Below are 57,671 nucleotides of genomic sequence, written 5' to 3'. Positions count from 1 at the left end.
ATCGGGGTTGGACATCCTCATCGTCCGCGAGCTGACCGGCGGCATCTACTTCGGCTCGCCGCGCGAGACCCGGGTGTTGGAGAATGGCGAACGCCAGGCCTTCGATACCCTGCCGTACAGCGAAAGCGAGATCCGCCGCATCGCCCGCGTCGGCTTCGACATGGCGCGTCTGCGGGGCAAGAAGCTCTGCTCGGTGGACAAGGCCAACGTTCTCGAATCCAGCCGCCTGTGGCGCGAAGTGGTGGAGGAGGTGGCCAAGGACTACCCGGACGTCGAACTCAGCCACATGTACGTCGACAACGCCGCCATGCAGCTGGTCCGCGCGCCCAAGCAGTTCGATGTGATCGTCACCGACAACATGTTCGGCGACATCCTTTCCGACGAAGCCTCGATGCTCACCGGTTCCATCGGCATGCTGCCCTCGGCGTCCCTGGATGCCGACAACAAGGGCATGTACGAACCCTGCCACGGCTCGGCGCCGGACATCGCCGGCCAGGGCGTGGCCAATCCACTGGCGACCATCCTGTCGGTAGCCATGATGCTCAGATACACCTTCGGCGCTGCCGAGGCGGCAGCGGCCATTGAGACCGCCGTGGGCAAGGTGCTCGACCAGGGGCTGCGAACCGGTGACATCTGGTCGGAAGGCAAGCAGCGGGTCGGTACCCGGGAGATGGGCGAGGCAGTGGTAGCCGCTCTCGGAAGGCGTTAATCTGATCGGCCGCCTGGGGAGGCGGCCGTCCTCAAGACAATAAAGGTGCAGTAGCGATGAAGCGTGTAGGTCTGATCGGTTGGCGTGGCATGGTGGGCTCCGTGCTCATGCAGCGCATGCTCGAAGAGCGGGATTTCGACTTGATCGAACCCGTGTTCTTCACCACTTCCAACGTCGGCGGTGAAGGCCCCGCGATTGGCAAGAGCGTGGCGCCGCTCAAGGATGCCTACAGCATCGACGAGCTCAAGACCCTCGACGTCATCCTCACCTGCCAAGGGGGCGACTACACCAGCGAGGTGTTCCCCAAGCTGCGCCAGGCCGGCTGGAAAGGCTACTGGATCGACGCCGCCTCCAGCCTGCGCATGCAGGATGACGCCGTCATCGTGCTGGACCCGGTCAACCGTCGGGTCATCGACCAGGCCCTGGCCGACGGCCGCAAGGACTTCATCGGCGGCAACTGCACCGTCAGCCTGATGCTGATGGCCCTGGGTGGCCTGTTCGAAGCCGGTCTGGTGGACTGGATGAGCGCCATGACCTACCAGGCCGCCTCCGGCGCCGGTGCTCAGAACATGCGCGAGCTGATCCGCCAGATGGGCGCGACCCACGCCGCCGTGGCCGACAGCCTGGCCGATCCGGCCAGCGCCATCCTCGACATCGACCGCCAGGTCGCCGAGACCCTGCGCAGCGAGGCCTTCCCCACCGAGCAGTTCGGTGTCCCCCTGGCCGGCAGCCTGATCCCCTGGATCGACAAGGAACTGCCCAACGGCCAGAGCCGCGAAGAGTGGAAGGCCCAGGCCGAAACCAACAAGATTCTCGGCCGCTTCAAGAATCCCATCCCGGTGGACGGCATCTGCGTGCGCATCGGTGCCATGCGTTGCCACAGCCAGGCGCTGACCATCAAGCTGAACAAGGACGTGCCACTGTCCGACATCCACGGCCTGATCAGCCAGCACAATCCCTGGGTCAAGCTGGTGCCGAACAACCGCGACGTCAGCATGCGTGAACTGACCCCGGCTGCCGTCACCGGTACCCTGAGCGTGCCCGTCGGACGCCTGCGCAAACTGAACATGGGCTCCCAGTACCTGGGCGCCTTCACCGTTGGCGATCAGCTGCTGTGGGGCGCGGCCGAGCCGCTGCGGAGGATGCTGCGGATTCTGCTCGAGCAGTGATCTGGCGGCTAAACGTTTGCCTATAGAGGAGGGCCGCCAGTAAAGTGCGGCCCTCTTTCGTTGCGGACGTCCCATCATGACTGCCAGAGATATCGCCCTCGTCGGCGCCACCAGTGCCTACGGCGAAGCCATTCGTGAACTCCTCGACGAGCGCGACGTGCCCCTCGGGCGGCTGCACCTGCTCGCCAGTGGTGAGTCGGCGGGTCAGAATCTGCCCTTCCGAGGCAGCAACCTGCGCGTCACCAGTCTCGACGGCTTCGATTTCGCCCAGGTCGGCATCGTCATCCTCGCCGTACCGGCCGCCGTGGTGGAAAGCCTGAGGCCGCAACTCGCCGCCGCCCGCTGCGCCGTGCTGGATCTCAGCGGCGCCTCCGCCGCGGTCTCCGTCCTGCCGCGCATCAATGGCGAATGCCTGGACACTCTCTCGGCCGCCCCCTGGCTCGGGGTGCCCCTGGCGGCGGCCCAGGCCGCCGCCAGCGTGGCCGCCGTGCTGGCGCGCCTGAATCCCCTGAGCGATGCGTCCTTGACCGCCTGCCTGGCCGCTTCCGGTGCCGGCCGTGGCGGTGTCGAGGAGCTGGCGCGGCAGGCGACCGAATTGCTTAACGGTCGTCCTGTCGAATCCCGGCTGTTCGAGGGGCAGCTGGCCTTCAATCTGCTCGGTCGGACCGGTGCCCCGGCTGCGGATGGCTATACTCCCCAGGAACATCGGCTGCTGGACGAATGTCAGCAGGTGCTGGGTGAGACGCTGCCGGTGCTGGATGTCACGGCGCTGCAGGCGCCGGTGTTCTTCGGCGACAGCCTGTCCCTGAGTGTCCGCGGCAAGGAGCCGTGGGTGCTGGAGCAGGTGCTGGAGGCCCTTGGCGACGAGCCCGGGCTGTCAGTGGACGACGATGTGGAATGTCCCTCGGCGGTCGGTGATGCATTGGGCCGCGAAGAGGTATTGGTAGGGCGAGTACGCCGGCATCCGCGCGATGCTCGGCGACTGGAATGCTGGCTGGTGGCGGACAACATCAGGTTGTCGGCGCTCACGGCCGTTCAGCTGGCCGAATTGTTGCTTAAACAGTCGGCCTAAAAGATACTTCGTGAAACGCTTCGCCCTTTGGCTGACCCAGGGGGCAGGGGATGTAGCACGTAGCGATGGACGCAGGTGCCACTTCGGTGCCGCGGTCGACAGCTTCTAAAAAGGGACGGTCATGGTTCGAGTTCAGAAACTGGTGCGGGCAATTGCAGCGGCTAGCGCCTTGATGTCTGGCGCCGCCCAGGCGCTCAGCCTAGGCGAGATCCATCTCAACTCAGCCCTCAACCAGCCTTTCGATGCCACCATCGATCTGTCGGACCTGCGCGACCTCGGCACCGCCGAGCTGAGACCCAATCTGGCGTCCGCCGAGGAATTCGGCAAGGCGGGCGTCGACCGTGCGTTCTTCCTCAACGACCTCAAGTTCACCCCCGAGGTGCGCAACGGTCGCACGGTCATCCGCGTGACGTCCGCGCGCCCGGTGCGCGAGCCCTATCTCAATTTTCTGCTCGAGGTGAATTGGCCCAGCGGCCGGATCCTGCGTGAGTACACGGTGCTGCTGGATCCGCCGCTGTATACTCCGCAGGCCGCGGCGGCGCCTTTTGCGCCTCAGGTACCGGCGACCCCGCGTGCTCGTACCCCGGCGCCGGCGGCACCCCGTCCGGCAGCCGCGCCCGTTGCCCAGGAGCCCGCCACGGCTCAGGCGCCAGGAACCTACACCACCGAGCCACGCGACACGCTGTGGGAGGTCGCGGCGCGCAATCGTCCCACCTCGGGCGTTAGCGTCGACCAGACCATGCTGGCGATCCAGGACCTGAATCCGGATGCCTTCATCGATCGCAACATCAATCTCATGAAAAGCGGGCAGGTGCTGCGCCTGCCCGACCAGACCCAGGCCCGCACGCGCTCCCAGCGTGAGGCGGTGGCGGAAATCGCCCGGCAGACCCGCAGCTGGAAACAGGGTGGCGACAGTGCGCCTGCCGGCACCCCGCGCCGGCAGGTAGACGCGTCCGCGCAGCCGAGCGCCAACGAGGCGCCCGCTGCGCCGGCACCCAAGGACAACCTCAAGCTGCTGTCTGGCCAGGCGTCCGGTCGCACGGGCGAAGCGAGCGGTGGCAAGGGGAGTGACCAGTCGCTCGCCGATCGTCTTGCGGTGACCCAGGAAAGCCTGGATACCACGCGTCGCGAGAACGAAGAACTCAAGAGTCGGCTGGGCGACCTCCAGTCGCAGCTCGACAAGCTGCAGAAGATCATGCAGCTCAAGGATGCCCAACTGGCCCGCATGCAGGCCAACATGGCCAATCCGCAGGCAGCAGGCCAGCCCGCGCAGGTGCCCGCCGCACCGGAGGCCGCGGCGCCAGCCCAGCCAGCCGGCAATGGCACGGCGCCGACATCCCAGGATCCCGCAGCGGCCGCCCCGGCTACGCCTACGGCGGAGGCCAGCCAGGCCCCGGCGGCCACGGCGCCGGCCAGTGAGGGCGGTACCGGTGCAGCGCCGCCCGCCGCCAGTCCCAGCGAGCCCAAGGTGATTCCGGTTACCCCGAGCAGCCCGGCGACCGAGCCGACCGAGGCGACCAACAGCTTCCTCGACGAGATTCTCAGCAACCCGCTGTGGTTGGGCATCATCGGCGGCAGCGCGCTACTGGCCCTGCTGGTATTGCTGATGATCAATTCGCGGCGCAATGCGGTGAAGGAAGCCGAGCGTGAGCGCGAGGCCGAAGCCGCACGAACCGATACCGTATTCGATACGGACCCGGAGCTCGGTGACCATCACGGTCTCGCCGGGCTCGAACTGGGTCAGGGCTCTCCTGACGCGGCACGCGATGCCGATGCCCAGGACGACGCGCTCGGCCAGGCAGACATCTACATGGCCTATGGCCGGTTCAGTCAGGCTGCCGAAGTACTCAAGAAGGCGAGCGACCAGGAGCCCCACCGCGCCGATCTGCGCCTCAAGCTCATGGAAGTCTATGCCGAGATGGGCGACAAGGACGGCTTCCAGCGCGAGGAGCGCGAGCTGAAGGAAATCGGTGGTGCCCAGCCTGCCGTCGATCACCTGAAGTCGCGCTACCCCGCCATGGCGACGGTGGCCGTGGCCTCCGCGGCGATCGGGGCGGCGGCCCTGGCAGCTGCGCACGAGCTCAGCCAGGAGGAGTCCCGCAACCAGGGCTTCTCCGCCACCGAAGACAGTCAGGACTTCGACCTGTCCCTGGATGACTTCGGCAGCGAGGACACCCAGGGCCATCAGCCCGGCGGTCCGGCCGAGGAGCCGCTGTTCGGCGAAGCCTTCGCCGAGGCCAAGGCCAACAGCGTCGAGTCCCGTGACGATTTCGACTTCGATCTCAATTTCGATGCCGAGCCCGCGGCCACCCCGGCGGCGACTCCCGCCGCCAAGGATGACGATTTCGCCCTGGACTTCAGCGAATTCGAGCGGCAGGGTGACCTGGCGCACGAGGAGCCCCTTGCGGATTCCGGCGCCAGCGGCTCGGCCTTCGACGAGCCGCTGGCGCCGCCGGCGACCTCGACGGCCGACGCCGAATTGCCCGCGAGTTTCGATCTGTCCGACTTCGACGACGAGCAGCCGGCGCCCAAGCGCGAAAGCGACGAGGAATTCGCCGCCCGCCTGCAGGAAGCCTCCCGCCAGTTCGATGCCGAGACCACCAGCGGCACCACCGGTGGGGACGGTCTGGACGACTTCGACTTCCTGTCCGGCGAAGACGAGACTGCCACCAAGCTGGACCTGGCGCGTGCCTACATCGACATGGGCGATCCGGAAGGTGCCCGGGACATCCTCGACGAGGTATTGGCCGAGGGTAACGCCGGGCAGCAGCAGGAAGCGCGCGAGATCATCGCCCAGCTCAGCTAAGGCTGGCCGGACTTGGCAGAGGAGGGGAGGCGCTATAAGCTGCCTCCCCTTTTTTTCGCCTGGCCGTCGTCTTGGATTTTCTAGACCCCACCATCATCGTCCCGCCGCAGCGTATCGCGCTCGGAGTCGAGTACAAGGGCGCCCGCTATCGTGGCTGGCAGCGCCAGCAGCCTGGCGTGCGCTCCGTCCAGGAGACCCTGGAAGACGCCCTGTCCGAGGTCGCCGCTGCGCCCATCGCGCTGCATTGCGCGGGCCGTACCGACTGTGGCGTGCACGCCACCGGCCAGGTGGTGCATTTCGAGTCCCCGGTCGCGCGGCCACTCAAGGCCTGGGTGATGGGCACCAACGCCAATCTGCCGTCCGACATCAGCGTCACCTGGGTCAAGCCGGTCAGCAACGAATTCCATGCCCGTTTCAGCGCCATGGCGCGGCGCTACCGCTATGTGATCTACAACGATCCGATCCGGCCTGCGCACCTGGCGGAGGAGGTCACCTGGAATCATCGTCCGCTGCGTATCGAGCCCATGCGCGAGGCGGCCCAGGTGCTGCTCGGTACCCATGATTTCACCTCTTTCCGGGCCAAGGCCTGCCAGGCCAAGTCGGCGATCAAGACCATCCACCACCTGCGCCTCTGGCAGAGCGGGCGGCTGATCGTCCTGGACATCCGCGCCAATGCCTTCCTGCACCACATGGTGCGCAACATCGCCGGGGTGCTGATGGCGGTGGGCTGTGGCGACCGGCCCGTGGAGTGGGTCGCCGAGGTCCTGGCGGCGCGCGAGCGACGGCTGGGAGGCGTCACCGCCCATCCCTACGGCCTCTACCTGGTGGACGCCGAGTATCCCGCGAGCACGCCCGTGCCCAAGCGGCCGCTGGGGCCGCTGTTCCTCGGCCATATCCCCGAGCTGGATGACCTCCCGGGCTGACGCTGCGCGGGTGGTCTGCTAACATCCATCGATTTGGAACGAGGTCATTCCGGTTTGGCTAACGTTCGAGTGAAGATCTGCGGCATCACCCGCGTCGAGGATGCCCTGGCCGCCGCGGCCGCCGGCGCCGATGCCATCGGCCTGGTGTTCTATGCGCGCAGCCCGCGGGCGGTGAGCGCTGCCCAGGCGCGCCAGATCGTCGCGGCGCTGCCGCCCTTCGTCACCAGTGTCGGGCTCTTCGTCGATGCCTCGCCCTGCGAGATCGAGGAGATGCTGGATGCCGTGCCCCTGGACCTCCTGCAATTCCACGGCGAGGAATCGCCCGCGCAGTGCGCCCGTTATCGCCGTCCCTATATCAAGGCGCTGCGCATGCGCGAGGATATCGACCTTGCGGCCGTCGCCCGTGACTATGCCGGCGCCCGCGGCTTGCTGCTGGATACCTATGTGGCCGGCGTGCCCGGTGGGACCGGTCAAGCCTTCGACTGGACGCGGGTGCCGCGGGATCTGCCGTTGCCCCTGATCGTGGCGGGTGGCCTGGAAGCGGCTAACGTCGCTACCGCCATCGCGGCGTCCCGGCCCTATGGCGTGGACGTGAGCGGCGGCGTAGAGCAGGCCAAGGGCATCAAGGATGCCGCCGAGATCGCGCGCTTCGTGGCGGCGGTGCGAGGTGCGCCGGTCGCCTGATGTGACCCTCGCCACGTGGTTGCCGTCCATTCCTGCGACATATTCGAGCAGGCCTACCCTGGGTGGGTCTGCCGTCCGGCTCCCGGCGAGCCGGCATGAGACAACAGGGTAGCGGCCCGGGAAACAGCGGGCGTTGCCGAATTCATTACAGATGCTCAAGGAAGGCGTGGCTCAGGCCGCGCTGGGAGCCCATGCAAGTGGAGAGAGATGCATGAGCAATTGGCTGGTCGACAAACTGATTCCTTCCATCATGCGGTCCGAGGTGAAGCGCAGTTCGGTGCCGGAAGGTCTTTGGCACAAGTGTCCGGCCTGCGAAGCGGTCCTCTACCGTCCGGAGCTGGAAAAGAACCTGGACGTGTGCCTGAAGTGTGGTCACCACATGCGCATCAATGCGCGTCGTCGCCTGGACATCTTCCTCGACGCTGAAGGTCGTGAAGAACTGGGTACCGAGCTGGAGCCAGTGGACCGGCTGAAATTCCGCGACAGCAAGAAGTACAAGGACCGTTTCACCGCGGCGCAAAAGGAAACCGGCGAAAAAGACGCCCTGATCTCCATGCGTGGCTCGCTCAAGGGCATGCCGGTGGCGGTCTGCGCCTTCGAATTCTCCTTCATGGGCGGTTCCATGGGCGCCGTGGTCGGCGAACGCTTCGTGCGCGCCGCGAACGTGGCGCTGGAAGAGCGCTGCCCGCTGATCTGCTTCTCCGCCTCGGGCGGTGCGCGGATGCAGGAAGCCCTGATTTCCCTCATGCAGATGGCCAAGACCTCCGCGGTCCTGGCCCGGTTGCGCGAAGAGGGCATTCCCTTCATTTCCGTCTTGACCGATCCGGTCTACGGTGGGGTTTCCGCCAGCCTGGCCATGCTGGGTGACGTCATCGTCGCCGAACCCAAGGCCCTCATCGGCTTCGCCGGTCCGCGCGTGATCGAGCAGACCGTGCGCGAGAAGCTGCCGGAAGGCTTCCAGCGCAGCGAGTTCCTGCTGGACCACGGTGCGGTTGACCTCATCGTGCCGCGCAAGGAGCTGCGTGACCGTCTGGCGCGCCTGCTGGCGACCTTCCAGCACCAGCCGGCCCCGGCCGCCTGATGGCTTCGCGCAGCCTCGCGCAGTGGCTGGCCTATCTCGAGCAGCTGCATCCATCGGCGATCGACATGGGCCTGGACCGGGTGCGCGAGGTGGCGCAGCGGCTGGGGCTGACCCGGCCCGCCCCGCGCGTGGTGACCGTGACCGGCACCAACGGCAAGGGCTCTACCTGTGCCTTTCTCGCCAGCCTGCTGCGTGCCAGCGGGCAGCGAGTGGGTGTCTATGCCTCGCCGCATCTGGTGCGCTACAACGAGCGTGTCGATGTCGACGGCACGCTCGCCAGCGATAGCGATCTCTGCACCGCCTTCGCGGCGGTCGAAGCCGCTCGCGGCGAGATCAGTCTGACCTATTTCGAAGTGGGTACCCTGGCGGCCTTCTGGCTGTTCGAGCGCGCCCAGTTGGACGTGGCCGTTCTCGAAGTCGGTCTGGGCGGACGTCTGGACGCGGTCAATCTGATCGATGCCGATCTGGCGCTGGTCACCAGCATCGGTCTGGATCACGCCGAATGGCTGGGCGACACCCGCGAAAGCGTGGCCGTGGAAAAGGCCGGGATCTTCCGCGCCGGCAAGCCGGCCCTGTGCGGCGATCTGGAGCCCCCGGCGCCGCTGACCGAAGCCGCCGAGCGCCTGGGTGCACCCTTGCTGCTACGCGGCGAAGCCTTCGATCTGCAGATCGAGAGCGCCGGCTGGTTCTGGCGCGGACGCGATGCCCAGGGCAACGCCCTGGCGCTACCCGGTCTGCCATTGCTCGACCTGCCCATGGAAAATGCCGCCCTGGCCTTGCAGGCCTACGCCTTGCTCGACCAGCCCTGGCTGCCGGAGCGGATCGCCGCGGCCCTGCAGGCGACGCGCATGACCGGACGACTCGATCGCCGCCAGGTCGAGCGGGCAGGGGAGACCCGCAGCGTCCTGCTGGACGTGGCCCACAATCCCCATGCCGCCGAGTACCTGGCCCGGCGCCTGGCGATGAGGCCGATCGCAGGCGTGCGTCGCGCGGTGTTCGGCGTCCTGGCCGACAAGGACCTGGACGGCATCCTGGCGCTCCTGGAGCGCCTGTTCGCCAGCTGGGCGGTGGCAACCCTGCCGACCCCGCGCAGTCGCGACGGTGCCGAGGTGGCCGCAGTCCTGGCCGCGCGCGGCGCCCAGGCCGAGGCCCACGCCTCCCTGCTGGCCGCCTTCGAGGCGCAACTGGCCGCCAGCGCGGTGGACGACGAGGTGGTCGTGTTCGGCTCCTTCTACAGCGTCGCCGAGGTCCTCGCGCAGCTGTCTTCCCCATCCGAATCCGCGGAGGCATAACCCATGCTCAAGCAAAGAGTCATCGGAGCGCTGGTGCTGCTGGCGCTGATCATCATCTTCGTGCCCATGCTCTTCAATCGCCAGGATGACGCCCGCAAGGTAGTGGTCGAGGCGCCGCCCCAGCCGGCGGCGCCCGTCGTGCCCAGCACCGAGGTCCAGCCGGTGCAGACGCCCGAAGCCCCGCCGGTGGTGGTGGTGCCGGACGAGCCGGCCAAGCCGCTCGGCAAGCCGCAGACGCCCATCGCCGGTACCGCCGGCCAGGCACCGACGCAGAATGCGCCGGTCAATGCCGCGCCGTCCCAGCCGCAAGCTGCCGCGCCGGTCGCCAAGGCACCTGCTGCCCCCGCGCCCGTCGCCAGTGCCCCGGCGGCGCCAGCGGCCACTCCGGCGCCCGCGGCCAAGCCGGAATTGCGCCTGGGCGCGGCCAATCTGCCCAACAGCTGGTCGGTCCAGCTCGCCAGCCTGTCGTCTCGGCCCAGTGCCGATGCCCTGCAGGCCAAGCTGCGCAGCCAGGGCTACAATGCCTACGTGCGGACCGCCGACGGCATGAATCGGGTCTTCGTCGGACCGGTGATAGAGCGCAGCGAGGCCGATCGGCTGCGCGATCAGCTCAACAAGCAGAATGGCGTCAAGGGCTTCGTCGTACGCTTTCAGCCCGAGCGCGGTTAACCCGGTCACAAGGCTCTGCTAGAATGCAGGGCCTTTTTGTTAGTGGACCTTGCCGTGGGCTTCACCTGGGTGGACTGGGCGATCGTCGCCGTCGTCGTCGTTTCCAGCCTGATCAGTCTCAGGCGCGGCTTCGTCAAGGAAGCCTTGTCATTGGCCACCTGGATCGTTGCCGGTGGCGTGGCCTGGGTCTTCGGTGGGGCCCTGTCCACCTATCTGGTCGACTATATTCAGGTGCCTTCCGGGCGGGTGATCGCCGCCTGTGTCATTCTTTTCGTGCTGACGCTGCTCGTCGGCGCCCTGGTGAGCTTCTTGCTTGGCGAATTGATCCGCGTCACCGGATTGTCGGGCACCGATCGGTTTCTCGGCATGGCCTTCGGTGCCGCCCGCGGTGCCTTGCTGATCACCGTGGCCGTGGGGCTGTTGAGCCTGGGGCCGGTCCAGCAGGATGGCTGGTGGCAACAGTCGGTGCTGGTTCCACATTTTCTCCTGGTGGCCGATTGGTCGAAGAATCTGCTGCTGGGGTTTGCCGGCCAGTGGCTGGGCGCGACGCCCATGCCCAGTCTGCAACTGTTGCCACAGCTGGGGCCGAAGGCTCCTTGAACGGTTTTCCAGGCCTCGCATTGCCGGGGTCATCCTGCGATGGTTCGCCGTCGCATCACTTGAAACAGTGGGGTCGCGTCACATGTGTGGCATCGTAGGTATCGTGGGCAAGACGAACGTCAACCAGTCGTTGTACGACGCGCTCACCGTCCTTCAACATCGCGGTCAGGATGCCGCCGGTATCGTCACCAGCCTGGACGGTAAACTCTTCCTGCGCAAAGACAACGGCCTGGTCCGCGATGTCTTCCAGCAGCGCCACATGCAGCACCTGGTCGGCCACATGGGCATCGGCCACGTGCGCTATCCCACCGCCGGCAGCTCCAGCTCCGCCGAGGCGCAGCCGTTCTACGTCAACTCGCCCTATGGCATCACCCTGGCGCACAACGGCAACCTGACCAACGTCGAGCAGCTGTCCCGCGAGATCTACGAATCCGATCTGCGCCACGTCAACACCACCTCGGATTCCGAGGTGCTGCTCAATGTCTTCGCCCACGAGCTGGCGGTGCGCAACAAGCTGCAGCCGACCGAGGACGACGTCTTCGCCGCGGTCTCCGAGGTGCATGAGCGCTGCCGTGGCGGCTATGCCGTGGTGGCCATGGTCACCGGCTACGGCATCGTCGGCTTCCGCGATCCCAACGCCATTCGCCCCATCGTCTTCGGCCAGCGTCACACCGAATACGGCGTGGAATACATGATCGCCTCCGAGAGCGTCGCCCTCGACGTGCTCGGCTTCACCCTGATCCGTGACCTGGAACCGGGCGAGGCGGTGTACATCACCGAAGACGGTCGCCTCTACACCCGCCAGTGCGCGCAGAATCCACAATATGCGCCCTGCATCTTCGAGCACGTCTACCTGGCCCGGCCGGATTCCATCATCGATGGCATCTCGGTGTACAAGGCGCGCCTGCGCATGGGCGAGAAGCTCGCCGAGAAGATCCAGCGCGAGCGTCCCGAGCATGACATCGACGTGGTCATCCCGATTCCGGACACCAGCCGCACCGCGGCGCTGGAGCTGGCCAACCACCTGGGTGTCAAGTTCCGCGAGGGCTTCGTCAAGAACCGCTACATCGGCCGGACCTTCATCATGCCCGGCCAGGCCGCGCGCAAGAAGTCGGTGCGCCAGAAGCTCAATGCCATCGAGCTGGAGTTCCGCGGCAAGAACGTGATGCTGGTGGACGACTCCATCGTCCGTGGCACCACCTGCAAGCAGATCATCCAGATGGCCCGCGAGGCCGGCGCCAAGAAGGTCTACTTCTGCTCGGCGGCCCCGGCGGTGCGCTTCCCCAACGTCTACGGCATCGACATGCCCAGCGTGCACGAGCTGATCGCCCACGGCCGCACCACCGAGGAAGTCGGCGAGCTGATCGGTGCCGACTGGCTGATCTACCAGGATCTGCAGGACCTGCAGGAAGCCGTGCGTACCCGCAAGGCACCCAAGGTCGAGCAGTTCGACTGCGCGGTGTTCGATGGCGAGTACATCACCGGCGACGTCGATGCCGCCTATCTGAATCGGATCGAGCAGGCGCGCAACGACGCCGCCAAGGTCAAGCACAAGGCCGTCAGCGCCATCATCGATCTCTATAACGACTAAGGAGCTGCACATGAGCCAAGACTGGGATGCCGGACGCCTGGACAGTGATCTCGAGGGCGCGGCCTTCGAGACCTTGGCGGTGCGGGCAGGGCAGCAGCGCTCGCCGGAAGGCGAGCATGGCGAAGCCCTGTTCCTGACCAGCAGCTACGTGTTCCGCACCGCCGCGGATGCCGCGGCGCGTTTCGCCGGCGAGGTGCCGGGCAACGTCTATTCGCGTTATACCAACCCCACGGTCCGTACCTTCGAGACCCGGATCGCGGCCCTCGAAGGCGCGGAGCAGGCGGTGGCCACCGCCTCGGGCATGTCGGCCATCCTGGCCATGGTGATGAGCCTGTGCAGCGCCGGCGACCACGTGCTGGTCTCGCGCAGCGTGTTCGGCTCCACCATCAGCCTGTTCGAGAAGTACTTCAAGCGCTTCGGCATCGAGGTGGACTATCCGCCGCTGGCCGATCTGGACGCCTGGCAGGCGGCCTGCAAGCCGAATACCCGGCTGTTTTTCGTCGAGTCGCCGTCCAATCCCCTGGCCGAGCTGGTGGACATCGCGGCCCTGGCCGGGATCGCCCATGCCCAGGGCGCGCTGCTGGCGGTCGACAACTGCTTCTGCACCCCGGCACTGCAGAAGCCACTGGCGCTGGGTGCCGACATCGTCATCCATTCGGCGACCAAGTACATCGATGGCCAGGGCCGCGGCATGGGTGGCGTGGTCGCTGGCCGTGCCGAGCAGATGAAGGAGGTGGTGGGCTTCCTGCGCACCGCCGGTCCGACCCTGAGTCCCTTCAATGCCTGGCTGTTCCTCAAGGGCCTGGAGACGTTGAAGATCCGCATGCAGGCGCACAGCCAGACCGCGCTGGAGTTGGCGCGTTGGCTGGAAGGGCAACCCGGTATCGAGCGTGTCCACTACGCCGGCCTGGAAAGCCATCCTCAGCACGACCTGGCCCGCCGCCAGCAATCGGCCTTCGGCGCCGTGGTGTCCTTCGAGGTGGCGGGCGGCCGTGACGCCGCCTGGCGCTTCATCGATGCCACCCGCATGATCTCCATCACCACCAACCTGGGGGATACCAAGACCACCATCGCCCACCCGGCGACCACCTCCCATGGTCGGCTGTCGCCCGCCGAGCGGGCCAATGCCGGTATCCGTGACAGCTTGATCCGCGTGGCGGTCGGCCTGGAAGACCTCGGTGACCTGCAGCAGGATTTGGCCCGCGGACTGGCGGCACTATGAGCCTGACGTTCGCACCAGTGGAGCCGCGGGTCGCCCTGGTCACCGGTGCTGCCCGTGGCATCGGCCTGGGCATCGCCGCCTGGCTGGTCGCCGAGGGGTGGCGCGTGGTGGTGGCCGACATCGAGCACGAGCGCGGCGCCAAGGTCGCAGCCGCCTTGGGTGAAAAAGCCTGGTTCGTGGCCCTCGACGTCGCGGACGAGGCTCAGGTCGAATCCGCGGTGGCCCAGGTGGTCGGCCAGTTCGGAAGGTTGGACGCCCTGGTCAACAACGCTGGCCTGGCCAGTGCCCAGGGGCAGCCCTTGGAGAGCTTGGCGCTGAGCGAGTGGCGACGAGTGCTCGGGGTGAATCTCGAAGGTCCCATGCTCCTGGCCAAGCATTGCGCGCCCTACCTGCGCGAGCAGCAGGGCGCCATCGTCAACATCGCCTCCACTCGAGCCCAGCAATCCGAGCCGCACAGCGAAGCCTATGCGGCCAGCAAGGGTGGGCTGTTGGCACTGACCCATGCGCTGGCGATCAGTCTAGGCCCCGACATCCGGGTGAACGCGCTCTGTCCTGGCTGGATCGATGCACGGGATCCCCACCCCCGGGAAACCGAGCCGTTAGCCGCGGCAGATCATGAGCAGCATCCGGTCGGCCGGGTAGGGACGGTGGAAGACGTGGCGGCCTGCGTGGCCTGGCTGCTCGGCGGTAACGCTGGTTTCATCACGGGCGAGGCCATCACCCTGGACGGTGGCATGACCCGCAAGATGATCTACCTGGAATAGCGCTCGAAGAAAATAAAATTGGAAAAATCCTTGACGGATCAAAGGGCTACGAGGAGAATGCGCGTCACCCGAAGGGGATGGCTGATTAGCTCAGCTGGGAGAGCACCTGCATCACACGCAGGGGGTCGGCGGTTCGATCCCGTCATCAGCCACCAAACTCTTCGGGAAGTGTTCCGCAAGGTGCACGCAATGCGCGGCGGTAGTTCAGTCGGTTAGAATACCGGCCTGTCACGCCGGGGGTCGCGGGTTCGAGTCCCGTCCGCCGCGCCATATAGCCTTCGTCCTGGGTCCTCTGAACTGCCCGGACGAGACAAGAGAAGCTGCCTTCGGGCGGCTTTTTTTGTGCCTGGAAAAAGTTTGTCCATCGCTGCCGCTCCAGCACCCGGACGGCTTGGCATGCAGTGTCGCTGGCTTACCCAAGGCTGCTGGCGTATCTACCTGGGCGCGATGAAGGGTGTATTTGGATCTGCTCACGACCCTTGGCAGGTCGTGTCGGCGCTAGTCCAATTCGCGTCCTTCAACTGGGGAAGCCCGTACCCAGTGGGTAGTCGTCCCGTGCATCCCTCATAGGACGACCGCCGCCGTTGACTCCTTCGGTCGGAGGCTGGAGCGCTCAGGGCACGCCGTCCTGCTGCGTGTCCGGCTTAGAGGGCCTAGGCGAAGTCTCTCAGCGATTGGTGGCAGTGCGCCAGGGCATCGCGGATCATGAAGTTGACCAGGGTGGGAGAGACGCCCAGTTCCTTGGCGATGTCCTTTTGCGCGACGCCATGGATGCGATACATCTCGAAGGCGTACCGAGTCCGCTGCGGTAGCTCGGCGAGCGCCGCGTCCAGATGATTCAGGGTGCGCTGGCCGATGTAGGTGTTCTCCGGGCCAGGGGATGCCACCGTGGCCACCTCTTCGTGATCCTCCTGGGGGCTGGTGTACTTGGACTCGACGGATCTCTTGCGATAGTGGTCGATGGCCAGATTACGGACGACCTGGAACAGATAGCCGACCTGGGCCTTTAGCGAGGAGGTGATCTGCGGCGCCGTCTCGAGGCGGAAATAGGCGTCCTGCACGACATCCTCGGCGCGGGACGGACAGCCGACGATCCGGGTCGCCGCTTTCACCAGTACCGGGCGCTGGGAGACGAAGGTGTTCAGCAGGGGCGTATTGCAAGGGAGGGAAACCTGAGGCTCTGACATGCGCGTTCCTTGTGGGCCTGGCAGCGGGTGCCCTTTTGGTGGTGCAAATTATTTCCAAATGAAAATGATTGTCAAATACCTTTTGGCTCTAGCTGGCCTGTTTGTCGCGCTTTGTCGAGCGCCGCTTAATTTTCCGAAGGGCAATGCGTTTGTTCTGTACCGACCGTGGCTAAGCCCGGTAGCGAACCCTGCAGGATTTCCGCATGTCCCCGTCTCCCGAAGCCTTTCCCACCCTGTCCCATGCGCTGCGTCAGCGCGCCGAACAACATGCCGAGGGTCTCGCCCTGCGGTTTCTGGAGGCCGATGGCGAGACGACGCTGAGTTACGGCGAACTCGATTGCCGTGCACGGGCGATTGCCGTTGCCCTGAGCGGACGGCTGATGCCGGGCGAGCGAGCCGTGCTGGTCTTCCACAGCGGTCCGGACTACGTTGCGGCCTTCTTCGGCTGTCTCTATGCCGGGGTCATCGCGGTGCCGGCCTATCCACCCACCTCGGGTAACAGCCAGCACCAACGCCGTCTGCTGTCCATCATCGAGGATGCCGAGCCGAGACTGCTGCTGACCAGTACCGCGCTGCTCGCCGAGTTGCCAGCCGGAGTGCCGGGGCTGGCGGTAGACACCCTGGCTCCTGCGGCAGAGGAGGGCTGGCCCGTCCGCCTGCCCGAGGCGACCGACATCGCCTTCCTGCAATACACCTCCGGCTCCACGTCCCTGCCCAAGGGCGTGATGGTGAGCCACGCCAATCTGGTGGCCAACGAGGCGCTGATCCGTGCTGGCTTCGGGATAGGTCCTGACGACGTCATCGTCAGCTGGCTGCCGCTGTATCACGACATGGGGCTGATCGGCGGCCTGCTGCAACCCATCTACAGCGGCATTCCCTGCGTGCTGATGTCGCCCCGCTATTTTCTCGAGCGGCCGGTGCGCTGGCTGGAGGCCATCAGCACCTACGGCGGCACCATCAGCGGCGGCCCGGACTTCGCCTATCGGCTGTGTCGCGAACGAATCAGCCCCTCGGCCCTCGCCGGGCTCGACCTGTCCTCTTGGCGGGTGGCCTATTCCGGTTCGGAGCCGATTCGCCAGGCCAGCCTCGACGGTTTCGCTGACCATGTCGCCGCTACCGGCTTCACACCCGGCAGCTTCTTCGCCTGCTACGGTCTGGCCGAGGCGACACTGTTCGTCACCGGTGGCCGGCGCGGCGAAGGCATAGGCGCGCGGTCCGTCGCGGCGTCCGCGCTGAGTGCCGGGACGCTGGCTGCTGGTGACGATGCCCTGGCGATCAGCTGTGGCCGCGCCCAGCCGGGGCATGACGTTCGCATCGTCGCGCCGCTGACCCTGGAGGCTTTGCCCGCGGGTGCGGTAGGCGAGATCTGGGCCTGCGGGCCGAGCATTGCGGCCGGCTACTGGCGCAATTCCGAGGCCAGTGCGGCGACCTTCGTCGAGCGTGACGGCATCCGCTGGCTGCGCACGGGTGATCTCGGTGCCCTGCAGGGTGATGAACTCTATGTGACGGGTCGGCTCAAGGATCTCCTGATCGTCCGCGGCCAGAATCTCTATCCTCAGGATCTCGAACAGGTTATCGAGGCAACGGTGGAGGGGGTACGCGAGGGCCGGGTCGCTGCCTTCGCGGTAGCGGACGGTGACGAGGAGGGCATCGGCATCGCCTGCGAGATCGGTCGCGGTACCCGCAAACGTCTTCCAGCCGCGGGACTGATCGAGGCCATCCGCCGCGCCATCGCCGGGGTCTGCCAGCAAGCTCCGGCGTTCGTCGCCTTGCTGGAGCCGGGCAGCCTGCCCAAGACCTCCAGTGGCAAGCTGCAACGCTCGGCGTGCTGGCCGCAGTTTCGGGCCGGGGAGTTGCAGGCCTATGCCTGCTTCCCGGATGGCGAGACGGCCGCCAGGTCGGCAACGGGAGAGGGTGAGGAACTGACCGCTGTCGTGGCGGAGATCTGGCAGACCTGCCTGGGTGGGGTCGCGGTGGGGCCCGAGGCGGATTTCTTCCTGCTGGGCGGCAACTCCATCAGTGCCACTCAGGTAATCGGGGAGATCCATAGTCGCCTGGGGCAGGCCGTGGAGTTGCGCACCCTGTTCGAGGCGCCGCGGCTGGCCGACTTCGCCGCCCGGGTAGCGGCAAGCCCGCCGCTATGTGAGACCGCTGCAGAGCCCGTCAGCGGTGAGCGCCTGCCGCTGTCGGCGGCACAACGGCGGCTGTGGCTGGCCTGGCAACTCGATCCGGCAGGTGCGGCCTATAGCATCCCCGGTGGGCTGAGCCTGCGCGGAGAGGTGGATGCCCAGGCGCTGCAGATCGCCCTGGACCGCCTGGTGGCGCGGCACGACAGTCTGCGCAGCCGCTTTTTCGAGGCGGACGGCCAAGCCTGGCAGCGTATCGACGCGAGCGCGCGCTATGGCTGGCAGGTGCTGGACGTGCGCAGCCTGCCCGAGGCCGGTCGTGAGCGGGCGCTATGCCAGCGGCGCGATGCCGAGGCGCGCGAACCCTTCGACTTGGTGCAGGGACCGCTGTTGCGTGCCAGCCTGGTCCGCCAGGATGAGGAAGCCTGGCAGTTATGGCTGACGGTGCACCATATCGTGGCTGACGGCTGGTCGCTCAATCTGTTGCTGGACGAGTTCGCCCGGTTGTATGTGGAGGCCTGTGGCGGCCAAGCCGCGCAGCTGGCCTCCTTGCCATGCCTGTCGGTACAGGCCGTCCTCGGCCAGGAGAGCCGCCAGGCAGATTGGCAGGCGAGCCACCTGGCCTGGTGGCGCGACGCGCTGGGTGACACGCCCGAGCCGCTCAGTTTGCCGAGTGAGGGCAACTGGGATGCGCGGCGGGTATCGCCAGCGGCGCGGTTGAGTCGAAGGGTAGAGGCTGGGCTGGCCGAGCGCCTGCGGCAGTCGGCCCAGGCGCGCGGCGCCAGTCCCTTCATGTGGCTACTGGCGACCTTCGGCCTGCTGCTGCACCGGCACGGCGGCCCGCGCCTGGGCTGCCTGGGCGTGCCCAGCGCCAATCGTCTCCAGGCCGACACCTTCGGCCAGGTGGGCTGCTTCATCAATACCCTCGTGTTCCCGCTGCGCCTGGAGCCTGCTGAGTCCTTCGCGGCCCAGCTCGCGCGCGTGCGCGACTTCACCCTCGACGCCCAGGCGCACCAGGCATTGCCCTATGACGACCTGGCCGCCAGCTACGGCGGTCGTGAACTGTTCCGGGTGCTGTTTAACCATCAGCAGCGGGATCTCGGTGCCTTGCGGCGTCTGCCCGGGCTGCTGGCCGAGCCCCTGGCCTGGCACAGTCGCCAGGCCAAGTTCGAATTGCAGTTGCAGACCGAGGAAGACGAGCGCGGGCGCCTGAGCCTGCACTTCGATTTTGCCCTCGATGCCTGCGACAGCGACGCCATCGAGCGCCTGGCAGACGCCTATCTCCACCTCTTGGCGGCGACGGTAGCCGAGCCCGAGCGGGCGGTAGGGGAGCTGCCGTCATTGTCCGAGGCGGAAGGTCAGCGTTTGCTGCTGTGGGGCGAGGCGCCCTGCGCGATGCCGGAGGAACTGTTGCCGGCGGGCCTGGAGCGAGCCTTGCAGGCTCATCCTGACCGGCTGGCACTGGAATGGGATGGCGGGCAGCTCGATCATCGGCACCTGCACGCCGCCGCGCGGCGCCTGGCGAGGCGGCTGTTGGCAGCAGGTGCCGGTCCCGACGTAGCGGTGGCGATCTGCGCGGAGCGCTCGCCGGAGCGGGTCGTAGGGTTGCTGGCCATCGTGCTGGCGGGGAGCGCCTATGTACCGCTCGATACCGACTATCCCCGCGAGCGCCTGGATTTCATGCTGACCGACAGCGCGGCGCCTCTGCTGCTGTGCCTGGGCGATCCGGCGCACCACCTGACGCTACCCGCCGGTGTGCAGGTCCTGCGCCTGGATGGGGTGCTGGCAGCCGGCGAAGATGTCGCTCTGCCGCTACCGGCTCTGCATCCCGAGCATCTCGCCTATGTCCTCTACACCTCGGGCTCTACCGGCCGCCCCAAGGGCGTTGGCATCAGCCACGGCGCCCTGGCGCAACGCCTGGCCTGGATGCAGGCGACCTACGCCCTCGACGCCAGCGACGTGCTCTTGCAGAAGGCGCCGCTGGGCTTCGACGTCTCGGTATGGGAAACCTTCTGGCCGCTGCTGGCCGGCGCTCGCCTGGTCCTGGCGGCGCCAGGTGAGCAACGCGACCCGGCGGCGTTGCTGCAGCGGGTGCGGGCCCACGGTGTCACCACGCTGCATTTCGTGCCGCCGCTGTTGCAACTCTTCCTCGATCAGCCGGGCGTCGCCGAATGCACCTCGCTGCGACGCCTGTTCAGCGGCGGAGAAGCTCTGCCGGCGGCCCTGCGCGACCGAACGCTGGCCTGTCTGCCGGCAGTGGCCCTGCACAATCGCTATGGGCCGACGGAAACCACCATCAACGCCACTCATTGGCCTTGCCATGCCGAAGACGGCGCCCGAGTTCCTATCGGCAAGCCGCTGGGCAACGTGCGCTGCCGGGTACTCGACAGCGAGTTGAATCTGCTTCCAGTCGGGGTGGCTGGCGAGCTGTGCATCGCGGGAGCGGGACTGGCCAGGGGGTACCTGGGTCGTCCCGCGCTGACTGCCGAGCGCTTCGTGCCCGATCCGCTCGGCGAAGGCGGTCGCCTGTACCGCGCTGGCGACCGGGTACGCTGGGACGCAGAGGGTCGCCTGGACTATCTGGGCCGTCTCGATGACCAGCTCAAGCTGCGCGGATTTCGGATCGAGCCCGGCGAGATCCGCCAACGCCTGCTGGTGCAGCCTGGCGTCGCCCAGGCAGTGGTGGCGCTGCGCGAGACCGCGGGTGGCCCGCAATTGCTCGGTTATGTCACCTGCCAGGCCGGCGCCGCACCGCTCGATCCCAGGCAATTGCGCCAGGCTCTGGCGGCCGAGCTGCCCGACTACCTGGTACCGACCCAGGTGCTGGTGCTGGATGCCATGCCGCTGACCCCCAATGGCAAGCTCGATATCCAGGCATTGCCACTGCCGGAGCGTGTGACCGCCGCGACCACGCCACCGCAGACGGCTCTGCAGCGGCAGATTGCAGCGATCTGGAGCGAGGTGCTGGGTATCGCTGCGCTAGGGCTTGAAGACGATTTCTTCGCCCTAGGCGGGCATTCGCTGCTGGCGACGCAGATCGTCTCCCGGGTTCGGCTGGCCTGCGATGTCGATCTGTCCCTGCGTACGCTGTTCGCCCAGCCGACCCTCGCCGGTTTCGCTGCCGAGGTCGAGGCGTTGCGCGCCGCAGGCACGCTGGATCGGCTCGGTCCCATTCTGCCGGTCGACCGCAGTCTCCCGGTACCGCTGTCGCCCTCACAGCAGCGCATGTGGTTCCTCTGGCAACTGGACCCGCAGAGTCCCGCCTATAACGTCGGGGGCATGGCCCGCCTGATCGGAGTGCTCGATATTGCCCGCTTCGAGGCGGCACTCCAGGCGCTGATCCAACGCCATGAGACGCTGAGGACCACGTTCCCCAGTCCCGCCGGCACACCGATCCAACAGGTACAGGCCGAATTGCAGGTGCCTCTGGCGTGGCACGATCACTCGCGGCTTCCCACCGCTGAGTCCGAGGCGGCGCTGCTGCGCCTGGCCGATGCAGAGGCTCACCGACCCTTCGATCTGGAGCGCGGGCCATTGCTGCGCGCGTTATTGGTGAAGCAGGGCGAGCGCGAGCATCACCTGGTGTTGACGCTGCATCACATCGTCACCGAAGGCTGGGCCATGGACATCTTCGCTCGGGAGCTGGGTGAGCTGTACGAAGCCTTTCTCGACGAGCGTGAGTCACCCTTGGCGCCGCTGCCGGTGCAATATCTGGATTACAGCGAGTGGCAGCGCCGGTGGCTCGACGGCGGCGAGCGTATTCGTCAGCTCGACTACTGGCGCGAGCAGCTGGGCGATGAGCATCCGCTGCTGGAGCTGCCCAGCGACCGTCCACGGCCACCAGTGCAGAGCCATCGCGGCGCACTCCATCGCTTCAGTCTGCCGCCCGAGGTGGCGCAACGGGTACGGGCCTTCAATGCCCGCCAGGGGCTGACGCTGTTCATGACCTGCACTGCCGCGCTGGCCGCCTTGCTGCACCGATATAGCGGTCAGACCGATCTGCGTATCGGCATGCCGGTAGCCAACCGGATCCGCCCGGAAAGCGAAGGGCTGATCGGTGCCTTCCTCAATACGCAGGTGCTCCGCTGCCACCTCGATGGCCAGATGACCGTCGGCCAATTGCTGGCCCAGGTCCGCGCGACGGTGATCGAGGCCCAGGCCCATCAGGACCTGCCGTTCGATCAGTTGGTGGAGGCCCTGCAGCCGGCGCGCAGTCCGGCCTATAACCCGCTGTTCCAGGTGATGTGCAACGTCCAGCGCTGGGCGTTCCAGCAGACCCGCACCCTGGGTGGGCTGACCGTGGAATACCGGGTCAACGATGCCCATGCGACCAAATTCGACCTCAACCTGGAAGTCACCGACTTCGACGAGCGTCTGGGCTGCTGCTTCACCTACAGCCAGGATCTGTTCGACGAGCCGCGGATCTCGGCCATGGCCGGCCATTGGCAGGCGTTGCTGGAAGCCTTGCAGGGCGATCCTGAGCTGCGCCTGTGCGATCTGCCATTGCTCAGCGCCCAGGAACGTGCAGCCCAGTTGGCTCGGCTGTCCGGCGAAGTGTCTCGTCCGGCCACTACCCTGGATGCGCTGTTCGCTCGCCAGGTGGCAGCGACGCCCGAGGCCGCGGCCTTGACCTTTGCCGGCGAGACCCTGAGCTATGCCGAGCTGGATGCCCGCGCCAATCGTCTGGCCCAGGCCCTGATCGCCCGGGGCGTGCGGCCGGGGATGCGCATCGGCCTGGGACTGCCGCGTTCGCTGGACCTGGTGGCGGGCCTGCTGGCCATTCTCAAGGCCGGCGCCGCCTATGTTCCACTGGACCCGGAATATCCGGTGGAGCGGCTGAGTTATCTGCTGGCGGACAGCGGCGTGCGGCTGGTACTGGGCAGCGCAGTCTTGCGCGAACGCCTGGAGCCCTTACCCGCCAGCCTGATGGAGGGCTGGCTGGACCCTGCCTCCGTCGAGTTGGCTGACTTCGTGGCTACGCCGGTCGCGGGCCTCAGCCATCCAGCGCTGCCCGCCTATGTGATCTACACCTCCGGCTCCACCGGCCAGCCAAAGGGCGTGGTGGTGGCCCATGGCGAGATCGCCGATCACTGCCAGGCGGTGATCGCACGCTTCGGCCTGCGCGAGGACGACTGCGAGCTGCATTTCTATTCGATCAACTTCGACGCCGCCAGCGAGCGGCTGCTCACCCCCTTGCTCTGTGGTGCCCGTGTAGTGCTGCGGGCCCAGGGGCAATGGGACCCGGAAAGTATTTGCGCGCTGATCGAAGAGGAGCAGGTGACCGTCCTGGGCTTCACCCCCAGCTATGGCGCCGGACTTGGCCAGTGGTTGGCGGGGCAGGGGCGACAACTGCCGGTGCGGCTGTGCATCACCGGCGGCGAGGCCCTGACCGGTGAGCACCTGCAACGTATCTGCCGCGGTTTCGCACCGGAAATCTTCTTCAACGCCTATGGCCCGACGGAAGCCGTGGTCATGCCGCTGGCCGCCGAGGCGCCAGACGCCTTGCCGGCCGGCGCCGCCAGCGTACCCATCGGCCACGTGGTAGGGGCGCGCCGCGCGGCGGTGCTGAGTGCCGATCTGGCCCTGCCGCCGGAAGGTGCCCTGGGTGAGCTCTATCTGGGCGGAGCCTGCCTGGCGCAAGGCTACCACCAGCGCCCTGGCCTCACTGCCGAGCGCTTCGTCCCCGATCCCTTCGCCGCCGACGGTGGCCGGCTGTACCGCAGCGGCGATCGGGTGCGCCTGCTCGCCGATGGGCAGCTGGAATACGTCGGGCGCCTGGATCATCAGGTCAAGATACGGGGCTTCCGCATCGAACTCGGCGAGATCGAGGCGCGCTTACGCGAGCAACCTGGAGTCGACGAGGCCGTGGTACTGGCCCTGGATGGACCGGCAGGCAAGCAACTGGCGGCTTATCTGGGCAGCGGCCTGAGCGGCAATCCAGATTGGCTGTCCGGGCTACGAGTTCGCCTTGCCGAATCGCTACCCGACTACCTGGTGCCCGCGCTATGGGTAGCCCTCCCGGCCTTGCCGCTCACCGCCAACGGCAAGCTGGATCGGCAGGCGCTGCCGGCGCCGGCCGCGCAGACGGCCGAGGCCTTGCCAGCCTCGGCGCTGGAGTCGGCGCTGGCCGAGGTATGGGCCCAGGTGCTGCAGGTGCCTTCGGTGGGCGTAGAAGACAACTTCTTCGAGCGCGGTGGCGATTCGATCCTGTCCATCCAACTGGTCAGCCGGGCACGCGAGCGCGGTCTGCATTTCACCCCGCGCGACGTCTTCAAGCACCAGACGGTGCGGCGGCTCGCCAGCGTGACTCGTCGGCAGGCGACAGGGGCGGTTGTCAGCGGCCCCGCCCAGGGGGCCAGTCTACCGACGCCGATCCAGCAGTGGTTCCTGGAGCAGCCCTTGGCCAAGCCGGATCACTGGAATCAGGCGGTACTGCTGGCGCCTCGTGAGGTGCTGGAGGGTACGCGGCTGGCAGAGGCCTTGCAGGTGTTGGTCGCCCATCATGACGCCTTGCGCCTGAGATATGCACGGGAAGCCTCTGGCTGGCAGGCCGCCTATGCACCGGCAGTGAATGAAGGGGTACTGTGGCAGCGTCAGGTCACCAGTGAGGAAGAGTGCCTGGCCTTGTTCGAAAGCGCCCAGCGGAGCCTCGATCTGGCCACGGGACCGCTGCTGCGAGCTGTGCTGGTGGAAGGCCCCGGAACCCGCCAGCGCCTCCTGCTGGCCTGTCACCACTTGGTGGTGGATGGCGTGTCCTGGCGCATCCTGCTGGAGGATCTGCAGCGGGCCTACCGCGGCCAGGTGCTGCCGGCGCGCACCAGCCCGCCGAGCGTCTGGGCGGCGCGGCTCCACGACTATGCGCAGAGTGAATCCCTGCGTGAAGAGCTCGCGCTATGGCGCCAGCAACTGGGTACGACCACGCCAACGCTCAAGTACGACCGACCAGACGGTCGCACCCGTGCCGGAGAGGCCGCCCAGGTCAGCCAGACGCTGGAAACCAACTTGACCCGCCAGTTGCTGCAGGAAGCACCGGTGGCCTATCGCACCCAGGTCAACGATCTGCTGCTCAGCGCCCTGGCGCGAGTGCTGTGCCGTTGGCTGGAGGCGCCGGCCGTAGCAGTGCAGTTGGAAGGCCACGGCCGTGACGGCTTGTTCGATGACCTGGACCTGACCCGTAGCGTCGGCTGGTTCACCGCGGCCTATCCCGTACGACTGATGCCCGCTGAAGGGCTCGGTATGACCATCCAGGCGATCAAGGCCCAACTGCGAGAGGTACCGCACAAGGGCCTTGGCTACGGCGTTCTACGCTATCTCGCGGAGCCCAGCCTACGGAAGGCCTGCGCGGCCTTGCCCGAGGCGGCCATCTCCTTCAACTACCTGGGCCAGTTCGACCAGAGCTTCTCCGAAGACAGCCTGTTCAGCCCAGCGGCCGGTTCCCTGGGCGCCTTGCATGATCCCGACGCCCCTCTGCCGACACCCCTGGCCATCGATTGCCAGGTGCAGGAGGGGCGCCTGGGCATGCGCTGGACCTACAGTCGCGAGCAGTTCGACGAGGCCAGCGTGACGGCCTTGGCCGACGCCTACAATGCCGAGCTGGCCTTGCTGGTGGAGCACTGCCTGGATGACCGCTCAGGTGGCTGCAGCCCTGCGGACTTTCCACTGGCGCGCCTGAGCCAGGCGCAGCTGGATGCCCTGGCCATACCGGCCCGGCGCATCGAGGACATCTATCCGCTGACGCCCATGCAGGAGGGGCTGCTGCTGCACACCCTGCTCGAGCCTGGCCAGGGGCTCTATTTCATGCAGGACCGCTACCGCATCGACAGTGCCCTGGACCACGAGCGTTTCGCTCAGGCCTGGTCGGCGGTGGTGGCACGCCATGAAGCGCTACGGGCGTCCTTCGTCTGGAACGCGGGGGAGACTATGCTGCAGGTCATCCAGCGCCCCGAAGCCTTGGACGTGGAGGTGCTCGACTGGCGCGGGCTTGACGCCGAGGCCCAGGAGCGGAGTCTGCAGACGTTGCTGGAGCGGGAGCGGCTGGCCGGTTTCGCCCTGCTCGAGCGGCCGCCGTTCCACCTGCGGCTGATTCGCGTAGCCGAAGCGCGCTACTGGTTCATCATGAGCAACCACCACATCCTCATCGATGCCTGGTGCCGTGGCCTGCTGATGAGCGACTTCCTGGATATCTACGCCGCCCTGGGTGAGGGGCGGGCACCAGCGCTGGCGCCTGCACCGCGCTACCGCGACTACATCGCCTGGCTGCAACGCCAGGATCATGAGCGCTCCCGCGCCTGGTGGCGCGCCAATCTGGCAGGCTTGGAACGACCCACCGAACTGCCTTGCGACCGGCCGCCGCTGCGTGAGCACGCCGGCGCGGATGGCGGCATGCAGGTAGGGGATCGCCAACTGAGGCTGGCGCCGGCCGAGGGCGCACAGCTGCGCGAACTGGCGCAGCGCCATGGTCTCACGGTCAATACCCTGGCCCAGGCCGCCTGGTCCCTGGTCCTGCATCGCTACAGCGGCGACCCTGACCTGCTGTTCGGCGTGACCGTCGCCGGTCGCCCACTGGACCAGCCGCAAATGCAGCGTACGGTTGGTCTGTTTATCAACAGCGTACCGCTGCGGGTGCGGTTGCCGGGCGTGGAGGCCGACACCTCGGTACTGGCCTGGCTACGCACCTTGCTGGAAGCCAATCTGGCGCTGCGCGAGCACGAGTACCTGCCGTTGGTGGAGATCCAGGAGGCGAGCGAGGTACCCAAGGGGCAACCGCTGTTCGACAGCCTCTTCGTCTTCGAAAACGCGCCCGTGGATGCCGCAGTGCTGGACCGCGCCCAGGGGCTCAAGGCCACCTCGGACTCCGGGCGGACCCACACCAACTTCCCGCTGACGGTGGTCTGCTATCCCGGCGATGATCTGGGTCTACACCTGTCCTACGACCGGCGCTATTTTGATGCCCAGACCATCGAGCGCCTGCTGGCCGACTTCCGCCGGCTGCTGCTGGCCGTGGCGGCGGGTATCGACGGGCCGTTCGCTGAGTTGGCGCTGGAAGATCCTGGCGAACACGCGTTCCTCTTGGAACACTGCAATGCCAGCGCCCGCGACTACCCTCTCGACCAGGGTTACGTCCGCTTGTTCGAAGCCCAGGTCGCCGCTCATCCGCAGGCCATCGCCGCCCAGTGTGGACGACGCGTCCTGAGCTACGCGGAGTTGAACGTCCAGGCCAACCGCCTCGGGCAGCGACTACGGGCGGTGGGCATCGGCTTCGACCAGCCGGTGGCGCTGCTGGCCGACCGCGACCTGCCACTGCTGGGCATGCTGATCGGCACCTTCAAGGCCGGCGCCGGCTACCTGCCCCTGGACCCGGGGCATCCCAGCGAGCGGCTCGCTCATATCCTGGCGCTGAGTCGGGCCAGGGTACTGGTCTGCAGCGCTGGCTGCCGTATCCAAGCCGAGGCCCTGCTGGAGCAACTGGCTTGCGTCGGGCGGCCGCGGCTGCTGGTCTGGGAGGAGGTCCAGGCCGAGGAGAGTGCGGTCGAGGATCTGGGGCTCTACAGTGGTCCGCAACACCTGGCCTATATCATCTACACCTCGGGCTCCACCGGCACGCCCAAGGGGGTGATGGTCGAGCAGGCGGGCATGCTCAACAACCAGCTGAGCAAGGTGCCTTATCTGGGCCTGGATGAACGGGATGCCATCGCCCAGACCGCCTCCCAGAGCTTCGACATCTCGGTCTGGCAGTTCCTCGCGGCACCGCTGTTCGGCGGGCGCACGGTGATCGTACCCAACGCCCAGGCCCATGATCCCGCCGCGTTGCTGGAACAGGTGGCGGTGCAGGGCATCACCGTGCTGGAGAGCGTACCAGCGCTGATCCAGGGATTGCTGGATACCGCTAAACCGCTACCCAGCGGATTGCGCTGGCTGTTGCCCACCGGCGAGGCCATGCCGCCGACCCTGGCGCGGCAGTGGCTGGAGCGCCATCCGCTGTGCGGCTTGGTGAACGCCTACGGTCCGGCCGAGTGCGCCGACGATGTCGCCTTCCACCAGGTAAAAGCTACCGATACCAACGGTAGTTACCTGCCCATTGGCGCACCCACCGACAACAATCGGCTGTACCTGCTCGGCGCCCAGGGCCTGGTGCCTCTGGGGGCTACCGGCGAGCTGTGCGTGGCCGGCATCGGGGTAGGGCGGGGTTACCTGGGCGACCCCCAGCGCACAGCCTTGACCTTCGTACCGCATCCCTGGGGCGTCCCGGGCGGGCGGCTCTACCGCACCGGTGATCTGGCACGGCGGCGGGCCGATGGGCTACTGGAGTACGTGGGCCGTCGCGATCACCAGATCAAGTTGCGTGGCTTGCGTATCGAGCTGGGGGAGATCGAGGCCCAGTTGCATAGCCAGCCGTCGGTGCGCGAGGCCGCCGTGGCGGTCTGCCAGGGACCCTATGGCCCCTATCTCCAGGGTTATCTGGTGGCGGCTGAGCCCGAGTACAGCGGGGAAGACTGGTTCGGCGCGTTGCGCGACGCGCTGCGGCGGGTGTTGCCCGACTACATGGTCCCGGTGCAGTGGCTGCTCTTGGAGCGACTACCTCGCAATGCCAACGGCAAGCTGGACCGGCGGGCCTTGCCCACGCCCGGTGCAGAAGGCGCTGCCCGGCGCGTCCAGGTCGAGCCGGCCACTGAGCTGGAGCGCGATCTGGCCGCCATCTGGGCCGAGGTGCTCAAGCTCGAACGGGTAGGGGTGACGGACAACTTCTTCGAGTTGGGTGGTCATTCGCTGCTGGCGACGCAAATCGCCTCGCGGGTGCAGCAGAACCTCAGGCGCACGCTGCCGCTGCGGGCGATGTTCGAGTGCAGCACGGTGCGTGCCCTGGCTGAATACCTGGAGCGCGAGGGGCAGGTGGCGCTAGGCACCGAGCAGGCCGAGCGGCTCGACGACCTGATGTCGCGGCTGGAATTGTTGTGAAGGTCAGGCCGGCTGATCGCTAAATCCGCCGGCCCGCCAACCGTTTGCTCTATAACCTTATCTTCGAGGGCCACCCCGATGTCCGCTGCCGATCCCATCGTCGCCTCCGCTGCCGAAACGCTGTACAGCTTCGCTGATCATCCGTTGCTGGCGCGGCAAAGCGCCCAGGAATCCAACGCCCGGAGCTATCCGCGGCGGTTGCCCCTGGCCCTCAAGCGCGCCCGCGGGATCGAGGTGGAGGACGTCGAGGGGCGACTGTTCATCGATTGCCTGGCCGGGGCTGGCACCCTGGCGCTGGGCCATAACCATCCGGTGGTGATCGACGCCATCCGTGCGGTCCTCGACGACGAGTTGCCCCTGCATACCCTCGACCTGACCACTCCAGTCAAGGATCGCTTCGTCCAGGATCTCTTCGCGCTGCTACCGGCCGACTTCGCCCGGGATGCGCGTATCCAGTTCTGTGGCCCCACCGGCACCGACGCCGTGGAAGCGGCGCTCAAGCTGGTGCGCACCGCCAGCGGTCGCAGTACGGTGCTCGCTTTTCAGGGTGGCTACCATGGCATGAGCCAGGGCGCCCTGAGCCTCATGGGGAGCCTTGGCCCCAAACAACCCCTGGGCAGCCTGGTCAGTCAGGGCGTGCAATTCCTGCCCTATCCCTATGACTACCGCTGCCCCTTCGGCCAGGGTGGCAGCACCGCGGTGCGTACCCATCTGCATTACCTCGAAAACCTGCTGAGTGATCCGGAAGCCGGGGTGCAGCGCCCGGCGGCGGTCATCGTCGAGGTGGTCCAGGGCGAGGGCGGGGTGATCCCCGCCGACCTGGACTGGCTGCGCGGACTGCGCCGCATCACCGCTGCAGCCGGGGTCGCCCTGATCGTCGACGAGATCCAGAGCGGCTTCGCCCGCACCGGACGGATGTTCGCCTTCGAGCACGCCGGTATCACCCCGGACGTGGTGGTGCTGTCCAAGGCCATCGGTGGCAGCCTGCCGTTGGCGGTGATGGTCTACCGCGACGCCCTGGATACCTGGAAGCCTGGCGCCCATGCCGGCACCTTCCGGGGTAATCAGATGGCCATGGCGGCCGGCTCGGCGGTGATCCGCTACCTGCAGGAACATGATATCCCCCGCCACGCCACGGCCATGGGTGAACGCCTGGGCGGCCACCTGACCGCCTTGCAGCACGATCAGCCGCAGCTGGGCGATATCCGTGGCCGCGGCTTGATGCTCGGCGTGGAGATCGTCGATCCGACGGGCACTCCTGACGCCCAAGGGCATCCGCCGGCCGATGGCGCCCGTGCTGCGCGCATCCAGCGCGAATGCCTGCGCCGTGGGCTGATCCTCGAACTGGGCGGCCGCCACGGCGCCGTGGTGCGCTTCCTGCCCCCGCTCATCATCACCCCTGCGCAGATCGACACCGTGGCCGAGCGTTTCGCCGCCGCGGTGCGGGCTGCGCACTAACTTCACTCTCCAACCAAGGAAACCGTCATGACCTCCGTCTTCGACCGCGACGACATCGAATTCACCGTGGTGGTGAACCACGAAGAGCAATACTCCATCTGGCCGAGCTACAAGACCATTCCCAATGGTTGGCGCGACGCCGGCAAGCGTGGCTTCAAGGCTGAGTGCCTGGCCTACATCGAAGAAGTCTGGACCGACATGCGTCCGCTGAGCCTGCGCCAACACATGGACAAGCAGGCTTCCTAGGTGCGGCTGTTTTGCCTGCCGTATTCCGGTGCCAGCGCCCTGGCCTATCTGCGCTGGCGCCGGCAATTGCCTCCCGAGCTGGAGCTGTGCCCCGTGGAATTGCCCGGACGCGGCAGCCGCCTGGGTGAACCCCTGCAGAAAGATTTCGCGCGCCTGAGCATGCAACTGGCCCAGGAACTCCTGCCGCGGGCTCGGCAGCCCTATGTGTTGCTCGGTCATAGCCTGGGCGCTTTGCTGGCCAATGAGGTGGCGCAACTGCTGACCGAGTGGGGCGCTCCCCCTGGCGGGCTAATCGCCTCGGGCACGGCGGCGCCCACCGAGCGTGACAGCTACGATCGGGACCTGAGTCGGCCCAAAAGCGATGAGGAGCTGATTGCCGACCTGCGCCAGCGCGGCGGCACGCCGGAGGAGGTGCTGGCCAATGCCGAACTCATGGCGCTGACGCTGCCGGTCCTGCGTGCGGACTTCCTGCTCTGCGGTAGTCATCGACCGCGAGCTCGTCCGGTGCTGGACTGCCCATTATGGGTCTGGGGTGGACGCGAGGACCAAGCCACTCCCGCACAGCTACAGGCCTGGGCCCACCAGACCCGTGGTCCTTGCCAGCTGGACTGGTTCGCGGGTGGGCACTTCTTCATCCATAGCGAGCAGGCCGCGGTATTGACGCGCTTGGCGGATGTGCTTGGCCAACTGCAAACCCGAGACACATCCGCCTAAGGGCGCTCTCGCTTTCGTGTCAGCAATACGCTGATGCGATTAATTTTCATCTCCACCCATCCGTTCTCTTGAGACGACCGGGCACCCAGGTGCCCGCTGCCCACGTGCACGGAAACCGTGATAGATGAACGCCGAACACTCTCTCGCCCTGGCCCGCCGCTTCATCCAGCTACCCCTGGAGAAACGCCGTCTGTTCCTCGCCTCCCTGCGCGAGGAGGGCGTGGACTTCCGCCTCTTCCCCATCCCGGCAGGAGTCGAGACGGAAGATCACGACGTCCTCTCCTATGCCCAGCGACGGATGTGGCTGCTCTGGCAGCTGGAGCCGGAGAGCGCAGCCTACAACCTGCCCGGGGCGGTGCGTCTCGACGGCCCCCTCGATCACCAGGCTCTTGCTGCTGCCTGCACTCTGTTGGTAGAGCGCCATCCGACGCTCCGTACCCTGTTCATCTGTGAGGCGGACGGCGAACCTCGTCAGGTCATGAGCGACAGCCTGCCCGAACTGCTGCAGGAGAACTTGGAAGAGCTGCCGGCTGCCCAGCGCGAAGGCGAAGCGCGCGCCCGCGCCGCTGCCGAGGCACGGGAACCCTTCGACCTAGAAGTCGGCCCGTTGCTGCGCTGGCGCCTGCTGCGGCTGGAGGCCGAGCGCCATGTGCTGTTGCTGACCCTGCACCATATCGTCGCCGATGGCTGGTCGATGAACCTGCTCATTGACGAACTGCTGCATGCCTACGCGGCCCTGCATCGGGGCCGGCAGCCGGATCTCGCTGCTCTGCCGGTGGCCTATGCGGACTACGCCCTCTGGCAGCGCCGCTGGCTGGAGGCGGGGGAGGGCGAACGCCAGCTGGACTATTGGCGCGCGCAACTCGGCGACAGCCATCCGGTGCTGGCACTGCCTGGCGACCGGCCACGGCCGCCGCTGCCCAGCTATCGGGGCGAGCGCCTGGAGCTGGACGTTCCTGTGGAGCTTGCCGCCGCCTTGCGCGCCCGGGCGCGGGAGGGCGAGCTGAGTCTGTTCATGTGGCTGCTGGCCAGTTTCCAGATCCTGCTGTATCGCTACAGCGGCGCAGCCGAGATCCGCGTCGGATCGCCGGTCGCCAACCGCAACCGCCAGGAGGTGGAGGGGCTGATCGGCCTGTTCGTCAACACTCAGGTGCTCTGCGGTCAGCCCCGCGCCGGGCTCAGCGTGGTCGACTTCCTGGCCGAGGTGCGCCAGACCGTACTGGGCGCCCAGGATCATCAGGACCTACCGTTCGAGCAACTTGTCGAGGCCTTGGGGGTGGAGCGCTCGCTCAGCCACGGCCCGCTGTTCCAGGTGCTCTATAACCATCAGCCCCAGGTGGCGGATCTACGGGCGCTGCCCAGCGTCGACGGCCTCAGCTTCGCGCCCCTGGAAGGGCAGGGCCGCACCACCCAGTTCGACCTCGCGCTGGATACCTATGAACAAGGCGGCCAGCTACGCGCGGCCCTGACCTACGCCAGCGATCTCTTCGAGCGTCCGCGCGTCGAGCGTATGGCCTGCCATTGGCTAACGCTTTTGGCAGCCATGGTCGCCGATCCGCGGCAGACGCTCGATGCCTTGCCGCTGCTGACGCCCGTCGAGCGGACCCAGCAGCTGCACGACTGGAACGCCACCCAGCGTGACTATCCGCTGGCGCAGCCGGTACACCGGCTGTTCGAAGTCCAGGTCCGCCGTACCCCCGAGTCGCCTGCATTGGTCTTCGGGGCGCAACGGCTCAGCTATGCCGAGCTGAATCGCCGGGCCAATCGCCTGGCCCATGCCCTGATCGAGCGCGGCGTTGGTCCCGAGGTACTGGTCGGCGTCGCCCTGAAGCGCTCGGTGGAACTGGTGGTAGGCCTGTTGGCGGTGCTCAAGGCCGGTGGTGCCTATGTGCCGCTGGACCCGGACTACCCGCGGCAGCGCCTGGAGTTCCTCTTGACGGATAGCGGGGTACGGCTGCTGCTGTCCCAGTCTCACCTGGAGTTGCCCGCGAGCGAGGGCCTGCAGCGCCTGGATCTGGATCAGGATGGCGACTGGTTGGAGCACCAGCTCGAAACCGACCCCGAGATCGCGCTGGCTGGCGAGCATCTGGCCTATGTGCTCTACACCTCCGGCTCCACCGGTCAGCCCAAGGGTGCCGGCAATCGCAATTCGGCGTTGACCAACCGGTTGTGCTGGATGCAGCAGGCCTATGGCCTGGACGGGGCGGATGCAGTGCTGCAGAAGACCCCCTTCAGCTTCGATGTCTCGGTCTGGGAGTTCTTCTGGCCGCTGATGACCGGCGCCCGACTGGTGGTGGCCGCGCCTGGGGATCACCGCGACCCGGCGAAGCTGGTGGAGACGATCAACCGCGAAGGCGTCACCACGCTGCACTTCGTGCCGTCGATGCTCCAGGCGTTCCTGCAAGAGCCCTCGGTGGCATCCTGCGCCAGCCTAAAGCGCATCGTCTGTAGCGGCGAAGCACTGCCGGCGGACGCACAGCAGCAGGTGTTCGCCAAGCTACCGCAGGCTGGCCTTTACAACCTGTACGGCCCGACCGAAGCGGCTATCGACGTCACCCACTGGACCTGCGTGGAAGAAGGCAAGGACACGGTACCGATCGGCAAGCCAATCGCCAACCTGGCCTGCTACCTCCTCGATGGCAACCTGGAACCGGTGCCGGTAGGCGTACTGGGCGAGCTGTATCTGGCCGGTAAAGGCCTGGCGCGTGGCTACCACCAACGTCCGGGGTTGACCGCCGAGCGTTTCGTTGCCAGTCCGTTCGTGGCGGGCGAGCGGCTGTACCGCACCGGCGATCTGGCGCGTTACCGGGCCGATGGGGTGATCGAGTATGCCGGGCGCATCGACCATCAGGTCAAGCTGCGCGGCCTGCGTATCGAGCTGGGCGAGATCGAGGCGCGGCTGCTGGAGCATCCTCTGGTGCGCGAGGTGGCGGTGCTGGCGGTGGATGGCCGGCAACTGGTTGGCTACGTGGTGCTGGAAAGCGAGACCGGAGACTGGCGCGAGGCGCTGGCCGTGCATCTGGCGGTGAGCCTGCCGGAGTACATGGTGCCGGCGCAGTGGCTGGCGTTGGAGAAGATGCCGTTGAGCCCCAACGGCAAGCTGGAGCGCAAGGCGCTGCCGAAACCCGATGTGGCGACGGAGCAGACGGGCTACAGCGCGCCGCGCAATGAGGTGGAACGGACCCTGGCGGCTATCTGGCAGGCGCTGCTGGGCGTCGAGCGGGTTGGCCTGGACGACAATTTCTTCGCCCTGGGCGGCGATTCCATCGTTTCGATCCAGGTGGTCAGCCGTGCCCGCCAAGCCGGACTGCACCTGAGTCCGCGCGACCTGTTCCAGCACCAGAGCGTCCGTGCGCTGGCCCAGGTCTCCAGGCAAGGCGGAGAGCAGGCGCAGCAGGGGCCGGCCGCTGGCGAAGCGGCGCTGGCAGCGGTACAGCAGTGGTTCTTCGAACAGGAGATTCCCAACCGCCAGCACTGGAACCAGTCGTTGTTGTTGCAGGCGCGCCAGCCGCTCGACGCTGAGCGCTTGGAGCAGGCGCTGGTGCGCTTGCTGATGCACCACGATGCGCTGCGCCTGCGTTTCCGCCAGGAGGACGGTATCTGGCGTCAGGCCTATGCCGGGCAGGCCGAAAACCCGCTGTGGCGTCGCCAGGCGGATTCGACGGAAACCTTGCTGGCCCTCTGCGAGGAGGCCCAGCGCAGTCTCGACCTTGAACAGGGGCCACTGCTGCGTGCCTTGCTGGTAGAGATGGCCGATGGCAGCCAACGCCTGCTGCTGGCGATTCACCACCTGGTGGTGGACGGCGTCTCCTGGCGCATCCTGCTGGAGGATATGCAGCGTCTCTATACCAATATCGATGCCGATCTCGGACCACGTAGCAGTTCCTATCAGGCCTGGACCCAGTGGCAGCGCCAACAGGCCAGCGAGCGCCTGGACGAACTGGCCTATTGGCAGGCGCAATTGCGCGATGCACCGGGTTCGCTGCCCTGCGAAAACCCGCAGGGCGCCCTAGAAAACCGTTACGAGCACAAGCTCAGCCTGATCCTGGACGCCGAGCGTACCCGCCGTCTGTTGCAGGACGCCCCGGCGGCCTACCGGACCCAGGTCAACGACCTGTTGCTGACCGCCCTGGCGCGGGTGATCTGCCGCTGGAGCGGCGAGGCCAGCGTGCTGGTGCAGATGGAGGGGCATGGTCGCGAGGAGGTGTTCGAGGACATCGACCTGAGCCGCACGGTGGGCTGGTTTACTAGCCTGTTCCCGCTATGCCTAACGCCGGCAGCCGATGTTGGCGAGTCGCTGAAGGCGATCAAGGAACAACTGCGCGGCGTGCCGGACAAGGGCATTGGCTACGGCCTGCTACGCCATCTGGGCGGATCGGAGGCGGCGGCCACCTTGGCTGCCTTGCCACAACCACGTATCACCTTCAATTACCTAGGCCAGTTCGACCGCCAGTTCGACGACACGGCGCTGCTGACGCCGGCCGCGGAAAGCGCCGGCGCCGCCCAGGACCCCGGTGCGCCGCTGGCCAACTGGCTGAGCGTCGAGGGCCAGGTCTACGGCGGCGAACTGAGCCTGCACTGGGGTTTCAGCCGCGAGATGTTCGCCGAGACAACCGTCCAGCGCCTGGTGGATGACTACGCCCGGGAACTGGAGGCGTTGATCGAGCATTGCTGCCAGGAGGGAAACAGCGGTGCCACACCGTCGGATTTCCCTCTCGCGGCGTTGCGCCAGGAGCAGTTGGATCGCTTGCCTCTGGCGCACATAGGAGACATCTATCCACTGTCGCCGATGCAGCATGGCATGTTGTTCCACTCGCTCTACGAGCAAGCCAACGGCGATTACATCAATCAGCTACGGGTCGATGTCTCCGGGCTCGATTCTTCGCGCTTCCGTGCCGCCTGGCAGGCAGCGGTGGACAGCCATGACATCCTGCGCACCGGGTTTCTCTGGCAAGGAGATCTTGAGCAGCCTGTCCAGGTGGTCCACAAGTGCCTGGAGCTGCCGTTCGCTGAACACGACTGGCGTGACCGCGCGGATATCGCCACGGCCCTCGACGAGTTGGCCGAGAGCGAACGCCTACGGGGCTTCGAACTCGAGCAGGCGCCCCTGCTGCGCCTGATTCTGGTGCGGACTGGCGAAGACAGCCGCCACCTTGTCTATACCTATCACCATATTCTGCTGGACGGCTGGAGCAGCGCGCAGTTGCTCGGCGAGGTGCTCAGCCGCTATATCGGCGGGCATGCTGGGGAACCGGTCGGACGTTACCGCGATTACATTGCCTGGCTGCAAAAGCAGGACAAGGGCGTCAGCGAGGCCTTCTGGAAAGAGCAACTGGCCGAACTGCTCGAACCGACCCGGCTGGCACAGGCCGTTGCCGCGGAGCGTGAGCGGAGTGGCAACGGTCAGTACCAGCGCAGCCTGGATCTGTCGCGTACCGGGCGTCTCAAGAGGTTCGCGCAGCGGCACGCGGTCACCCTCAATACGCTGGTGCAGGCTGCATGGTCGCTATTGCTTCAGCGCTATACCGGCCAGGACACCGTGGTCTTCGGCGCGACCGTCGCTGGACGTCCCGCCGAACTGGCCGGAGTCGAGCGGCAGGCCGGCCTGTTCATCAATACCTTGCCGGTGGTTTCCTCGCCGCAACCGGGCATGCGCCTGCTCGACTGGCTAAGGGATGTGCAGGCACGCAGTCTGGCGTTGCGCGAACAGGAGCACACGCCGCTGTTCGAGATTCAGCGCTGGTCGGGTCTCGGCGAGGCATTGTTCGACAGCCTGCTGGTATTCGAGAACTATCCCGTGGCCGAGGCCCTGGAGCAGGGCGCGCCAGGAGGCGTGCGCTTCGGTCCGGTGAGCAACCATGAGCAGACCAACTACCCGCTGACCGTAGCGCTGGGCGTTGGCGACTGCCTGTCGCTGCAGTACAGCTACGACCGCCAGATGTTCTCCGATGCGTCGGTCGAACGCTTGGACCGGCATTTGCTGAACCTGCTCGAAGGCTTCGTCGATAATGCCGAGCGTACGCTGGTCGAACTGACGTTGCTGGACGCCGACGAGCACGCCCTGATCGAGTCACGATGGAATCGCAGCGATTCGGGTTTCCCCGCATCGCCGCTGATCCACGATCGGGTGGCGGAGCGCGCGCGACTGGCGCCGGACTCGCCGGCCGTGCTGTTCGATGACCAGGTACTGACCTTCGCCGAGCTGGACAGCCGGGCCAATCGCCTGGCCCACGCGCTGATCGCCCAGGGCGTCGGGCCTGAGGTACGGGTGGCGATCGCCATGCAGCGCAGCGCGGAAATCATGATCGCCTTCCTGGCGGTGCTGAAGTCCGGCGGCGCCTACGTGCCACTGGATATCGAGTATCCGCGCGATCGTCTCTTGTACATGATGCGGGACAGTCGGGCCCATCTGTTGCTGACCCAAAGCCATCTGCTTGAGCGTCTGCCGATTCCCGACGGACTGTCCTGCCTATCCCTGGACCGGGAAGAGCAGTGGGCCGGCTTCCCCGGCCACGATCCGAAGGTGGCGCTGCACGGCGACAACCTTGCCTATGTCATCTATACCTCAGGCTCGACGGGGATGCCCAAGGGCGTGGCGGTCTCCCATGGGCCGCTGATTGCGCATGTCGTGGCCACCGGCGAGCGTTACGAGATGACCCCGGACGATTGCGAACTGCACTTCATGTCGTTCGCTTTCGATGGCTCCCATGAAGGCTGGATGCATCCCCTGATCAATGGTGCGCGGGTGCTGATCCGCGACGACAGCCTGTGGCTGCCGGAGCAGACCTATGCGCAGATGCATCGGCACGGCGTCACCGTCGCGGTATTTCCACCGGTGTATCTGCAACAATTGGCCGAGCACGCCGAGCGCGATGGCAATCCGCCGGCGACGCGTGTCTATTGCTTCGGCGGCGATGCGGTGGCGCAGGCCAGCTACGACCTGGCCTGGCGCGCGCTGCGCCCGCAATACCTGTTCAACGGCTATGGACCGACCGAGACGGTTGTCACGCCTCTGCTCTGGAAGGCCCGGCCGGGCGAGGTCTGCGGTGCCGCCTACATGCCGATCGGCACGCTGCTGGGTAACCGCAGCGGTTATATCCTCGATGCCCAATTGAACCTGTTGCCGGTTGGCGTGGCCGGTGAGCTGTACCTGGGCGGGGAGGGTGTCGCGCGTGGTTACCTGGAGCGCCCCGGCCTGACCGCGGAGCGTTTCGTTCCCGATCCCTTCGGCGCGCCGGGTAGCCGCCTGTACCGCAGCGGCGACCTGACCCGTGGGCGTGCCGATGGCGTGGTGGACTACCTGGGGCGCGTCGACCACCAGGTGAAAATCCGTGGCTTCCGCATCGAGCTGGGAGAAATCGAGGCGCGTCTGCGCGAGCAGGACGGGGTGCGGGAGGCGGTGGTGGTGGCGCAACCGGGAGTCGGTGGCCCCTGTCTGGTGGGTTATCTGGTGCCCGACGAAATCTCACGAGTCCGCCCAGGGCCGTATAAGGACGACCTGCGCCTGAGCGTGACCGGGGCACTCCGGACGTTGTTGCCCGACTACATGGTGCCGACCCAGCTACTGCTCCTGGAGGCCTTGCCGCTTACCCCCAACGGCAAGTTGGACCGTCGCGCCCTGCCGCTGCCCCTGGCGGAAGAGGCGTCGCGGGCGTATGTCGCGCCGGCCACTGCAGTGGAACAGCGCCTGGCGGCCATCTGGCAGGATGTGCTGCAGATCGAGCGCCTGGGCGCGCTCGACAACTTCCTCGAGTTGGGCGGGCATTCCTTGCTGGCGATGCGTGTGACCGCGCGCGTTCAAGAAGCCTTTGACACGCCGGTTCCTCTGGCGTTGCTGTTCCAAAGCGACTCGCTACGTGTCTACGCGAATTCGATAGCGGAGCTGACCGCTGTCCAGAAGAGCGATCTGGATGATCTCCGTGACTTCATGACCGAACTCGAGGTGGTGTGACATGACTGTTGACAAGAATCTGGACCTCTCACACCGCTTCGTTCGCCTGCCTTTGGCGCAGCGCCGGCTGTTCTTCCAGAAGCTGCTGAGCAAGAACCTTACCCTGGCGCAGCTACCCATACCGGTGACGCGTCAACGGACCGACCGTCTGCCGCTGTCCTACGCCCAGCAACGGCAATGGTTTCTCTGGCGCCTGGAGCCCGAGAGCAGCGCCTACCATGTACCGGCTTTGCTGCATCTGCGCGGCGAGCTGGACCAGCAGGCGCTCGAGCGCAGCTTCGCGAACCTGGTCGCACGGCACGAGATCCTCCGCTCGACCTTTCACAGCGACGACGAGGGCGTCTTCCAAAGAGTGCACACCGCATCGCCCGTTAAAATTAACCGCCTCGACGTCGCCGACGGACGCCTCGACAGCGCGCTCGCCGAGGCTGAGAGGGACATTCATCGATCCTTCGACCTGGAGTGTGGCCCGCTGCTGCGGGTGTCGCTGTTGCGCTTGGCGGCGGACGATCATGTTCTGGTCATGACCCTGCATCACATCGTGGCCGATGGCTGGTCGATGCCGGTGATCGTCGACGAGATCGGCCAGCGCTATACGCAGGAGGTCACGGGTAGCGGTACGCCCTTGCCCGATTTGCCGATCCAGTACAGCGATTACGCCCTCTGGCAGAGCTACTGCCTGGAGGCCGGCGAAGGCGAGCGCCAGTTGGCGTATTGGCGGAATCGGCTGGGCGGAGCACGACCGCCGCTCGAGCTGAGCGACGACGGGCCGCGTCCCGCCGTACAAAGCCATCGTGGCGCCCGGGTCGAAATTTCTCTGGCACATGACCTGGCCAGGGGCCTGCGCGAGTTGGCGCAACGCCGCGGGGTCACGCTTTTCACCCTGTTGTTGGCGTCCTTCCAATGCTTGCTGCATCGCCGTTCCGGTCAGGCGGACATTCGCGTCGGGATACCTATCGCCAATCGCACCCGGCGGGAAACCGAGCGCCTGGTCGGTTTCTTCGTCAATACTCAGATACTCCAGGCGCGCTTCGAGCCCCACACCACCTTCGACGAGTTGTTGCAGCAGGTGCAACAGGCCGCGCTCGAAGCCCAGGCGCACCAGGACCTGCCTTTCGAACACCTGGTGGATGCGCTGCAACCCGAGCGCAGCCTGAGCCACAGTCCGCTGTTCCAGGTGCTGTACAACCATCAGGTCGAAGTACGAGGCCGCATCCGTGAGTTGGCGCAATTGCGGATGGAGCCCTTGGAGGCCGAGACGCGGACTGCCCAGTTCGATCTGACCCTGGACACCTTCGAGTCCGCCGAGGGTTTGCGCGCGGCCTTGACCTATGCAACGGATCTCTTCGCGCCGGCCGCCGTAGAGCGCCTGGCGCAGCAATGGCGCCAGATGTTGACGGCCATCCAGGCCGATCCGGGGCGTCTGGTGAGCGAGTTGCCGCTGCTCGGCGAACGCGAGCGGCAGCAGATACTGTACGACTGGAACGCTCTGGCTGCGGCGGGTGGCGAAGCCTGTATCCATGAGCTATTCGAACGGCAGGCGGCGTGCACGCCTGAGGCCCTGGCGCTGATCGTCGGCGAGCAGGAATACCGCTACCGGGAACTGAACCAGGCCGCCAACCGGCTGGCACACCGACTGCGTGAGCGGGGCGTGGGGCCGGACCGTCTGGTTGGCGTCGCCCTGGAGCGGCGTCTCGATTTGCTCGTGGGACTCCTGGCGATTCTCAAGGCCGGTGGGGGATATGTACCCCTGGACCCGGCGTATCCCGCAGAACGCCAGGCCTACATGCTGAGCGACAGCGGCGCCCGTCTGCTGTTGACCCAGTCCAGTCTGCTGGATGGCTTACCCGACCAGAAGCAGTTGGACGTCATGGTCATCGATCGGCTGGGACTGGATGACTGTCCGGATACGAACCCGGCGAGTGGCGCCACTCCCGGTAGCCTGGCGTTCAGCATCTACACCTCCGGTTCTACCGGCAAGCCGAAAGGCGTGCTAATAGAGCATCGCAGTGTGTCCGCCTTGATCCATTGGTCCCGTTCCGTCTACAGCGCTGCCGACTTGCAAGGTGTGCTGGCGGCGACGTCCATCTGTTTCGATCTGTCCGTCTGGGAATTCTTCGTCACCCTGAGCTGTGGCGGGTTCGTCGTGCTGGCCGACAACGCTCTGGAACTGCCGAATCTGGCCGCCAGTCAGTGCGTCCGCCTGGTTAATACGGTGCCCTCGGCCATTGGGATACTGAGCCGGCTTGGGCAGATTCCCGAGTCGGTAGCGGTCATCAACCTCGCCGGCGAACCCCTGGCGCAGGAGCTGGTAGAGGAGCTCTACCAACTCGGCCATGTTCAGCGGGTTCACGACCTCTATGGGCCGTCTGAGGACACCACCTATTCCACACATACGCTACGGTTGCCGCAGGGAACGGCGAACATCGGTCGCCCCTTGGCCGGTACCGCTGTCTACCTGCTGGACGCCACCGGCGAGCCGGTTGGCGTTGGCAGCCGTGGCGAACTCTGCCTGGCCGGAGCGGGTCTGGCGCGGGGCTATTTGAACCGCCCGGCGCTCACCGCGGAGCGGTTCCTGCCCAATCCCTTCGATAGGGCGGGCGGGGGACGGATGTATCGCACGGGCGATCTTGCACGCTACCAGGCGGATGGCCTGATCCAATACCTGGGGCGCCTCGACCATCAGGTGAAGATCCGCGGTTTCCGCATCGAGCTGGGCGAAATCGTGGCGCGACTGCGGGGGCAACCCGGGGTACGGGATGCCGTCGTCCTGGCGCGGGAGGGGGCAGGTGGCCAGCAACTGGTCGGCTATGTCGTCCCCGTCGAGCCCTTGCCCACTGCTGATCAGGCCGTTTGGCAGCAGACCTTGCGGCTGGCGTTGCAGGCGGGGCTGCCGGACTACATGGTTCCAGCGCAGTTGCTGTTGCTCGATAGCCTGCCGCTGACCCCGAATGGCAAGCTGGACCGCAACGCGCTACCCACGCCGCGCCTGGACGAAGAAAGAGCAGGGTATCTGGCTCCGACGACCGACCTGGAGCGACGCTTGGCGGCGCTGTGGCAGGAAGTACTGAAGGTGCCGCAGCTCGGCGTGACCGATAATTTCTTCGAGGTGGGTGGTGATTCCATCCTCTCGTTGCAGGTGGTGAGTCGGGCCCGCCAGGCGGGTCTTCACTTCACGCCCAAGGACCTGTTCCGGCATCAGACCATCCAGGCCTTGGCGCGGATAGCGCGGCATGCGGCCGCCCCCACCATCGATCAGGGCCTGGTGACCGGCGCGTTCAGCCTGGCGCCCGTCCAGCATTGGTTCTTCGAACGGCCGATCCCGGCCCGTCATCATTGGAACCAGTCGGTGGTATTGGCGCCGAGCAGCCCCCTGTCCGTGACCAGTCTCGAAGGCGCGGTCCTGGCCTTGTTGGAGCATCACGATGCGCTGCGGGCGAGCTTCACCCACCAAGCGGATGGCTGGCAGGCGACGTTGCCCGCGTTGGCGACGGCCAAACCGCTGTGGTTTACCCAACTGACGGCCGATCTCGAGTGGGAGCGACTCGCCGAAGAGGCGCAGCGCAGCCTATCGTTGGAGACGGGGGCTTTGGTACGGGTCGTGCTGGGCGAGTGGCCGGATGGTCGCCAACGCCTGTTGCTGGTGATCCACCATCTGGTAGTGGACGGCGTCTCGTGGCGTATCCTGCTGGAGGACCTGCAACTGGCCTACGCTCAGCTTCAGCGGGGGCAGAGGGTCACCCTGCCGGCCAAGAGCAGCTCGTTCCAGGCGTGGTCCGAGCGCCTGTGCGAGCTCGCCCACAGTGAAGCGCTGGCGGCCGAGCTCTCGTACTGGTGCGAGACGCTCGCAGGAGCGTCCGACCCTTTGCCGGCGGCCAATCCCGGCGGTAGCCACCTGCACCGGCACGTGGCCCATGCCAGTACGCGGTTGGATCGCGAATGGACCCGGCGTCTGTTGCAAGAGGCCCCGAGCGCCTACCGTACCCAGGTCAACGATCTGCTGCTCACCGCCTTGGCCAGGGTGCTGTGCCGCTGGACCGGGCGTGACGAGGTGTTGGTACGGCTCGAAGGTCATGGTCGGGAAGAGCTGTTCGACGATCTTGATTTGACGCGCACGGTCGGCTGGTTCACCAGCCTGTACCCCGTGCGGCTCGCCCCCCGGCCCGAAACCGCGGCCTCGATCAAGGCGATCAAGGAACAGCTGCGAGCGGTACCCGGAAAGGGAGTGGGCTATGGCCTGTTGCGCTACCTGGGTAGTGCGGAGGCGCGTCGCGCATTGCGCGAGTTGCCTGCGGGAGCGGTGGTGTTTAATTACCTCGGGCAATTCGATCAGAGTTTCGCGGCGGCGGATGGCCTGTTCGTCCCCGCGCAGGAAACCGGTGGTGCCGGTGAGGCGGAGGATGCGCCGCTGGATGGCCTGCTCAATCTGAATGGGCGCGTTTATGACGGTGAATTCAGCTTGGACTGGACCTTCAGTGCCGAAGTCTTCGCGCCCGCGGCCATCCACCGCCTGGCGACGGACTACGAGGATGAACTGAAAGCCCTCATCGCTCACTGTGCGGACAACAGCGGCGCGACTCCCGCCGATTTTCCCTTGGTCGCCCTGGACCAGCAGGACATCGACCAACTGCCTCTGCCCGCCGCGGCCATCGCCGACCTTCTGCCCCTGGCCCCGCTGCAGCAGGGCATGCTGTTCCATACCCTTTACGAGCGCGAGGCGGGCGATTACGTCAACCAGTTGCGCCTGGACGTGGAGGGACTCGACGTCGAGGTTTTCCGGCAGGCCTGGCAAGCGGTCCTGGATCGCCACGAGGTCCTGCGCGCCACCTTCCTGAGCGAGCTTAAGCAACCGGTACAGCTGATACATCGCCGCCGGGAGCTGCCCTTCCAGGTGGCGGATTGGCGCAGCCCGGAGAATAGTACGGCGGCCCTGGACAACTGGGCCGAAGAAGACCGGCGTCAGGGATTCGACCTGGCCAGTGATTGCCTGATCCGTCTGGCCGTGTTCCGCACGGGCGAACGTCGCCACCACCTAGTACTGACCCATCACCACATCCTGCTAGACGGCTGGAGCACTTCGCGTTTGTTGGGGGAGGTACTGCAGCATTATGCCGGGCAGGCACCGACCGAGCCGGCGGGCCGCTATCGTGACTATCTCGCCTGGCTGCAACAGCGCGATCCGGCGGCCACCGAACGTTTCTGGCGCGAGCGCTTGAGGGCGATCGACGAGCCCACCCGACTCATCCAGACCCTGCCGGTGGCAGCGTCCACGGCGAGCGGGCAGGGGCAGTTCCCCTGTCGCCTGGATATGAACCTTACCCAGCGACTGGTGGATCTGGCTCGTCGGCAGCGGGTCACGGTCAACACCCTGATCCAGTCCGCCTGGGCGGTGCTGCTGTATCGATACACGGGGCAGACCACGGTCTGCTTCGGGGCGACCATGGCTGGACGGCCTGCGGACCTGCCCGGTGTCGAGACCCAACTGGGGCTGTTCATCAATACCTTGCCGGTGCTCGTCACCCTGCATCCAGAGCAGGAGATCCGCACGCTGCTGCACGAGGTGCAAACGCTCAACCTACTGCTGCGCGAACACGAATACACGCCATTGCATCAGGTACAGCGCTGGGCCGGCCTGGGCGGCGCCGCGCTGTTCGATAGCCTGGTGGTGTTCGAGAACTATCCCGTGGCGGAGGCGCTGCAACAGGCATCGCCCGGAGGATTGAGCTTCGGTGCCATCCGCAATCACGAGCAAACCAATTACCCCCTGACCCTGGCAGTGAATCTGGCCGATACCCTCGACCTGCACTTCAGCTATAGCAGAAGTCTGGTAGCCGAAGCGGCCGTCAGCGCGCTGGCGAGACATTTCCTGCACCTGCTGGAAAGCCTGATCGCTGATCCAGAGGCGTGCCTTGGGTCGCTTTCCCTGGTAGCTGGGGCCGAGCGCGTCGCGCTCCTGAAGCAGTGGGACCAGACCGCGGAGCAGTCAGCGTGCCGAGGCTTCGTGCATGAGTGGGTCGCGGAGTGGGCACGTCTGACCCCCACAGCGCCCGCAGTGATTTTCGCCGACCAGGCGCTGAGCTATGGCGAGCTCGATCGAAGAGCCAACCAACTGGCCCGGCATCTGGTCGAGCGGGGGGTAGGGCCAGAGGCTAAGGTGGCCATTGCCATGCCCCGCTCGGCGGACATCATGGTGGCCTTCCTGGCTGTGCTCAAGGCCGGCGGAGCCTATGTGCCGCTGGACATCGCCTACCCACCCGAACGGCTGGCGTACATGCTCGAGGACTGCCAGGCGACGCTGGTATTGAGCCAGACCGACCTCATCGGCCAACTGCCGCTGGCGAGCGGGATGCTCTGTCTGGCAGTGGACCAGCCGCAGGCCTGGCAGGATTATCCGAACCAGCCGCCCGCGGTAGACCTTTGCGCGGACAATCTCGCCTATGTGATCTACACCTCCGGTTCCACGGGACAGCCCAAGGGTGTGTCGGTGGCCCATGGGCCCCTGGCCTCGCACATCCGGGCGACGGGCGAGCGTTACGAGACCACGGCCAGCGACTGCGAGCTGCATTTCATGTCGTTCGCCTTCGATGGAGCCCACGAGGGCTGGATGCACCCCCTGATCAACGGTGCCCGCGTCCTGATCCGCGACGACGAGCTCTGGCCGCCGGAGCGGACCTACGCCCAGATGCAGCGGCATGAGGTGACCCTCGCGGTGTTCCCGCCGGTCTATCTGCAACAGCTGGCGGAACATGCCCAGACGGAGGGTAGCCCGCCGCCAGTGAGGGTCTATTGCTTCGGTGGCGACGCCGTGCCCCAGGCCAGCTATGAGCTCGCCTGGCGTGCCTTACGGCCACAGTATCTCTTCAATGGCTATGGCCCTACGGAAACGGTGGTGACGCCGCTGCTCTGGAAGGCGGCGCGCAGCGACGACTGCGGGGCGGCCTATGCGCCTATCGGCACACTGCTGGGCAAGCGCCGCGGCTACGTGCTGGATGGCGACTTGAATCTCTTGCCGGTGAACATGGCGGGCGAGCTTTATCTCGGCGGCGAGGGGGTGGCGCGAGGCTATCTGGCGCGGCCGGCACTCACTGCCGAGCGCTTCGTTCCAGATCCGTTCGGCGAAGGCGAGCGGCTATATCGTAGCGGCGACCTGACACGTGCCCGTCCCGATGGCGTTATGGACTACCTGGGCCGTATCGACCTCCAGGTGAAGATTCGTGGCTTCCGTATCGAGCTGGGCGAGATAGAGGCGCGGCTGCGCGAGCTGCCCGAGGTCCGCGAGGCGGTGGTCATTGCTCTGGACGGCGCGGGTGGCAAGCAACTGGTGGGTTATGCGGTGCCCTTGGAGCGGATGGCGACCACGGCGCGCCAAGCCTGGCTGCAGGGGCTACGCGATGCGCTCAGGGCGCGCCTGCCCGACTACATGGTGCCTGCCCATCTGCAGGTGCTGGACGCTTTGCCGCTGACGCCGAATGGCAAGCTGGACCGCAAGGCCTTGCCCCTCCCGCGCTTGGACGATGAGCGACCTTACGTGGCGCCGGAGACCCTGCTGGAGCGGCAACTGGTGGCCCTGTGGCAAGACGTCCTGCAGGTCCCGAGGCTAGGAGTGACCGACAATTTCTTCGAAGTGGGTGGCGATTCGATCCTTTCCCTGCAATTGGTGAGCCGTGCCCGTCAGGTCGGTATACAAATGACGCCGAAGGCCGTGTTCGAGCAACAGACCATCCAGGCGCTGGCCCGGGTAGCAGAGGCTGCCGAAGCCTTCGTCATCGACCAGGGCCCGGTCACCGGTGACCTGGACTTGAGCCCTATCCAGCACTGGTTCTTCGCGCAGGACATTCCGGAACGGCAGCATTGGAACCAGTCGGTCGTGCTGGAGGCCGATCGACCGATCTGGAAAGCGGCCGTGCTCGAACAGGCACTGCGCGGCCTGCTAATCCATCACGATGCCTTGCGGCTGACGTTCCGGGAAGGCGGTGCACGCTTCCAGAGCGTGGCCGAGCTGGACGCCGCCCATGCGCAGTCCGGTGGCTGCCTGGCAGTGGCCACCCTCGCCGATGTTGGTGAACTGGAAACGGTGGGAGAAGCTGTGCAGCGCAGTCTCGATCTCGCCCGTGGCGTCCTCTTGCGGGCCGTCCTGGCAGAGTTGACCGACGGCAGCCAGCGACTGGTGCTGGTGATCCACCACCTGGTGGTGGACGGAGTTTCCTGGCGGATTCTGCTGGAAGATCTGGAGCTGGCCTACCGTCAACTAGCGGCGGGGAAGCCGCTGCGACTACCGGCCAAGACCAGTTCACTGCAGGAGTGGTCTCGTCAGTTGCTCGCCTTCGCCGGCAGTGAGGCTATCGCGCGGGAGCTGGATTACTGGCAACGGCAATTGGAAGGCGCGCAGGTGGATCTGCCTGGTGCGAATCTGGACGGGGACAAGACTCTGAATTCCGCCGTCAGCGTCCACAGCCGTCTGGATGTCGAGACGACCCGTCAGTTGCTCCACTTGGCCCCCGCTGCCTATCGGACGCACATCAACGATCTGCTGCTCACAGCTCTGTCCAGGGTTATCTGCCGCTGGACAGGCACCAGGCAGGCGTTGATCCAACTGGAGGGGCATGGCCGCGAAGACCTGTCCGGAAGACTCGATCTGAGTCGCACCCTCGGCTGGTTCACCAGCATCTATCCACTGGCGTTGACGCCGGAGGCGCAGCTGGGGCGCTCCATCATGGCGATCAAGGAGCAACTGCGCGCCGTGCCTAACCGTGGCCTAGGCTTCGGCATGCTGCGTTACCTGGGTGATCAACGCAGCCGCGAAGCGCTGGCGGCGCTGCCGGAGCCGCGCATTACCTTCAACTATCTGGGCCAGTTCACCGGCGGCGAAGTAGGGAATACGGCAACCGCCTACCGCTTCTCAACGGATCGTGCTGGCGCCGACCAGGCCGTGTCGGCGCCGCTCGGCAATAGTTTGAGCATCAATGGCCAGGTCTACGCTGGCGTCTTGAACTTCGCCTGGACCTTCAGCCGCGAGGTCTTCGCGCGCGCTGCCATCGAGGACTTGGCGCAGGCCTTCCAGGAAGAGCTGCAGCTACTGGTGGAACATTGTTGTCGTTCGGGCGCGGGTGGTTTGACACCGTCAGATGTACCCCTTGCCGGTTTGTCCCAGCAGCAGCTCGATGACCTCGGGCTGGACCCGTCGCAGGTCGAGGATATCTATCCGCTCACACCGATGCAGTACCAGATGGTGACGAGTGAGACTGGGCAGGATGGCGACTTCATCTGCCAGCATATCCTCAAGGTGCGTAACCTGGTGCCGGAGCGCCTGCAGCGGGCCTGGCAGCTCACGCTCGATGCCCATAGCGTATTGCGAACCGGCTTCACGGCGACCGAGCCGCCCTTGCAGGTGGTCCAGCGGGGCGTAGTCGCCCCCTTCGCCCGCGTCGATGGTCGTGCCTGGAGTACCAGCGAGTTGGCGGCCCACCTACTGGCCGATCGCTGCCTTGGTTTCGACCTCGCAACGCCACCCCTGATGCGTCTACTGATCATCCAGGTAGCTGAGCGGGACTACCAAGTCGTCTTGACTAGCCACCATGTATTACTGGATGGCTGGAGTGCCGCGCGTCTCTATGAAGACCTCATGCAGGCCTACCTGCAAGACCAATTGCCCCCTCGACCGACAGGTTTTCGCGATTACATCGCCTGGTTGCAGCAGCGCGATGCCGTTGCGGATCGGCGCTTCTGGCGCGAGCAACTGGACCGCCTCGGCGCGGGAGGTCGCCTTGCCGAGGCCTTGCAGCCGGATGAGCGACAGCTGGCGTCCGGCCATGGGCATCGTTTCCTCGCCCTCGAGGCATCGACCAGCCAGGCGCTCGATAATTTTGCGCGACAACAGCGGGTCACCGTCAACACCCTGTTCCAGGCCGCCTGGACCCTGGTGCTCGGCCAGACGCTGCAGCGCTCGACGGTCGGCTATGGGGTGACGCTGGCCGGGCGTCCGGCCGAATTGCCTGCGGTCGAGCGACAGCTGGGGCTGTACATCAACGATGTGCCTCTGGTGGTAGATATTCTTCCCGAACTCAGCATCGGCGACTGGCTACAGGGGCTGCAGGTGGCGAATCTGCAACTTCGGGAGCATGGCTATACCTTCTCCGCCGACACCTTCGCAACGGAGCAGGAGGCGTTCGATACGGTGATCGTCTTCGAGAACTATCCGGGCGAGCTATCTTCCCCCGAGTGCGATCGAGACGGCGTGGAGTTTCTGGCGATGGAGCACCATGAACAGACCTGCACGCCGCTGACCCTGTACGTGGAGCGTGACGAGGTCTGGACCTGTCATTTCGATTTTCGTCAGGATCTCTTCCTGGCAGCGGACGTTGACCGGCTCTGCCTTGAGCTGCAGCGCGCGCTCGATGGATTCCTGTTGGGATCGGCGGCCAGAAGCGTGGGCGAGCTACGCAGCCGCGGAGAGCGAGGACGATAGGTTAGGATCCTGACGCCCTAAGAGTAGGGCGTCAGGGTGCGCGAAGGCATTGTGTGCAGCGACGACCTAGAGTTGCGATCCGAGCCGGGTTGTAGTGCCCCGGCCAGCCCCCGACATCGAGCGTTCACTCCAGCCGCCAGCTGACGACAACATACGATCCGCGAGCGTGGCGGTTTTCAGGAGAAGATGAGCATGCCGTGGGGACGGTAATCCCCGCGGCACTCCCTATTGGCTCAGAACTTGTAGCTCAGCGACGCCTCGACATTGCGTGGAGTGCCCCAGATGCCTTGCCCGTACCAGTTCACCGCGGTCTGGTACTCTTTGTCGAACAGGTTGTTGACGTTCATCTGCGCGGACAGCTGGGGCGTGATGTCATAGCGCGCCATCAGGCTGGCCAGCAGGTAGCCGGACTGCTCCTGGCGTTCGCCATTGGGGCCGACATTGTCGTAATAGATACGGCTCTGCCAGTTGGTCCCGCCGCCTACCGTCAGTTGGTGCCAGGCGCCGGGTAGTTGGTAGGTGGTGAACAGCCGCACCATGGTTCTCGGCAGGTAGGTGTTCACCTGCTGGTGTTCCGCGTCCTTGGCGCTGTAGTGGGTGGCGAAGAAAAACGCCTGCCAGCCGGGCGCGAGCTCACCGGATATTTCCAGTTCCAGGCCTTTGGAGGTGGCGCCATCAGTGGAATAGTAGGCGGGGCTGTCGGTGCCCGGCACCAGATAGCCGGTGTCCTGCTGGCCGAGCTTGTCCTGCACGATCTTGAACGCGGCCAGAGAGGCGTTGAGTCGGCCATCGAAGAACTCACCCTTGATACCGGTCTCGTAGGCATCGCCAGTCACCGGCTCCAGCCAGCCGCCGTTGCGATCTCTGTAATCTTGGAAGTTGAAGATGCTGGTATAGCTGGCGTAGACCGAATAGGTCTGATTGATGTTGTAGACCAGTCCAGCGTAGGGAATGAACTTGTGGTCCTGGTATTCAAAGGCGCCCGACGATGCCCAGCCCGCCCCTTCCCGCTCATAGCGGGTAAAGCGCCCGCCCAGGATCAGCTTCAAAGGATCGGCCAGTGAGAAGCGTAGGGCGCCGTAGGCGGCAGCTTGCTTGGTGTGGTTGCGCTCGGATAGCTCACGGGAGGCATAGTCCCAGTCCGGTTTCGCCACGTGACCGAAGTCGGCAACGTTCAGCGGCGAGTTCCAAGGTGTGTTGGCACCGATCCAGTCATAGGAATAGTCCTGATCGAAGTAACTGGTACCGATGATCGCTTCGTGTTCCCGGCCCAGCAACTGGAAGGGCCCGGAGAACCTCAGGTCGTAGCTGTCCTGTTCACGCTCACCCGGGAAGCGTACGCGGGAGGGCTCGTCGGCGATCAGCCCGGTCTCTCGATCGGGAAAACCCCAGACGAACATTCGGGCGTTGTCGACTCGATTACGGCCGTACATGATTTGCGCTTGGGCCTTCCAGTCGTTGTCGAAGCGGTGATCGAGGTTGATGAAAACGTTCTCGACCTCGACGTCTTCCGAGTTCCATTTTGGCGCGACGGTGAAGGAACGGCTGAAATTGGTTCGCGAGCCGTCCTTGTACCATAGCGGCACACCGCCATAGGTGAGGCCGTTGGCGTTGCTCTTCTGGTAGCTGGCACCCAGGCTCAAGGTGGTGGCATCGGTCAGATCGGCGTCGACCACGCCGTACAGCACCTGGGTTTGCCGTGAATAGCGATCGAAGAAGGCCTTCTTGTCTTGGTAGGCGCCTACAAGGCGGCCGCGGACGTTACCCGTCGAGGTAAGGGGGCCGGACAGGTCCAGCATGCTGCGATAGTTATCCCAGGAACCAGCGCTGATCTGGGCTTCGCCTTGGAACTCCCGGCTATCGGCGCGTTTACGTACCAGATTGACTGATGCCGAGGGCTCGCCAGCGCCAGCGAGTAGGCCCGTAGAACCCCGCACGATTTCGACCCGATCATAGATGGAGGAATCCAGCTCCGATTCACCCGCGGCATAGTTGCTCTTGTAGTAACTGGAAATGCCGTCGTACTGGAAGTTGTTGATCGAGAAGCCACGGGAAGAAAACACCGTGCGCTCGCTGTCGAGCTGCAGGGTGGCGATGCCAGGCGCATTGCCTAGAATATCGGCGACGGTTACCAGATTCTGGTCATCAATGCGCTGTCGTGAGAGGACGCTCACCGATTGCGGGGTTTCGCGGGGAGACAGGGTCAGGCCCGTTGCTGCGGAAGTCGCCTTCGTGGTGTAGGAGCCGGTGCCTTCGGTCGTTGTGCCCGCGAATTGACCGACGATGTCGGTTTCCCCCAATTGCACGGTATCGCCGTCATGCTTGTTAGCGCTCAGGATGAGGGTATTACCGTCCATTCGGTAAGAGATACCCGTTCCCTGGAGTAGGGTTGTCATAGCCTGCTCGGTACTCAACCGGCCCTTTACGGCATTACTTCTTAGGCCAGTTAGGTCTTGTGGATTGTAGAGCACCTGGATATTCGCAGCTTGGCCGAACGCCTGGATGGCGCTGCTGAGTGATTGTCCGGGGATATTGAAGTCTCGGTCGGCGGCTTGGACATGGCTCACCAATGAGAAGGCCATAGCCAGAGCGAGCGTCTGTGGGGATAAAGTACGCCGGAACGCGAGATTAAGCCGCAAGGCCTTACTCAGAGGGCTGAGACTGCAAGGTGCTGGCATATTGTGTGCTCCCTTCTAGTGTTGTGTTGTTGGTAGTGCGAAAAGCGTTATGCCGGGACCTCGGCAGTGACTATCCGGCCATTGCGCAGGCGTACCAGTTGGTCGGCTGAATCGAAGTAGCGGTCGTCATGGCTGATGACGATGAGTGTCTTGCCCAGGCGTTTCAGCTCCGGGAGCAGCTCGGTGTAGAACACCCGGCGGAACGCCGGGTCCTGGTCCGCGGCCCATTCGTCGAAGACCAGCACGGGGCGCTCTTCGAGCCAGGCGTTGACCAGAGCCAGGCGCTTGCGCTGGCCGGTGGAGAGCTCGGTGGTGGTGAAAGCGCCGTCGCGTACACTGACCTTGTGTGCCAGCTCCAGACGCTCGAGGTAGCGGCTCGCCTGGTCCAGCGAGGCCTTGGCCTGGCCCTGCACCAAGTCATCGAAGAGGTGGTAGTCGGCGAAGACGGTGGTGAACAGCTGGCGATAATCGTCTCGGGTGAGATCGGTCACCGGCGCTTCGTTCAGGCGGATTTCTCCGCTTTGGGGTTGGTAGAGCCCGAGCAGCAGCTTGATCAGGGTGGTCTTGCCGGAGCCGTTCTCGCCGACGATGAAGATGATGTCGCCCTGGCGGATACGCAGGTTTATCGGGCCCAGGTGGAAGGGTTCGCTGCCGGCGACCGGGGGTGGGCTGTAGGTCACCTGGCGCAGCTCCAATTGATGAACTTCGGTGTTGGGCGCCTCGCTGTCTTCCATGAGCAGGTGGGCCTCGGGCGAAGAGAAGCGCTCGGCCAGTTCGCTGATGCGACCGAAGGCCACCTTGGCCTTGCCCACCACCGGTAGATAGCCCACCAGGTGTTCCAGCGGACCCTTCATGTAGAGCAGCACCAGGACGAAGCCGGTGATCACGGTGGGGTCGGGATCGGGACGATAGGCCTGGTAGCCGAGGGCCAGGCCGATGACCACGAAGAACAGCATGGAGCCGAAGGTCTTGGCCAGGATGTAGATGTTCACCGAACGCACCTGGATGGCACTGATGAGGTCAGCGGTTTCCTGGATGCGGTGGAGATTCATGCGGAAGCGCCGAGGGCGATGCATGCGCAGCTCCTTCGCCCCCGAGGTGATGGCGCTGTAGTGACGCTGCAGTTCGTCTTCGTGATCCCGCGCCAGATCGAAGCCACGGATGCCCTTGCCGCCAGCCCAGTACTGCACGCCGGTACCTATGACGATGGCCACGACCATGATCAGGAACAGCGGCACCGACAGGTAAGCGAGGTAGCCCAAGCAGGCCAGGGTGACGGTGGCGGAAATGGCCAGCGGGGTGAAGGCGAAGGAGAAGTCGCTGATGGTGTCGACGTCATGGGTCAGCACCGGAATCAGGCGATGGGCGCGGTAGCGCTCGATCTGTTCGATGGGCGCCGACAGCACCTTTTCGCCGAGATCCTTGCGCAGGGCGGCGATGATGCGCTGGCCGACGTAGTTGGTGCCCATGTCCGAGACGATGGAGCTGGCGAGTGCCAGGCCGCACAGCGCGGCGAAGGCGAGCACCACGCCCTGGGATAGGCCCGCGGTGTTGTGCAGAGCATTGTTGATGGTGGCCAGCAGTAAGGTGATGGCGATGCCGCCGAGCATGCCGAGCACGATGGACACCGCCACTAGGCCGCGAAAGGGTCGGAGGAGGGCGAGCAGGCTGTAGAACGCGCCGCGCGTGGACTTCGACATCGAGAACTCCTGTCGGGAGGGTGGGCGAAAGGCAAAGGATCCCTAACCCAGACAGACGAGTCCCGCGGGGCAATCTTTAGCCTCTAGGACGAGGCTTTTGCCGATTCCGGCGTGCCGCCGCACCGCTTTGTGTAGAGCTTTTCCCCCCGATCGGCCGCTCATCCGGGGCGGGGGGCATAAACTGGCACCCGGTCATTTCGTTCTTCCCAGCAGGCGCCTGCGGCGCCGATCCATTCAGTGGGAGCCGAGAGATGAAGAAGAATCTGGTGTACATCTGGTCGCTGCGCAATGCCGCTGCCGACCGGGCAGGGCGATGCGTGGATTTCAAGGGCGAGCAGCGCTACATGAAATCTGTATTGGAATTCCTCGTGGAATCCCTTAATCAGACACCCCTGGGTGACGCCTACCGCCTGGTGGGCGTAGTGTATGACGATGACGAGCAGTCGCCGCGCGACCGTCAACTGATTGGCGAATACGGCTTCGCGCCTGCGGCTGGCCAGCCCTGGCTGTATCCCGTGGGGCTCGAGGTGCAGGGCCGGCGAGTGAACGATCTAATGCTCAGTGTCCCCTCGACCTATCGACGTCATCCACGCGGCACGGCGGCGCACGTCGCGGGCAAAGGAGATTTCGAGCAGCGACTGCACGACGTCCTGGTCGAGCTGGAAGCCGACGTCGTGGTACTCGATGGTCTGCTGGTGATCCTCGACGAACTTGTCCGCCCCGGCGCCCCCTTCGCCCGACGGATCATGAATATCCATCCGGGCATCACCCGACTCGAATCGCCCTACGAGCGGCGCGGCGCCTATGCCACCTGGAACGCCCTGTATGGGGCCCGCGGGCAAAGGGTGATCGACTGGAACACCCGTGAGACGGAAGCGATCGAGCCGCTCTACCTGACCGGCGCCTCCTTCCATTACGTGGACAACGGCATAGACTCGGGTGAAGTGTTCCATGACGTGCTCAAGACCGAGATCTCGCCCGACGACACCATCTACGAATTGCGCTGGAACAACTTCAATCGTAGCCTGTTTCCTGCCTTGCACGAGGGGCTGATGCGGCTCGCCGAGCGCGGCTGAGGCCTCGGCGCCAGGCCTGTCTGCCTGGCGCCGTCCACCTTAGATTTCCCGCGCTACCCGAAAGCCCAGCCAGTCGCCACGGTCGGTGCGATAGGCGTTGTTTCGATTTCCCGAGCGCGAGAACACCGGCGGCTCACCCCAGTCATTGCCGCGGATCTCCACCAGTTCGCAACGGGGATCATCGATCCAGGCGCTGCCATCGGCGGGAGCGCCCCGGTAGTGGTCATGCCAGCAGTCGGCGACCCATTCGTAGACGTTGCCGTGCATGTCGTAAACGCCGAAGGCATTGGGCGGGAAGCTACCTACGGGGGAGGTGTAGTTGTAGCCGTCGCCGGCGCCGTAGGTGTTGGCGTGCTTGGCGATGCTGTAGTTGGGGCCGGGGTCCATTGCGAAGGGGAAGGCGCCCGTGCTGCCGGCGCGGGCGCCGTATTCGCGTTCCGCCTCGCTGAGCATGCGATAGCGGTGGCCAGTGGTGCGGGACAACCAGGCGGCGTAGTCGGCCACGTCCTGGTAGGAGACGCACACCGCCGGCTGGCGGGGGCCCTGCGGGTAGCGTGGCTTGCCGGCCAGGCACTGGCGACCGGGGCGGGTATCGCCGTCGGGGAGGCGGACGCCGGTCGCCTTGACATAGGCATCCAGCTCCGCCGCGGTTATCTGGTAGCGGCTGATGGCGAAGGGGCGGGCGAAGGTCACCTGGTGCTGCGGACCCTCGTCAGGTTGGCGGCCCACTTCGCTTTCCGGCGTGCCCATCAGGAAGCTGCCGGCCGGCAGCACGACCATTTCCGGGCAGTTCTTGCAGTCCTTGAATACGGTCCCGGGAGCCTTGTCGGCGGCGGCGAAGGCGGGCAGGGCGGCGCTGAGCAGGATGGCCAAGGTTAGCGGGCGTAGCGGGGACATCGGCATTCCTCTTGATAGGGCTGGGGAGATCAGGCGAGACGTGGCGCGAGCAGCTCGATCACCCGATCGATCTGCCCCTCGTCGTTGAGCAGGCTGGGGGCCAGACGCACCACGGGCCCGACATCGCGCTCGACGGCGTCGCAGATCACCCGGCGCTCCATCAGGTAGCGGGCCACGGCGTCGCAGGCGCGGCCGTCCACGCGGAAGAAAGTGAAGCCGGAGGACAGCGCCGGACTGCTGGGCGTCACTAGTTGCACCTGGGGGTACTCCGCCAGGCGTGCCTTGAGGTAGCTGTTGAGGCCGTGGATGCGCTCCTGGACGCGGGCCTTGCCCAGCTGCAGGTGCAGCTCGAAGGCCTTGCCCAGCGCCAGGCGATGTTCGAAGGCGTGGTAGCCACCGGGGGTCATCAGGGTGCCGAAGCTGTCGGCGCGGGTGAAGGTCGGTACGCTCGGGATCAGGTGCGGTTGCAACTCTTCGCGCGCGGCGATGATCACGCCGGTCCCGCGCGGGCCGAACAGCCATTTGTGGGTGCCGGCGATGAAGTAGTCGCAGCCGAAGTCCGCGAAATTGGCATTCTCCACGCCGAAGCCATGGACGCCGTCCACTACGTAGAGGATACGATCCTCCTCGGCACGACCCTGGTTGGCGTCGCGAACCACCTGGGCGATCTCGCGGATCGGCAACTTGACCCCGCTGCCCGACTGCACCCAGGTCAGCCCCATTACCCGGGTTTCCGGGCGGATGGCGCGGGCGACGTTGGCCACCATCTCCGCCACCGTGACCTGGGCCGGATCACGGAACAACTCGATCTTGCGCACCTGGGTTCCCATCAGCTGCGCGCGATAGTCCAGGCGGGTGTAGGTGGCGTAGTGCTCGTGGACGCTGGTGAGGATCTCCTTGCCCGCCGGCACCAATAGGCCACCATAGATCGCTGCCAGTCCTTCGCTGGTGCTGCCGGTGAGGGCCACCTGGCCGGGGCGCACGCCGAAGTACTGTCCGGCCCGCTCGCGGATGCGGTCTTCGTACGCCCAGATTTCCTCCCGGTCCCAGTCCACCGCCTCGCCCGGGTTGGCGTTGAAGCGACGTTTCAACACCTCGATGGCGTCCTGCACCGGGCGCGGATGGGAGGTGAGCAGGAAGGTGGCGAAGTGCAGGTAGCTCGGGTCCAGTTCGAATTGTGCCCGCAGCGTCGACCAAGGATCGTCGCCATAATTGGGCGGCGCGTCCTGCTTAGCCATTGCCAGCAACGGCAGGCCGGCGGCCAGCAGGCCGCCACGCTTGAGGAAGGTGCGTCTGTCACTCATGGCCGGCGTGCTCCACGACTGAGGTTTGGCCCTTGGCCTTGGCTTGCACCTCGGCCCAGACCCGGAGGAAGTTGCCTCCCCACAGCTTGGCGATATCGGCGTCGCTGTAGCCGCGGGTGATCAGCTCGGCAGTGACGTTGCGCAACTCGCCGGCGTTCTGCCAACCGTCCAAGCCGCCGCCGTCGTTGAAGTCCGAGCTGATGCCGACATGGTCGATGCCGACCTTTTTCACCGCGTAGTCGATGGCATCGACGTACTGGGCGAGGGTGGCCTTGGGGTCTTCTTCGAGCAGGGCGTAGAGCTGGCTGGCGTAGTCACCGAAGCGTGCCTC

At 65.9% G+C, this 57,671-nt stretch carries 26 protein-coding genes and 2 tRNA genes (2 of these 28 running past the window's edge); 22 read left to right on the top strand and 6 right to left on the bottom strand.

Going from position 1 to position 57,671, the window contains the following annotated elements; genetic code table 11:
* The 15 genes from leuB to FSV73_RS03360 all read left to right on the top strand — a co-directional run.
* Positions 1 to 709 carry the 3' portion of a 3-isopropylmalate dehydrogenase gene (gene leuB, locus FSV73_RS03430; RefSeq protein ID WP_145003844.1) on the top strand. Its footprint begins 374 nt before the window's first position, so 709 of the gene's 1,083 nt are visible here — the last part of the coding sequence; its start codon lies beyond the left edge, outside the window; the stop codon is at positions 707 to 709.
* 56 nt (positions 710 to 765) lie between these two features.
* A complete protein-coding gene (asd, locus tag FSV73_RS03425) occupies positions 766 to 1,878 on the top strand; it encodes an aspartate-semialdehyde dehydrogenase (RefSeq protein ID WP_145003841.1) in 1,113 nt (370 codons plus the stop codon).
* A gap of 76 nt (positions 1,879 to 1,954) precedes the next feature.
* Positions 1,955 to 2,950 (top strand): aspartate-semialdehyde dehydrogenase, encoded by a 996-nt coding sequence (locus FSV73_RS03420; RefSeq protein WP_145003838.1) that lies wholly within the window; start codon positions 1,955 to 1,957, stop codon positions 2,948 to 2,950.
* Between the two features lie 121 nt (positions 2,951 to 3,071).
* Positions 3,072 to 5,756, top strand: coding sequence for a FimV/HubP family polar landmark protein (locus FSV73_RS03415; RefSeq protein WP_186309142.1), 2,685 nt, complete (start codon positions 3,072 to 3,074; stop codon positions 5,754 to 5,756).
* A 71-nt stretch (positions 5,757 to 5,827) separates the two neighbouring features.
* Complete coding sequence (gene truA / locus FSV73_RS03410) at positions 5,828 to 6,679, top strand: tRNA pseudouridine(38-40) synthase TruA (protein ID WP_145003832.1); 852 nt, start codon at positions 5,828 to 5,830, stop codon at positions 6,677 to 6,679.
* A 54-nt stretch (positions 6,680 to 6,733) separates the two neighbouring features.
* A complete protein-coding gene (locus FSV73_RS03405) occupies positions 6,734 to 7,363 on the top strand; it encodes a phosphoribosylanthranilate isomerase (RefSeq protein WP_145003829.1) in 630 nt (209 codons plus the stop codon).
* 211 nt (positions 7,364 to 7,574) lie between these two features.
* On the top strand, positions 7,575 to 8,444 hold the full coding sequence (gene accD / locus FSV73_RS03400) for an acetyl-CoA carboxylase, carboxyltransferase subunit beta (protein WP_145003826.1): 870 nt from the start codon (positions 7,575 to 7,577) through the stop codon (positions 8,442 to 8,444).
* Positions 8,444 to 9,736 (top strand): bifunctional tetrahydrofolate synthase/dihydrofolate synthase, encoded by a 1,293-nt coding sequence (gene folC, locus FSV73_RS03395; protein ID WP_145003823.1) that lies wholly within the window; start codon positions 8,444 to 8,446, stop codon positions 9,734 to 9,736. The genes accD and folC overlap by 1 nt, the downstream gene beginning before the upstream one ends.
* Positions 9,737 to 9,739: 3 nt before the next feature.
* Positions 9,740 to 10,405, top strand: a complete 666-nt coding sequence (locus FSV73_RS03390; RefSeq protein ID WP_145003820.1) for an SPOR domain-containing protein — start codon at positions 9,740 to 9,742, stop codon at positions 10,403 to 10,405.
* Between the two features lie 54 nt (positions 10,406 to 10,459).
* On the top strand, positions 10,460 to 11,005 hold the full coding sequence (locus FSV73_RS03385) for a CvpA family protein (protein WP_145003817.1): 546 nt from the start codon (positions 10,460 to 10,462) through the stop codon (positions 11,003 to 11,005).
* 82 nt (positions 11,006 to 11,087) lie between these two features.
* A complete protein-coding gene (purF, locus tag FSV73_RS03380) occupies positions 11,088 to 12,596 on the top strand; it encodes an amidophosphoribosyltransferase (RefSeq protein WP_145003815.1) in 1,509 nt (502 codons plus the stop codon).
* A gap of 10 nt (positions 12,597 to 12,606) precedes the next feature.
* Entirely contained in the window at positions 12,607 to 13,818 is a 1,212-nt protein-coding gene (locus FSV73_RS03375; RefSeq protein ID WP_145003812.1) for an O-succinylhomoserine sulfhydrylase, read from the top strand.
* Positions 13,815 to 14,582 carry an SDR family oxidoreductase gene (locus FSV73_RS03370; RefSeq protein WP_145003809.1) on the top strand — a complete coding sequence of 256 codons (768 nt, stop codon included), beginning with the start codon at positions 13,815 to 13,817 and terminating at the stop codon, positions 14,580 to 14,582. Before FSV73_RS03375 ends, FSV73_RS03370 begins: the two co-directional genes overlap by 4 nt.
* 79 nt (positions 14,583 to 14,661) lie before the next feature.
* Positions 14,662 to 14,737 (top strand) — tRNA-Val (locus FSV73_RS03365).
* Between the two features lie 38 nt (positions 14,738 to 14,775).
* A tRNA-Asp gene (locus tag FSV73_RS03360) sits at positions 14,776 to 14,852 on the top strand.
* A 383-nt stretch (positions 14,853 to 15,235) separates the two neighbouring features.
* On the opposite strand, the gene FSV73_RS03355 is transcribed toward FSV73_RS03360, so the two are convergent.
* A complete protein-coding gene (locus tag FSV73_RS03355; protein WP_145003806.1) occupies positions 15,236 to 15,769 on the bottom strand; it encodes an RNA polymerase factor sigma-70 in 534 nt (177 codons plus the stop codon).
* Between the two features lie 203 nt (positions 15,770 to 15,972).
* Between FSV73_RS03355 and FSV73_RS03350 the strand changes: the two genes are divergently transcribed.
* The 6 genes from FSV73_RS03350 to FSV73_RS03325 all read left to right on the top strand — a co-directional run bounded on the left by FSV73_RS03350 (position 15,973) and on the right by FSV73_RS03325 (position 49,685).
* A complete protein-coding gene (locus tag FSV73_RS03350) occupies positions 15,973 to 28,851 on the top strand; it encodes a non-ribosomal peptide synthase/polyketide synthase (RefSeq protein ID WP_145003803.1) in 12,879 nt (4,292 codons plus the stop codon).
* Between the two features lie 78 nt (positions 28,852 to 28,929).
* Positions 28,930 to 30,309: an aspartate aminotransferase family protein gene (locus FSV73_RS03345; protein WP_145003800.1), complete on the top strand. Its 1,380-nt coding sequence runs from the start codon at positions 28,930 to 28,932 to the stop codon at positions 30,307 to 30,309.
* Between the two features lie 27 nt (positions 30,310 to 30,336).
* Positions 30,337 to 30,555, top strand: coding sequence for an MbtH family protein (locus FSV73_RS03340; protein ID WP_145003797.1), 219 nt, complete (start codon positions 30,337 to 30,339; stop codon positions 30,553 to 30,555).
* Positions 30,556 to 31,269: a thioesterase II family protein gene (locus FSV73_RS03335; protein ID WP_145003794.1), complete on the top strand. Its 714-nt coding sequence runs from the start codon at positions 30,556 to 30,558 to the stop codon at positions 31,267 to 31,269.
* A gap of 124 nt (positions 31,270 to 31,393) precedes the next feature.
* A complete protein-coding gene (locus FSV73_RS03330; protein WP_145003791.1) occupies positions 31,394 to 39,220 on the top strand; it encodes a non-ribosomal peptide synthetase in 7,827 nt (2,608 codons plus the stop codon).
* A gap of 1 nt (position 39,221) precedes the next feature.
* On the top strand, positions 39,222 to 49,685 hold the full coding sequence (locus FSV73_RS03325; RefSeq protein WP_145003788.1) for a non-ribosomal peptide synthetase: 10,464 nt from the start codon (positions 39,222 to 39,224) through the stop codon (positions 49,683 to 49,685).
* A gap of 233 nt (positions 49,686 to 49,918) precedes the next feature.
* Here FSV73_RS03325 and fhuE read toward each other — a convergent pair whose 3' ends face one another.
* Both fhuE and FSV73_RS03315 read right to left on the bottom strand, forming a co-directional pair.
* A complete protein-coding gene (gene fhuE / locus FSV73_RS03320) occupies positions 49,919 to 52,267 on the bottom strand; it encodes a ferric-rhodotorulic acid/ferric-coprogen receptor FhuE (protein WP_437179252.1) in 2,349 nt (782 codons plus the stop codon).
* A gap of 143 nt (positions 52,268 to 52,410) precedes the next feature.
* On the bottom strand, positions 52,411 to 54,063 hold the full coding sequence (locus FSV73_RS03315; protein WP_145003783.1) for a cyclic peptide export ABC transporter: 1,653 nt from the start codon (positions 54,061 to 54,063) through the stop codon (positions 52,411 to 52,413).
* 251 nt (positions 54,064 to 54,314) lie between these two features.
* Here FSV73_RS03315 and FSV73_RS03310 point away from each other — a divergent pair, with 251 nt between their 5' ends.
* Positions 54,315 to 55,139, top strand: a complete 825-nt coding sequence (locus tag FSV73_RS03310) for a formyltransferase family protein (RefSeq protein WP_145003780.1) — start codon at positions 54,315 to 54,317, stop codon at positions 55,137 to 55,139.
* 39 nt (positions 55,140 to 55,178) lie between these two features.
* Here FSV73_RS03310 and pvdO read toward each other — a convergent pair whose 3' ends face one another.
* The 3 genes in view from pvdO to pvdM are tightly spaced (at most 29 nt apart) and all read right to left on the bottom strand, a layout consistent with a single transcriptional unit that may run on beyond the window.
* On the bottom strand, positions 55,179 to 56,036 hold the full coding sequence (pvdO, locus tag FSV73_RS03305) for a dihydropyoverdine dehydrogenase (protein WP_145003777.1): 858 nt from the start codon (positions 56,034 to 56,036) through the stop codon (positions 55,179 to 55,181).
* 29 nt (positions 56,037 to 56,065) lie between these two features.
* Positions 56,066 to 57,340, bottom strand: a complete 1,275-nt coding sequence (gene pvdN / locus FSV73_RS03300) for a pyoverdine-tailoring periplasmic protein PvdN (RefSeq protein ID WP_145003774.1) — start codon at positions 57,338 to 57,340, stop codon at positions 56,066 to 56,068.
* A protein-coding gene (gene pvdM, locus FSV73_RS03295; RefSeq protein ID WP_145003771.1) for a pyoverdine-tailoring dipeptidase-like protein PvdM crosses the window boundary here: on the bottom strand, positions 57,333 to 57,671 show its final stretch. Its footprint extends 1,020 nt past the window's final position; only the last 339 of its 1,359 coding nucleotides appear in the window; its start codon lies beyond the right edge, outside the window — the gene reads right to left on this strand; its stop codon occupies positions 57,333 to 57,335. The genes pvdN and pvdM overlap by 8 nt, the downstream gene beginning before the upstream one ends.

The organism is Pseudomonas oryzihabitans (assembly GCF_007665395.1).
Taxonomy (GTDB): Bacteria; Pseudomonadota; Gammaproteobacteria; order Pseudomonadales; family Pseudomonadaceae; genus Chryseomonas; species Chryseomonas psychrotolerans_C.
Note: the sequence above shows the minus strand (reverse complement) of the source record. Positions and strands in the feature narration are given on the sequence as shown.

What these genes read in the sequence shown, in the direction of transcription:
- FSV73_RS03370 (WP_145003809.1), top strand. Translation starts at nt 13,815, where the DNA reads ATGAGCCTGACGTTCGCACCAGTGGAGCCGCGGGTCGCCCTGGTCACC.
- FSV73_RS03350 (WP_145003803.1), top strand. Translation starts at nt 15,973, where the DNA reads ATGTCCCCGTCTCCCGAAGCCTTTCCCACCCTGTCCCATGCGCTGCGT.
- folC (WP_145003823.1), top strand. Translation starts at nt 8,444, where the DNA reads ATGGCTTCGCGCAGCCTCGCGCAGTGGCTGGCCTATCTCGAGCAGCTG.
- FSV73_RS03315 (WP_145003783.1), bottom strand. Translation starts at nt 54,063, where the DNA reads ATGTCGAAGTCCACGCGCGGCGCGTTCTACAGCCTGCTCGCCCTCCTC.
- FSV73_RS03330 (WP_145003791.1), top strand. Translation starts at nt 31,394, where the DNA reads ATGAACGCCGAACACTCTCTCGCCCTGGCCCGCCGCTTCATCCAGCTA.
- accD (WP_145003826.1), top strand. Translation starts at nt 7,575, where the DNA reads ATGAGCAATTGGCTGGTCGACAAACTGATTCCTTCCATCATGCGGTCC.
- purF (WP_145003815.1), top strand. Translation starts at nt 11,088, where the DNA reads ATGTGTGGCATCGTAGGTATCGTGGGCAAGACGAACGTCAACCAGTCG.
- FSV73_RS03415 (WP_186309142.1), top strand. Translation starts at nt 3,072, where the DNA reads ATGGTTCGAGTTCAGAAACTGGTGCGGGCAATTGCAGCGGCTAGCGCC.
- FSV73_RS03310 (WP_145003780.1), top strand. Translation starts at nt 54,315, where the DNA reads ATGAAGAAGAATCTGGTGTACATCTGGTCGCTGCGCAATGCCGCTGCC.
- FSV73_RS03325 (WP_145003788.1), top strand. Translation starts at nt 39,222, where the DNA reads ATGACTGTTGACAAGAATCTGGACCTCTCACACCGCTTCGTTCGCCTG.
- pvdO (WP_145003777.1), bottom strand. Translation starts at nt 56,036, where the DNA reads ATGTCCCCGCTACGCCCGCTAACCTTGGCCATCCTGCTCAGCGCCGCC.
- asd (WP_145003841.1), top strand. Translation starts at nt 766, where the DNA reads ATGAAGCGTGTAGGTCTGATCGGTTGGCGTGGCATGGTGGGCTCCGTG.
- pvdN (WP_145003774.1), bottom strand. Translation starts at nt 57,340, where the DNA reads ATGAGTGACAGACGCACCTTCCTCAAGCGTGGCGGCCTGCTGGCCGCC.
- FSV73_RS03420 (WP_145003838.1), top strand. Translation starts at nt 1,955, where the DNA reads ATGACTGCCAGAGATATCGCCCTCGTCGGCGCCACCAGTGCCTACGGC.
- FSV73_RS03355 (WP_145003806.1), bottom strand. Translation starts at nt 15,769, where the DNA reads ATGTCAGAGCCTCAGGTTTCCCTCCCTTGCAATACGCCCCTGCTGAAC.
- FSV73_RS03345 (WP_145003800.1), top strand. Translation starts at nt 28,930, where the DNA reads ATGTCCGCTGCCGATCCCATCGTCGCCTCCGCTGCCGAAACGCTGTAC.
- FSV73_RS03340 (WP_145003797.1), top strand. Translation starts at nt 30,337, where the DNA reads ATGACCTCCGTCTTCGACCGCGACGACATCGAATTCACCGTGGTGGTG.
- FSV73_RS03390 (WP_145003820.1), top strand. Translation starts at nt 9,740, where the DNA reads ATGCTCAAGCAAAGAGTCATCGGAGCGCTGGTGCTGCTGGCGCTGATC.
- FSV73_RS03375 (WP_145003812.1), top strand. Translation starts at nt 12,607, where the DNA reads ATGAGCCAAGACTGGGATGCCGGACGCCTGGACAGTGATCTCGAGGGC.
- fhuE (WP_437179252.1), bottom strand. Translation starts at nt 52,267, where the DNA reads ATGGCCTTCTCATTGGTGAGCCATGTCCAAGCCGCCGACCGAGACTTC.